Source organism: Arthrobacter sp. 10T416 (assembly GCF_056394165.1).
Genome location: NZ_JBFTHI010000001.1, coordinates 627,029 through 681,385, shown reverse-complemented (window position 1 = coordinate 681,385; position 54,357 = coordinate 627,029). Strand labels below are relative to the sequence as shown.

Sequence of the window (54,357 nt, the reverse complement as noted above, 5' to 3'; positions counted from 1 at the left end):
GTACGGCCCGCCCCACGGGTGCAGAACGCCGGGCTCGACCCCGTTTCAGAAACAGGAGTGACCACAAAAGTGGCCGTAAAGATTCGCCTTAAGCGCTTCGGTAAGATGCGCGCACCGTACTACCGCATCGTCGTCATGGACGCACGCTCCAAGCGTGATGGCCGTGCCATCGAAGAGATCGGCAAGTACCACCCGACCGAAGAGCCCTCGTACATCGAGGTCGACTCGGACCGTGCCCAGTACTGGCTCGGCGTCGGCGCACAGCCGTCCGAGCAGGTTTCCGCGATCCTGAAGATCACCGGTGACTGGCAGAAGTTCAAGGGTCTCCCGGGCCAGGAGGGCACCTTGAAGACCAAGGCTCCCAAGGAAGCCTTTGTCACCCCGGAAAAGGGTTCCGTGATCATCCCGGAAGCCATCACCAAGAAGGCTAAGAAGGACGACGCAGCCGAGGCTCCGGCCGACGCCGAAGCAGAGACCACCGAGGCTGAGTAGATTGCTGGCAGAAGCGCTCGAACACCTGGTCCGCGGGATTGTTGACAGCCCCGAGGACGTCAAGGTCAGTGCCAAGAACAACCGCCGCGGGGACACCCTCGAAGTGCGCGTTCATCAGGACGACCTCGGACGGGTGATCGGTCGCCAGGGCCGCACCGCACGCGCACTGCGCACTGTGGTGGCGGCACTGGCGGACGGCGAGCAGGTCAGGGTCGACGTCGTCGACACCGACCGCCGCCGGTAGCGCGACCAGCAGTACTTAATCTTTAGTCCGGCCCCTCCACCAGCTTATGGTGGAGGGGCCGGACTGTTTTGCGCAGCAAATGCACCAACACTTTCAAAACGAATCGAACAGAGGAACAGATGCAGCTTCAGGTGGCACGAATCGGCAAGCCCCACGGCATCCGCGGCGAGGTAACCGTTCAGGTGCTGACGGACGCTCCCGGTGACCGCTTCGTTCCCGGCACCCAGTTGGTGGTTGAGCCGGCCTCGTCCGGTCCACTGACCGTGGAAAGCGCCCGCTGGAACAAGGACATCCTGCTGCTGGCCTTCGAGGAAGTGGAAACCCGCAATGACGCGGAAGCCCTCCGCGGCGCCAAACTCTACATTGAKACCGAGGAGCTGGACGAGCACGACGACGAGGGCTGGTACGAGCACGAGCTCGTGGGACTGGACGTCCGCGTCGGCGATACCGTCGTCGGCAAGGTCTCCGGACTGCACACCATGCCGGTCCAGGACCTGTTGGTCGTAACGGACCGGGGCGGCAAGGAAATCCTGATCCCGTTCGTGGAGCAGATCGTCCCCGAGGTCAACGTCGCCGACAAATACGTCGTTGTCACCCCGCCGGCGGGCCTGTTTGAGGTCAACACCGAGGCGGGCGCTACCCCGGACGACGGCGACACTGTCGGCCGCTCCCAGGGCGGCGCGGACAGCGCCGCTATCCAGGGCAGCGCGGAGGACAACGCCTAAGATGCGGATCGACGTCGTCAGCATCTTCCCCGAGTACCTCGCCCCGCTGGAACTTTCCCTGATCGGGAAAGCCCGGCAGGACGGCCTGCTGGAGCTCAACGTGCACGACCTCCGGGATTTCACCACCGACCGGCACCGGACGGTGGATGACACCCCGTACGGTGGCGGAGCCGGCATGGTCATGAAGCCCGAGCCCTGGGCCCAGGCGCTCACTGCCGTGGCCGAGGCCGCGATCGAGACGGCGCCGAAGGCCGCGATCGAGGCAGCGGCCGAGAAGCCTGAGGACTCGGCGGTGCGCAAGCCGGTCCTGATTGTCCCGTCGCCGGCGGGGGAGCGCTTCAGCCAGGCCATAGCGCATGAGCTCGCGGAGGAGGACCAGCTGGTCTTCGCCTGCGGCCGGTACGAGGGCATCGACGAACGCGTCCTTGAATGGGCGTCGGAGCATTTCACCGTGCGGCCCATGAGCCTGGGCGACTATGTACTCAACGGCGGCGAGGTCGCCGTGCTCGCGATGGTGGAAGCCGTCGGGCGGCTGCTGCCCGGCGTCGTCGGCAATCCCGAATCGCTGGTCGAGGAATCCCACTCCGACGGCCTGCTGGAGTACCCGGTCTACACCAAGCCCTCCAGCTGGCGGGACCGCGAGGTCCCGGCGGTGCTGCTGAGCGGTAACCACGGCAAGATCGCCCAGTGGCGGCGGCATGAACAGTACCGCCGCACCGCGGAGCGTCGCCCGGACCTGCTCGAGGAGTTCGACGCCGGGGCCCTGCCCCGCGCGGACCGTACGGCGTTCGGTGACCTCGGGTACGACGTCGTCGACGGCCGGCTGCGCCGCCGCGGCGCCTGAAGCGGGCTGTTCGGACCGCGTAATTCACCAAATCACCGGTGAATGTGGCAAAATTAGTCCTTGTGCCTGCTGGGTGCGAACCTGCCACAGGGGGAGCGTCACCAACAGCGCGGCACCCCGGTCCCGTCGATTCCCGACGGAACCGGAAAGTCAAAACTTTCGGCGGCAATTTCCGGTGCCTTCAGCGCCCGGGCTTGGCCGCCGTGACCCAACGTGAATGACCTGTGGCGTTCACCAGGAGTGGATCAATGCATATCCTCGATTCCGTAGACGCAGCCTCGCTGCGCAACGATGTTCCCGAGTTCCGCGCGGGTGACACCATCAAGGTGCACGTGAACATCATCGAAGGCAAGAACTCCCGTGTCCAGGTCTTCCAGGGCTTCGTCCTGGGCCGCCAGGGCGACGGCGTCCGCGAGACCTTCACCGTCCGCAAGGTTTCCTTCGGTGTCGGCGTGGAGCGTACCTTCCCGGTGCACTCCCCGATCATCGACAAGATCGAGCTCGTCTCCAAGGGTGACGTGCGCCGCGCCAAGCTTTACTACATGCGTGCACTGCGCGGTAAGGCTGCGAAGATCAAGGAAAAGCGCGACTTCCAGACCGCCAAGTAAGTCCTCCGGACTTTCCCAGCGGATCCCCGGAGGGCTCCGGCAGTTGCCGGAACCACCCGCCACTGCGCCGTTCAATTAGAAAAGCGTTAGAGGACACGGATCATGGAACAGACAAAACGCCGGCCCAGGAAACTGGGCTGGCGTTTTGTGCTTTTGGGATTGGTGCTGGCCGTGGCCATCAGCGGCCTCGTCCGGTCCCTGTGGCTGGATATCTACTTCATTCCCTCTGCCTCGATGGAGCCATTGCTTCGGGACGGGGACCGGATTGTGGTGTCCCGTACCGACTTTGCCCTTGACCCGGTCCGCCGCGGCGACATTGTCGTCTTCGACGGCCGCGGCTCCTTCGCCCCGCTCAACAGCGGCAAGGGACCAGTGGGTGATGTCCTGGCCGGCGCGGGGCACTGGCTCGGCCTGACCGGGAGCGATACCACTTACGTCAAGCGGGTTATCGGTCTGCCGGGCGACCACGTGGTGTGCTGCGGCGCGGACGGTCGGCTCACAGTCAACGGCCAGCAAGTTCCGGAACCCTATGTCTATGAGGGCGATGCACCCAGCCGGCTCAAATTCAACGTCCTCGTTCCGGAAGGACGGCTCTGGCTGATGGGGGACCACCGGTCCAAATCCGCGGACTCCCGGAGCCTGCTCGGCGCCCCCGGCGGCGGCATGGTCCCGCTGGAGCGGGTGATTGGCCGGCCGGTCCAGATCATCTGGCCGCTTGATAGATTTGCAGCAATACCGCGGCCCACCGGGGCCGAGACGACTACCACAAAGAACGGACAGTAGATGCCCGAGACCGGACCCCGGACTCCTGATCCGCGGGGGCACGACGAGCCCCGAGTGACCTCCGCACCCATCCCCGGCGGGGAACATCCGACCACGAGGATGCCGGCCACACCGCGGCCCGAGCCTGTGGCCGAGCCTGTGGGGGAGCCGGTGCAGGCGGAGAAAGCCGAGCGCCGGGAGGAGGCCCGGGTGCAGCCCGAACGGGCACTGGACGCTCCGCTGGCCGGCCCCTCGCACGCCGGACCGTCGTCGGCGCGGGCCCGGAAAGCGAAAGCCCGCGAGGGCCGCAACCCCATGCTGGCCTGGCTCAAGGAAATCGCCACGGTGGTGGTGATCGCCGTCGTCCTGTCGTTCCTGATCAAGACCTTCCTGTTCCGTGCCTTCTACATCCCGTCCGAGTCCATGATGAACACCCTGGACGTCAACGACCGGATTTTCGTGAGCCTGCTGGTACCGGAGCCGATCGCCATGCAGCGCGGCGACGTCGTGGTCTTCCGCGACACCAAGGGCTGGCTGGTCCCGACCGCGCAAAAGCCGGCCGGACCGCTCACCGGCGTGCAGGATGCACTGACTTTTGTCGGTCTGCTGCCGGATAACTCCGAGCAGCACCTCGTGAAGCGGGTCATCGGCCTGCCCGGCGACCACGTGGTCTGCTGCGACGGCAGCGGCCGCCTCACCGTCAACGGCACCCCGCTGGACGAAAAGTACGTCAACAAGGCCGAAGTGCCGCAGGTCCGCGACTTCGACGTTGTGGTTCCCGCCGGCAAGGTCTGGGTGATGGGCGATAACCGCAACCACTCCGCCGACTCGCGCGCGCACCAGGAAACCAACGGCGGCTTCATCGATGTGGCCGACATCGAAGGCAAAGCGGCAGTCATCGCCTGGCCGCTGAACCGCATCACGTCGCTCGACAATTACCCCGACGTCTTCCGCAACGTCCCGGCGCCGGCACGAAAGTAGCTACCGCTGTGTCCGTCGCGCCCACTCTCGACTACGAGCGCCGCTTCCGGGGCTCCGGCGCCCGCCTGCTCGCCGGAATCGACGAGGTAGGCCGCGGCGCCCTCGCCGGGCCGGTCAGCGTCGGCATCGCCGTCGTGGATCTGCACCAGCAGGGACTGCTCGCGGATGTCCGGGACAGCAAACTGCTCAAGGTGGCGGAGCGGGAACGGCTGGAACCGCTGGTGCGCGCGTGGAGCGTTGCCTCCGCCGTCGGCCACGCCAGCGCGGCCGAGATCGACGCCTTAGGGATCATCGGCGCGCTGCGCCTTGCCGGGAACCGCGCCTGGGCTGCGGTGCTGGCGGACGGCGTGACCCCGGACGTGGTGCTTCTGGACGGCAGCCACAACTGGCTCTCACCCGTGGCTCAGGCCTCCCTGTTCGACCCGGAGCCCGACGACGGCGCGCGCGAGCCCGGCTGCGACGCGCCGGTCCACACCCTCGTCAAGGCGGACATGCAGTGCCTTAGCGTGGCCGCTGCATCGGTGCTGGCCAAGGTCGAACGTGACCGCCAGATGGCGGCCCTGCACACCGAGTACCCGGCGTTCGGCTGGGACGTGAACAAGGGCTACGGCACGGCGGCGCACAAGGGCGCCCTGCGCGCCGCGGGACCCACCCCGTACCACCGGGTCAGCTGGCAGCTGCTGGGCGACTAGGCCGGGCCGAGGCCCGCCGTGGCGCACGGCCGGCGCCCGATGGTGCAAGATGGAACCATGAGTGCCGAGGACCTTGAAAACTATGAAACCGACATGGAGCTGCAGCTCTACCGCGAATACCGCGACGTCGTCGGGCTGTTCAGCTATGTTGTCGAGACCGAACGGCGTTTCTATCTGGCCAACCACGTGGACCTGCAGGCCCGCAGTGCAGACGGCGAAGTCTATTTCGACCTGACGTTGCAGGATGCCTGGGTCTGGGACGTCTACCGCTCGGCCCGGTTCGTCAAAAGCGTCCGTGTCATCACGTTCAAGGACGTCAACGTCGAGGAACTCCCGCGCAATGAGGAGCTCGCGCTGCCGAAGGTTGAAGACCTGGGGAACTAGGTTTCCCGCCGGAGTTATCCACATAGCCAAAGTTCTGGCCGCGACCTTTCCGTGCTGCGCCCCACGCTGGAGGCATGAGAGCTAAGGACGTGCTGGGCCGGCACGGCGAGGAACTTGCCGCCGGCTTCCTCGAAGGCCAGGGCATGCGGATCGTGGACCGCAACTGGCGCTGCGCCGAAGGCGAGATCGACATCGTCGCGCTCGACGGCGATGCCCTGGTCATCGCCGAAGTGAAGACCAGGAAGTCCCTCGCCTACGGGCACCCTTTCGAAGCCGTCGGTATCGACAAACTGGCCCGGCTGCACCGGCTGGGCTCGGCGTGGTGCCGGGACCACGAACTTCGGATGCCGCTCCGCCGGGTGGACGTCATCGCCGTGGTCGACGACGGCACCGGCGGCCCGGCCATCGAACACCTCAAGGGGGTGGGGTAGGTGGCGCTGGGACGGACCTACTCGGTGGCGCTCGTGGGGTTGAACGGCTATATCGTCGAGGTCGAGGCGGACATCGGCCAGACTTTGCCGGCGTTCGTGATTCTTGGCCTGCCGGACGCCTCGCTCAACGAAGCGAAGGAGCGGATCCGCTCCGCCGCGCACAACTCCGGCATCCCGCTGAGCCGCCGGAAGATCACCGCGAACCTCATTCCCGCATCACTGCCCAAACGCGGCTCGGGCTTCGACCTCTCCATCGCCATGGCGGTGCTCCTCGCGGCCAACGATGTCCGCTCCACCGGCCGGCACGTATTCATCGCGGAACTCGGCCTGGACGGGCGGCTGCGTCCAGTCCGTGGCATTCTCCCCGCCGTGATGGCTGCAGTCCGCGCCGGGTACCCGGACGTGGTGGTGGCGCAGGCCAACGCCGCCGAGGCCGGGCTGGTCCCGGGCGCCCGGGTCAGCGGCTACCGGACGCTGGCCCGGCTGGCCCTGGACTTCGGGGCCGACCCGCAGGACCTGGCCCTCGACTTCGAGCCGGCTGATGAGAACCCCGACGACGCCGAGGAGTCCAATACCCCCGGTCTGGCACCGGACATGTGCGACGTCTCGGGCCAAGGCGAGGGCCGCCGTGCACTGGAAGTGGCCGCCGCCGGAGCGCACCACGTACTCCTGACCGGGCCGCCGGGGGCCGGCAAAACCATGCTCGCCGAGCGGCTGCCGGGCCTGCTCCCGGACCTCGGTGACCGGGAAGCCATGGAGGTGACTGCCATCCACTCGCTGAGCTCGCTAACCTCCGCCGCCGTGACGCTGCTGCGCCGGCCGCCGTACGAGAACCCGCATCACACAGCGACGGCGGCCGCCATCATCGGCGGGGGATCCGGGCTACCCCGGCCGGGCGCAGCGTCCAGGGCGCACCGGGGCGTTCTGTTCCTGGACGAGGCCCCGGAGTACGAGCGACGGGTCCTGGACGCCCTCCGGCAGCCGCTGGAAAGCGGTGAGCTGGTCATTCACCGTTCTGCTGGCACCGCGGCCTATCCGGCCCGGTTCCAGCTGGTCCTCGCCGCCAACCCGTGCCCCTGCGGCAAGGCTTCCGGCAAGGGCGTGGACTGCACGTGCACGCCGATGATGCGCCGGCGCTATCTCGCGCGGATGTCCGGGCCGTTGCTGGACCGGGTGGACATCCAGCTGGCGGTGGAGCGCGTCGCCCTGGCGGATTTCGGGCAGGCCCGTCCCGAAGAAGGAACAGCCGACATCGCCGCGCGGGTGATGGCCGCCCGGGAGCGTCAGCTTCAACGGCTGGAGCCGCTCGGGCTGGAAACCAATGCGCAAGTCCCGGGGCGGGTGCTCCGCGGTCCGCTGCGCCTCGCCGGTCCCACCACCCGGATCCTCGACCACGCGCTTGAACGCGGAGCCCTGACGGCCCGCGGCTATGACCGGGTGCTCCGGCTGGCATGGACACTGGCCGACCTCGGCGGCCGCGACGGACCGGACGTGGACGACATTGGCCAGGCGCTCGGGCTCCGGCAGTCCACGTCGGTGGCAGCGTGAGTGCGCCGTCCGGGGCCGCCTGCGCCCCCTTTCCATTGCGGACCGTCCGTTCGCCGCGCCGCAATTCTGCCCGCACGAAAAGGAGTCAACAGCAGCATGACTGAGAACGAACGCACCGCGCGGGCGGCGCTCTCCCGGCTCATGGAACCCCAGGACGCGGCGGGACTGGCACTGGTACGGGCTGCCGGGGCAGAGGACGCACTGAGGATCGCCACCGGGCAGCTCGCCCCCGGACAGGCCCTTGAGCAGGAGCTCTCGCAGCTGCTGGCGGAGAACAGCGCCGGCGGCGGATGGTCCGGTCTGGGGATGGCATTGAAGCGCTGGGCGCCCAGAGTCCAGGACCTCGCGCCGGAACGCGATTTGGCCACCGTGCAGCGCCTCGGCGGGCGGCTCATCATTCCCGGCGACGACTTCTGGCCCGGGCAGCTCGCCGACCTCGGCCTGCAGGAGCCGCTCTGCCTCTGGTGGCGCGGCGTGGAGCAGGAGTTGCCGCCCCTGAACAGGTCCGTCGCCCTGGTTGGCTCGCGTGACAGCACCTCCTACGGTGCCGCCGTCACCGGGGATCTGGCCTACGGACTGGCCCAACGCGGGTTCACGATCGTCTCCGGCGGCGCCTACGGTATCGACGCCCACGCCCACCGGGCAGCCCTGGCCGGCGCCGCCGGGGGTCTGCCCACCATTGCCGTGATGGCCGGGGGAGTGGACCGCTTCTACCCGGCTGGCAACGACGATCTGCTCCGCGCCGTGGCCAACCACGGCGCCGTGCTGGCCGAGGTTCCGCCGGGATCCGCCCCCACGCGGTACCGCTTTCTGCAGCGCAACAGGCTCATTGCCGCCCTGGCGGCAGTCACGGTGGTGGTCGAGGCGCGATGGAGGTCCGGAGCGCTTAACACGGCACACCACGCCGAGAACCTCGGCCGTGCCGTAGGGGCCGTGCCCGGGTCGGTGCATTCCGCCAACTCGGCGGGCTGCCACCGCCTCCTCCGCGAGGGCGGTGCCGTCTGTGTTACGGATACCGGGGAAATCGCCGAGCTGGCCTCGCCCAGCGGTGAGTCGCTGCCGGAAGCGCGGTCAGGACATGTCGAGGCCCACGACGGGCTGACCCTGGAGGATCTGATCCTGCTGGACGCCCTCCCACTGCGGGTTACAAGCTCCGTGGAGAAGCTCGCAGTGGTTGCGGGCCTGAGCACCGACTCGGTCAGGGCAGGCCTGGGCCGGCTCGGGCTGCTGGGTTTGGCCGAATCCCAGCGCGGCGGCTGGAAACGCTCCGCCGCCGCCGGATGACCCGCCGTCGGGCGCGCCGCCCGTCCCCATACGCCGGGACGTGGGGGTCCGGCGCGCCGTGGGGGTGCGCCGGAGCAGGGCACTTTGCTGGGAAAGTGGAAGCGTGTCAACAGATCAACTGCCTTCCGCCCTGGCCGCCGCTGCCCGCGGCTTCGGCCGGTACCTGGAAGCGGAGCGGGGCCGCTCCGCCCACACGGTGCGCGCCTATCTGTCCGATGTCGCGAGCCTGCTGGACCACGCAGCGTCCGAAGGCGTCCTCACCCTGGCCGACCTTGAGCTCGGCACCCTGCGCCGCTGGCTCGGCGGCCAAAGCGAAGCGGGCATGTCCCGGGCCACCTTGGCGCGCCGCGCTGCAACGGCCCGGGCCTTCACTGCCTGGGCCGTCCGCGAGGAACTCATCACCGTCGACCCCGCCCTGCGGCTCAGGGCGCCGAAGCGGGAGAAATCCCTGCCGGGCGTCCTGCAGCAAGGGCAGGTGCGGCGGCTGGTGGAGGGCGCCGAATCCGCTGCGGCGGAAGGGGAACCGATGGCCTTGCGGAACCGGGCCATGCTGGAGCTGCTCTACGCCACCGGCGTCCGGGTCGGTGAGCTCGCAGGCCTGGACATTGACGATCTCGATCCGGACCGCCGGACGTTGCGGGTGCTCGGCAAGGGCAACAAGGAGCGGACGGTGCCCTACGGACTGCCCGCGGCCCTGGCCGTGGACGACTGGCTGCGCCGCGGACGCCCGGCCCTCGCTGCCGACGGCTCGGGCCCGGCGCTCTTTCTTGGTGTGCGCGGGAAGAGGGTGGACCAGCGCCAGGTCCGCAGCGTCGTGAAGGGGCTGCTGGACGGTTTGGGCGACACGTCCGCGACGGGCCCGCACGCGCTGCGGCACTCGGCCGCCACACACCTGCTGGATGGCGGGGCGGACCTCCGGGCCGTGCAGGAGATCCTGGGCCACAGCAGCCTTGCCACCACCCAGATCTACACCCACGTCTCCGTCGACAGGCTCCGGCAGAGCTATCAGCAGGCACATCCCCGCGCCTGAACACGGCCGCCGTCGTCCCGTAACAAAGTCCGCCACGACGCGCCGGTAACGACGCGCCGAATTGCACTGGCGTAATTAGGCGGGGTACGGCAGAATAAGACTCACGCCCGGCAACTTTCAAGTGGTGCTTGAAGCTCTTGAGCATCGTTCCACCACCTGAGATCCGGACCTATTTTTTGCAGCACTAGAAACTGAATAGTCTGGCAGGGGCATCCGCCCCGCACGCGGATTCACGCAGCAGACAGACATCCAGGCAGAGGTCGTTGGGGAAGACGTACCTATAGCTATGGAGGATGGAATGTCTGTTGCACTAACCCGCGGTGTCCTGTTCGTTCACTCGGCCCCGACCGCCCTGTGCCCCCACGTTGAGTGGGCCATTGGGTCGGTCGTGGACAAGCGCACGGACCTTGAGTGGACTGCCCAGCCCGCCGCGCCCGGAATGTTCCGGGCCGAGCTGTCGTGGACCGGAACACCGGGCACGGGGGCTCAATTGGCGTCTGCGCTCCGCGGCTGGGCGCACCTGCGCTACGAGGTCACCGAGGAGCCCAGCCAGGGCGTCGACGGTGGGCGCTGGTCGCACACCCCGGAACTCGGCATCTTCCACGCCGTCACCGACGTCCACGGCAACATCATGGTCTCTGAGGACCGCATCCGTTACGCCTACGAATCAGGCGCCGGCGACCCCTCCGCGGTCTACCACGAGCTCTCCCTGGCTCTTGGCGAGGCCTGGGACGAGGAACTCGAGCCCTTCCGCCACGCCGCCGAAGGCGCCCCCGTGCGCTGGCTGCACCAGGTCGGCTAGGCAACCCCGCAAGCCACCCCCGCAGGCGAACCCCCACAGGGTCAGCGCGCAACCACGGCAGCACACTCCATAGCAACGCTAAATGACAGATGGCGGCAATGTTCACGAAGAACATTGCCGCCATCTGTCGTTTCAGCGTGCGGGCCGGAGGCCTTTGGCGCTAGATGCTACGGATTGCAATAACGGCGTTGTGGCCGCCGAAACCGAACGAGTTGCTCAGCGCCACAATGCCGCCCTCGGGCAGCTTGCGCTCGGAGGTGACGACGTCGAGCGGGATCTCAGGATCCTGGTTCTCGAGGTTGATCGTCACCGGGGCCTTGCGCTCATGGACGGCCAGGACGGTCAGCACGGCCTCTACGGCGCCGGAGGCACCCAGCAGGTGGCCCATCTGCGACTTGGTGGCGGAGACCGCCACGTTCTCCACGTGGCTGCCCAGGGCGGCCTTCAGGGCGGCGTACTCGGGCTTGTCGCCCACCGGTGTGGAGGTGGCGTGCGCGTTGACGTGCACCACGTCCTCGGCTTGGATCCGGCCGTCGAACATGGCGGCCTTCAGGGCCCGGGTGGCGCCGAGGCCCTCGGGGTCCGGGGCCGTGATGTGGTACGCGTCGGCGGTCACGGACGTGCCGGCGAGCTCGGCGTAGATCCGTGCACCGCGGGCCAGGGCGTGCTCCTCGGCCTCGAGGACCAGCGCGCCGGCACCTTCACCCATGACGAAGCCGTCACGGTCGCGGTCGTAGGGGCGGGATGCGCGCTCGGGATCGTCGTTGCGTCGTGAGAGCGCCTGCATCGAGGCGAAGGCGGCGATCGGCATCGGGTGGATGGCGGCTTCGGCGCCGCCGCAGACGACGACGTCGGCCTTGCCGGAGCGGATCAGGTCCAGGCCCACGTGCACGGCCTCGGTGCCGGAGGCGCAGGCGGAGACGGGGGTGTGGGCGCCGGCGCGGGCACCCAGGTCGAGGCTGACAGCCGCGGCAGGGCCGTTGGGCATCAGCATCGGCACGGTCATGGGCAGCACACGGCGGGGACCTTTTTCGCGCAGGGTGTCCCAGGCGTCCAGGAGGGTCCAGACACCGCCGATGCCGGTCGCGAAGGCGACGGCGAGGCGGTCGTGGTCGATCTCGGTGATGCCGGAGTCCGCCCAGGCCTCACGGGAGGCGACGACGGCGAACTGCGTCGACGGGTCCATGCGCTTGGCCTCGACACGGCTCAGGACCTCGGTTGCGGGGTTGGAGGCGCGTGCGGCGAAGTGCACCGGGAGCTCGTACTTGGCTACCCAGTCGTCCTCAAGCGTGTGCGCGCCGGAGACGCCCTTCAGCGCGTTCTTCCACATCGTGGGGACATCGCCGCCAATGGGTGTTGTGACACCCAGACCGGTAATGACTACTTTGCGTGCCATGGGATCACTCTCTGTCGGTGCGCCTGCCGGATCCGGAACCTGGGAAAGGCTGCCGCGGCGTGCGTAGGGAAAACTCGGTGGTCTTGCGGAAGGTCATGCAAAAACGGGATGCTGCGGTGGTGTTCCGGTCCGGGGCGCCGTTGGGCGTCCCGGACCGGCCACGGGCCGGCGTCTCGCCGGCCGAACCAAAGGTCAGGCGGAATTAGGCCTGGGCGTTGGCGATGAAGCTGACGGCGTCGCCGACGGTCTTGAGGTTCTTGACCTCTTCGTCGGGGATGCGGACGCCGAACTTTTCCTCAGCGTTGACCACGATGGTCATCATGGAGATGGAGTCGATGTCCAGGTCCTCGGTGAAGGACTTGTCCAGCTCGACAGCCTCGGGGGCCAGGCCGGTCTCTTCGTTGACGATTTCAGCCAGGCCGGCCAGGATTTCTTCGTTGCTAGCCATTGATGGCTCCTTTTCTTGTTGGTGCCGTCGGCTTCCGGTGGTTGTGCCGGGAGAGTCTGGCGAAATGATTCAAACCGAGGGTTCGGCTTGGTGTGGGAATCCGTGCTGTTGAGCAACGCTCCAGCCGGGGGAGTCCGGTGTCCGCCTACGGAAGCACAATCACCTGGGCGCCGAAGACCAGTCCTGCGCCGAACCCGATCTGCAGGGCCAGTCCGCCGCTTAGTTCAGGGTTTTCCTGCAGCAAACGGTGGGTGGCGAGGGGGATGGAGGCTGCCGAGGTGTTACCCGCCTCGGCGATATCCCGGGCGACCTTGACGGTCTCCGGAAGCTTGAGCTGCTTGGCCATCTCGTCGATGATGCGCATGTTGGCCTGGTGCGGGATAAAAGCGGCGAGGTCCTCCGCGCTGACGCCGGCGGCGTCGAGGGCCTGCTGCGCCACCTTGGCCATCTCCCAGACCGCCCACCGGAACACCGTCTGGCCGTCCTGCCGCAGCGTGGGCCACAGGGCAGCCTCGGTGACCGCGGCTTCACCTTCGCTGAGGGCCGGGTCTTTCTTGCCGGCGGCGGCGAAGTCCCGGATGTCCAGCATTGAGTGGGTCATGCCGATGGCGTCCCACTTGCTGCCGTCCGAGCCCCACACCGACGGCCCGATGCCGGGAGTGTCGGAGGGGCCGATGACGACGGCGCCCGCGCCGTCGCCCAGCAGGAAGGAGATGGTGCGTTCGGTGTTGTCGATGACGTCGGAGAGCTTCTCGGCGCCGACGACCAGGACGTACTTGGCCGCGCCGGAACGGACCAGCGCGTCCGCCTGGGCAATGCCGTAGCAGTACCCGGCGCAGGCGGCGGAGATGTCGAAGGCCGGTGCCGGGGTGGCGCCGAGTCGGTCGGCCAGGCTCGCGGCGGCCGACGGCGTGGCATACGGATGGGTGACGGTGGAGACGATCACGGCGCCGAGTTCAGAGGCCTCAATGCCGGCCTTCTGCAGGGCTTCGCGGGATGCGCCTTCGGCCATGTCGATGACACTGATGTCGGCAGGAGCCCGGTGGCGGGTGATGATGCCGGTGCGCTGGCGGATCCACTCGTCCGAGGAGTCGATCCACTGGCAGACGTCCTCGTTCGTAACGATGACGTTCGGCCGGTAGGCGCCGAGACCCAGGACGCGGGTGTTTTCCTGCAGTGCTGCCTGCTTCAGAGCGGGAGCGCTCATTTGCCTCCCTCCAGTTCTGCGAATAGGGCCAAGGCGGCGGAGAGGTCGTCCGGGGTCTTGACGGTGACTGTCTTCACGCCGGGCATTCCACGTTTGGCCAGCCCGGCCAGTGTACCGGCCGGGGCCAGTTCGATAACGCCGGTGACGCCGCGCTTGACCATGGTGTCCATGCAGAGGTCCCAGCGAACGGGGCGGGAGACCTGGGCGATAAGGCTGTCGACGGCGGCACCGCCGTCGGCCACCTCGGCGCCGTCGAAGTTGGACAGCAACGGCACCTGCGGGTTCCGCGGGTGCAGCGAGGGCCGGAGGGCCTCCAGTGCAGCGACGGCGGGTGACATATGCGAGGTGTGGAACGCTCCGGCGACCTTCAGCGGGATCACGCGGGCCTTGGCCGGCGGGTTGTCGGCGAGGGCCTTCAGCTGCTCCATGGTGCCGGCGGCGACGGTCTGGCCGGCGCCATTGACGTTGGCCGGGGTCAGCCCGCAGGCTTCGATTGCGGCTAGTACCTCGGCGGGGTCGCCGCCGACGACGGCGCTCATGCCGGTGGGCGTGGCAGCTGCGGCAGCGGCCATGCCGTTGGCACGTTCGCGGACAAACGTCATGGCTTCGGTTTCGGTCAGCACACCGGCCAGGGCCGACGCGGTGATTTCGCCGACCGAGTGGCCGGCGAGGACCACGGGGAGCGCGCCGAGTTCGACGTCGAAGAGTGACTGGGCGGCAACGAGTCCGGCGGCGACGATCAGGGGCTGCGCGACGGCCGTGTCCTTGATGGTCTCCTCGTCGGAGGTGGTGCCGTGGGCGGTGAGGTCGATACCTGCTATTTCGCTAAGTGAGGCCAGGTGGCCTGCGACGGGAGGCAGTTCCAGCCAAGGGGCCAGAAAACCAGGGGTCTGGGAGCCCTGTCCAGGGCAGACGATTGCAAGCACGTATCCAGCTTTCCAAATTGCCGCGTGATTCATCGGTACTTTCATGCACCAAGCTCACTGGGTCAGTTTGTAGGAAGTCTACAACGGGTCAGGAGTTGTTACGGGAGGGCTGGCGTTCGGTGGAGGGCCTCGGCGGTGCCGAGAGGCGGCCCACCACCAGCGCCGCCTGAAGCACAAATGCCTCGCGGGGGATCAGCGGATCCCAGCCGGTGACGTCGCAAACACGCTTGAGCCGGTACCGCACGGTGTTGGCGTGGACGAAGAGTTCGCGGGCCGTCGCTTCGAGGGAATGGCCCAGTTCCAGGTAGGTCCCCAGGGTCTCGACCAGACCGTTCGAGGCTGCGACCAGGGGCCGGTAGATGTTCTTCACCAGGGAACGGCGGGCGGCGTCATCGCCGGAAATCACCCGCTCCGGCAGGAGGTCATCCGCCGCCACCGGGCGCGGCGCGGAGGGCCATGCCCGGGCGGCGGTGAGGCCCGCGAAGGCGGACTGGGCGGAGCTGCTGGCCTCCAGCAAGGAGCCAGCCTCGGCCCCGTAGACCACCGGCCCCGGGGCGAAGAGCTCGCTGAGTTTCTGGCAGGCGGTCTCGCGGTCCTGCACGCCGCCCAGGATCAGGATGAGCCGGTCGCCCTGGATGCCCACCAGGGCATCCTCGGCGAAACGCCCGGCAGTGCGGCGGAGTTCGCTGACATAGCTGGCGCTGGGCTCCGACGGGGAATTTCCGACCATAACAGTGAAGCGTTCCTGCGCCTTCCAGCCCAGGGCCGCGATGCGGGAGCGCAAGGCGTCCGTGTTTTCGCCGCGCAGGATGGCGTCCACAATCAGGGCCTCAAGCCTGGTATCCCAGGAGCCCCGGGTCTCGGCGGCGCGGGCGTAAACGTCCGCGGCGGCAAAAGCCACTTCCCGGGAGTACCGCAGCACGGCCTCGCGGAGGTCCGCCTGGTCGGCCTCCGGGGCGATGATCGGCACCTGGTCCTCGACCACTTCCACCACAATCCGGATCAGCTGGAGGGCTTTCTGCAGGCTGATCGAGCGGGTCAGTTCGGTGGGTGCGGTCCCGAAGACGTCGGAGAGGATCCACGACGGCGAGCTGGGCCGCTCGAACCAGGTGACGAAGGCGGCGATGCCGTTCTGCGCCACCATGCCGAGGGCGGAGCGCTCGTCGGAGTTCAGCCGGCTGTACCAGGGCAGCGATTTCTCCAGCTGCCGCAGTGTAGTGGTGGACAATTGGCCCACGCTGGCCCGGAGCTTTTTGAGCGTCTCGGCTTTCTCCGGGGTGAGCGCCCGCACGGACGGTTTGCGTTTCGCGGGGGTGGTGGTGGGCTCTGCCATGCATCGAGCATACGGCGCCCGCCGTCCAAGCTCCATTTGTGCAAAGGCTACAAGACGCTTTGGGCTGCATCACAGCCTTCGCGGCGCAGGCCCGCGCGTGTCGGCGGGCCCCCTCCGGTCCGGACCCTACCCGTTAAACGCCCGACGGCGGCCCCCACCTGGGTGGGGACCGCCGTCGGGCGCTGGCTCTGTATCCTGCGCGGACGCAGGTTACGAGTCGCCGCCGGCGTTGCCGGTGGTGCCGGCGTTGACGTTAAGAAGGCGGTACTTCTCGATCGCCTGGGCCGGGGCCTGGGCGTCGACCTCGCCGCGGCGGGCCAGCATCTGCAGGGAACGGACCACGATCGAGTGGATGTCGTTCTTGAAGAAGCGGCGGGCTGCGGCGCGGGTGTCCGAGAAACCGAAACCGTCGGCACCGAGCGAGGCGAACTCGTTCGGGATGAACTGGCGGATCTGGTCGGGGACGGCCTTCATGTAGTCCGAGACGGCCACGATGGGTCCGGTGGCCCCGGCGAGCTGTTCGGTGACGAACGGGACGCGGGCGGGCTGGCCGGGGTTGAGGAAGGCCTCTTCCTCGGCGGCCATGGCGTCGCGGCGCAGTTCGGTCCAGGAGGTGACGGACCAGACATCGGCGGAGACGCCCCAGTCCTCGGCCAGGAGCCGCTGGGCCTCAAGGGCCCACGGAACCGAAACGCCGGAGGCGAGGATCTGCGTACGCGGGCCGTCGATCTTGGCCGGTGCCAGCAGGTAGATGCCCTTGACGATGCCCTCGACGTCGAGCTCCGCGGGTGCCGGCGGCTGGATGATCGGCTCGTTGTAAACCGTGATGTAGTACATCAGGTTCCGTGCCGGGTCGTTATCCGCAGGGCCGGGGCCGTACATCCGGTTCAGGCCATCACGCATGATGACGCCGATTTCGTAACCGTACGCCGGGTCGTAGGTGACCACGGCCGGGTTGGTCGAGGCGAGGATCGGGGAGTGGCCGTCAGCGTGCTGCAGGCCCTCACCGGTCAGCGTGGTGCGGCCGGCGGTGGCGCCGATGATGAACCCGCGGGTCATCTGGTCGGCGGCTGCCCAGAAGGAGTCGCCGGTGCGCTGGAAACCGAACATCGAGTAGAACACGTAGATCGGGATCAGCGGTTCGCCGTGCGTAGCGTACGACGTGCCCGCGGCGGTGAAGGCGGCAACCGAGCCGGCTTCGTTGATGCCGGCGTGGACGATCTGGCCGGCGATGGATTCCTTGTACGCCAGGACCAGGTCGCGGTCCACGGACAGGTAGTTCTGGCCGTTCGGGTTGTAGATCTTGGCCGTCGGGAAGAACGCGTCCATACCGAAGGTGCGTGCCTCATCCGGGATGATCGGCACGATCCGGGTGCCGAAGTCCTTGTCCCGCATCAGGTCCTTGAGCAGCCGGACGAACGCCATGGTGGTGGCGGCCTGCTGCTTGCCGGACCCGCGGTTGGCGACCTCGTACGCCTTGTCACCGGGCAGGGTGACGTCGGTGTGCTTGGAGCGGCGTTCGGGGACGAACCCGCCCAGGGCGCGGCGGCGCTCCATCAGGTACTTGATTTCCGGGGCGTCGGCGCCCGGGTGGTAGTACGGCGGCTGGTACGGATCGGCTTCGAGCTGCTCGTCCGTGATCGGGATGCGCAGGTGGTCGCGGAAGGCCTTCAGGTCCGCCAGCGTGAGCTTCTTCATCTGGTGGGTCGCGTTGCGGCCTTCGAAGTGGGTGCCCAGGCCGTAGCCCTTGACCGTGTGGGCCAGGATGACCGTCGGCTTGCCCTTGAACTCGGTGGCGGCCTTGTACGCGGCGTAGACCTTGTTGTAGTCGTGGCCGCCGCGCTTGAGGTTCCAGATCTCCTGGTCTGTCATGTCCGCGACCATGTCCTTGGTCTGCGGGGTCTTGCCGAAGAAGTGTTCGCGGACGAACCCGCCGGATTCGGCCTTGTAGGTCTGGTAGTCGCCGTCGACGGTTTCGTTCATGATCTTCACGAGCGAGCCGTCTTCGTCCTTGGCCAGCAGGTCATCCCACTCGCGGCCCCAGACAACCTTGATGACGTTCCAGCCGGCACCGCGGAAGAATGCCTCGAGCTCCTGCATGATCTTGCCGTTGCCGCGGACGGGACCGTCGAGGCGCTGCAGGTTGCAGTTGATGACGAAGTTGAGGTTATCCAGCTTGTCGTTGGCTGCGAGCTGCAGCAGGCCGCGGGATTCCGGCTCGTCCATTTCGCCGTCGCCGAGGAAAGCCCAGACCTGCTGGTCGGAGGTGTCCTTGATGCCGCGGTTGTGCAGGTAGCGGTTCGACTGCGCCTGGTAGATGGCGTTCATCGGGCCGATGCCCATCGACACGGTGGGGAACTCCCAGAACTCCGGCATCAGGCGCGGGTGCGGGTAGCTGGAGAGGGCGTGGCCTTCCTTGGACTTCTCCTGGCGGAAGCCGTCGAGGTCCTCCTCGGTCAGCCGGCCTTCCATAAAGGCGCGCGAGTACATGCCGGGGGAGGCGTGGCCCTGGAAGAAGACCTGGTCGCCGCCGCCGGGGTGGTCCTTGCCGCGGAAGAAGTGGTTGAAGCCCACCTCGTAGAGGGTCGCCGCGCCGGCGTACGTGGAGATGTGGCCGCCGACGCCGATTTCCGGGCGCTGCGAGCGGTGGACCATAACGGCCGCGTTCCAGCGCAGCCAGGCGCGGTACTTGCGTTCGATTTCTTCATCGCCGGGGAACGGTGCTTCCTGGTCCACGGGGATGGTGTTGACGTAGTCCGTGGTGGTCACCATCGGCACGCCTACGCTTTGTGCGCCGGCCCGCTGAAGCAGGCTCCGCATGATGTACTGGGCACGCTCGGTGCCCTGTTCCTGAATCAGGGTGTCCAGGGACTCCAGCCATTCGGCGGTCTCTTCGGGATCACGATCAGGCAGCTGGTTAGTCAACCCGCTGAGGATATGGGAGGTATCTTCTCCTGCAGCCACGTCCAACCTCTCTTTGAGCGCATTCATCGGCACCCTCAGCTCCGGCAGGGTAACTGCCTGGCGTGAACGCGACGTGTGCGACATATCGGTAACAGCAGCCCGGTCCTGTGTGCCGGGCTAGGTCCAATCACAACCATGCCCGCCTGTATCAGCGGCCTATGTCCGCGCAGGCATAGTCGTCATCAGCCACTCTAGCCTTGTGCGTCGGCGGATGCGTAGCCGCTGCATGGGGCCCGCTCCGTATTTCACGGGCATACTGGTTCTGTGACGCGGAGGCCTCCCAAGGCCCCCGTAAGCCGCGGTGTGACGCAGAATATGGCGGATCGCGGGGTTTACAGCTTGAAGCCAAGGCGCAAAGGGTGTTGGCTTGGAGTAATGGAAATCACTAGCAGTAACGGAACCACCCAGCAGTTCACCAGGACGCACAAAGAGCATAGGAGCAACACGTGAGCGAGGCCGACGCCGCCACTTCGGTAAATGTGGCGGAAAAATTGGGTTTCAAAAACGGAGACCTGATTCAGGAATTCGGTTATGACGACGACGTCGACTTCGACTTGCGTGACGACATTGAGGACCTCACGGGTTCTGAACTGTTCGATGAAGACGACCACGAGGTGGTCGACGCGGCCATTCTCTGGTGGCGGGACGGCGACGGGGACCTGGTGGACACCTTGGTTGACTCGCTGACGACACTGACCGAGGGCGGTGTGGTCTGGGTACTCACCCCGAAGAACGGCCGCGAGGGTTACGTTTCCCCGTCGGATATCCAGGATGCGGCCCCCACCGCCGGACTGCACTGCACCACCTCCGCCGGGGTCTCCCGCGACTGGAGCGCAACCCGGCTGGTCACGCGGAAGAACAAGTGACCCGTAGCTCCACGGAAGTTGCGGTCGTGGCTCCCGACGTCCCGGCTGTCGGCCAGGCCGCCCCGGACTTTGAGCTGGTCAATCAGTTCGGCGAACCGGTCCGTCTTTCCGGACTGCGCGGTCGCACTGTGGTGCTGGTCTTCTTCCCCTTCGCCTTCTCCGGCATCTGCACCGGCGAACTCTGCGAGATCCGCGACAACCTGGCGCTCTTTGACGACGCCGGCGCGGCCGTGCTCGGGGTGTCGGTGGACAGCAAGTTCACCCAGCGCGCCTATGCGGAAAAGGAAGGTTACGAATTCGACCTGCTGGCCGACTTCTGGCCGCACGGCGACGTGGCCCACCGGTACGGCGTGTTTGACGCCAAGAGCGGCATGGCCCAACGCGGCACCTTCATCATCGATGCATCGGGAATTATCCGGTACGTCGTGGTCAACCCGCGGGGCCAGGCCCGGGACTTTGCGGAATACCGCGCGGCCCTGGCGGCCCTCGAGGGAAACTGACGGCAGGGGCAGGAAGCATGAGGCAGCGGCGGCCGGGTATTGGCATGACGGGATTCGCCAGTCTGCCGCCGGTGACCGCCGTCGAACCCGCCCGCAGCGACCTGGAAGTCCTGCAGGACATCCACGGCGTCCTGGCGGGAAAGCGCTTTGCGTTGCTAACCGGTGCGGGCCTCAGCACGGATTCGGGGATCCCCGATTACCGCGGCCCGGGCGCTGCCCCGAGGGCGCCCATGACCTACCAGGAATTCATCGGCGACACGGAGAACCGGCGCCGCTACTGGGCGCGGAACCATATCGGCTGGTCGCACCTGCGCCGCGCCGACCCCAACGACGGTCATGTTGCTGCCGCACGCCTGGAGCGGCGCGGGCTGATTACGGGCCTCATCACGCAGAACGTGGACCGGCTGCATGAGGACGCCGGGAGCGAAAATGTGGTCGATCTTCACGGCCGCTTCGACCGCGTGATCTGCCTGGCCTGCCACCGGCGCTACACCCGCTCACTGCTCGCCGGGGTCCTTGAGGAGCTCAACCCCACCTTCCTGGCCGACGCGCTGGCCGCCGGCGTCGTGGAAATGGCGCCGGACGCCGACGCCACAGTGGAGGATTCGGAACTGATTGCCGGCTTCGTCGTTGCGAATTGCCCGGCCTGCGGCGGAACGCTGAAACCCGATTTTGTCTATTTCGGCGAGAACGTTCCGAAGGACCGCGTGGAGCGCTCCTACGCCATGGTGGACGCCGCGGAGGCCCTGCTGGTGGCGGGATCGTCGCTGACCGTGATGAGCGGGCTGCGGTTCGTCCGGCACGCGGCCAAGCAGGGCAAAGCCGTGGTGATCATCAACCGGGGGCAGACCCGGGGTGATGACCTGGCCACCATCAAGCTGGAGGCCGGCGTCAGCGAGTCCCTGACCTGGCTCGCGGCGGAGCTGCCCGCGGTTTGAGGTTCCCCGCCCCCGGCCGCCGATTAGTGTTTCGCGCCAGGATTCGGGTAGAGTCATTGTTCGTTGGTTGACGCACTTGCGGTGTGGAAACAACGTTTGGGTCTTTAGCTCAGCTGGTAGAGCGCCACGTTTACACCGTGGATGTCATCGGTTCGATCCCGGTAGGACCCACCAAGGAAAACCCCGTCACGGCAGGCTGAAACGCTTGCCGGGCGGGGTTTTTTGCTTGGCTCGGCAGAATGTCGGTGCCCGGCCCTAGTGTCACGGGCATGGAACATGTGATGGTGAAAACCGGCCCGGACGGGCGCCCTGCTGCAGTTGTCCGGGGCGGCCGCGAATGGGTGGTCGGTGCCGAGCCGGTGCGCTGGTTTGAGCGGGTGAGCTGGTGGGAGGCGGAGCGCCGGATGCCGAAAGGGCTCAGCCGGGTGGACGTCGAGGTGTGGCAGGTCCAGGCGAGGCTGGGCAGGAACGCCGGATCGGCGCTGACCACCATGGAGATCATCAGGGACGGCCTTGGCGGGGGCTGGAGGCTCCGCGGGGCGGTAGCGGACGCAGCGTAGGACTGTGCCGGCTCCGGAGCTCCGGCGCGGAAATCCGCCGGGAATTGGAAAAGCCTTCCACCGCGACTATTGGGGGATGCCGCGGTGGAAGGCTTGCTAGAAATATACCGTGAATGCGTCCAAATGTGAAACGCATTGCGGTTGAATTACGCCATCGTCAGGACAAATGGTGATTGTCCGTGTGGTGCCGGCTCAGGCCGGCCGGGGATGCTGGACCGGAACAAAGACACGGGGCTGGTCCTTCCACGTGGGTTCCATGTCGGCAATAGTTTCGCGCATGATCTTGTTGGATGCCTCCCGGGCCGCCACCCCATTGCCCGAGGCGATCGACTCCGCCACATCCACGTGCCACTGCAGCGCCGAAGTCCGTGGATGGTCCGGCATCAGGCCGTGGACGGTGCGTCCGGTCAGCGTCTCGGCAACCTGGCCCACCATGTTGGCAAACATTTCATTGCCGGAACCGGTCAGCAGCAGCGAATGGAACTGGATGTCCAGATCCAGGAATTTTTGCACGTCCCCGGCCATGCCGGCCTCCCGCATGGCATAGGAGGTTTCCACCAGCTTGCTGCGGAGCTCGTCCGGGGCGTTGCCCGCGGCCAGTTCGGCGGCCACCGGCTCGACGGCGGTGCGCAGCTCGGCAAGGGAGCGCAGCTGTGCTCCCCGGCCCTCGCCGGCGAGGCGCCAGCGGATCACCAGCGGGTCGAAGGGGTTCCAGCGGCTGGCGGGCAGCACCCGGATACCCACGCGCTTGATGGTCTCGACCAGGCCGAGGGACTGCAGCACACGGACAGCCTCGCGGACCACCGAACGGGAGACCTTTAGCTCGTCCTCGAGGTCCTCGGCCAGCATTACGTGGCCGGCCGGGAGGTCGCCGGCTATGATACGGGTGCCCAGGTGCTCAATGGCGCGGTGATGGAGGCTGGTCGACATAGTCGTAAGCATAGTGGCGCTGGCCGCTGCTCCCGCGGCTACACCGCACCTGCCGACGTAAACATAGACTGTTTATGACGCGACGTATTCCGCCACGTGGGCGCTGCTTTCCAGCTGTCCGCGGAAATACATATGGTTTATCGACAGCCACCGTTTCCAAGAAGCGTGTTCCGCAGCAAGCGCGGGACGAACTGCACTCGATGCACAGAATGAATTGGAGTTTTGATGTCAGCACACATCGGTGTCACCGGCCTTGCGGTGATGGGGGCCAACCTGGCCCGGAACCTGGCTCGCAATGGCTTCACCGTTGCCCTGCACAACCGATCCGTGGAGAAGACCGACGCGCTCCTGCAGAAGCACGGCACGGACGGTGACTTCGTCCGCACGGAGACCCTGCAGGAACTCGTCGACTCGCTGGAGAAACCGCGCCGGGTGCTGATCATGGTCAAGGCCGGCAAGCCCGTGGACTCCGTGATTGAGCAGCTCGAACCGCTGCTGGAGCCGGGCGACATCATCATCGACGCCGGCAACTCCCACTACGAGGACACCCGCCGCCGCGAGGCTGCACTGGCCAAGAAGGATCTGCACTTCGTCGGCATCGGTGTGTCCGGCGGCGAAGAGGGCGCCCTCAACGGCCCCTCGATCATGCCCGGCGGCTCCAAGGAGTCCTACGAGGCGCTCGGCCCGCTGCTGGAAAAGATCGCTGCCCACGTCGACGGCCAGCCCTGCTGCGCCTGGATCGGCACCGACGGCGCCGGCCACTTCGTCAAGATGGTCCACAACGGCATCGAATACGCCGACATGCAGGTCATCGGCGAGGCCTTCGACCTGTTGCGCTCCGGCGCGGGCATCGAACCGGCCGAGCAGTCGAAGATCTTCGCCGAGTGGAACAAGGGCGAGCTCGCCTCGTTCCTGATCGAAATCTCCGCCGAGGTCCTCGGCCATGTGGACGCCAAGACCGGCAAGCCGTTCGTCGACGTCGTGGTGGACGCCGCCGGGCAGAAGGGCACCGGCCGCTGGACGGTCATCTCCGCCCTCGAACTGGGATCCCCGACGTCCGGCATCGCCGAATCTGTCTTCGCCCGCGCTCTGTCCTCCCAGTCGGAGCAGCGCAAGCTGGCCCAGGACCTGCTCGCCGGCGGGGAAGCCGCCGTCGAGGTCCCGGAGACCTTCGTCGAGGACGTCCGGCAGGCGCTGTACGCCTCCAAGCTGGTCTCCTACGCGCAGGGCCTGGACATGCTCACCTCCGCCGCGAAGGAGTACGGCTGGGACCTGAAGCTGGACGAGATCGCCTCGCTGTGGCGCGGCGGCTGCATCATCCGTGCTGAGCTGCTGAAGGAAATCACCAAGGCTTACGCGGCCGACGAGAAGCCCGCCAACCTGCTGTTCGCCCCGGCGTTCACGAAGGCCATTGGCGAGGTCCTGCCGGCGTGGCGCCGCGTGGTGGCCACCGCCGTGCAGCTCGGCATCCCTGTGCCGGTGTTCTCCTCCTCGCTGGCGTACTACGACGGCCTGCGCCGCAAGCGCCTCCCGGCCGCCGTGATCCAGGGACAGCGCGACCTGTTCGGCGCCCACACATACGGGCGCATCGACACCGAGGGCACGTTCCACACCCTGTGGGGCGAGGACAAGTCCGAAATCGAGGCCGTGGACACGCACTAGACCACGCCCTCAGCGGTCCGGCGGCCGGCGCTTCCCGATACTGTGGGAGCGCCGGCCGTTCGCGTTTCCGGTCCAGGCGCCCGCCAGGCGCCCTCACGCTGCAAACTTTCAAGGAGTCCGCTCATGACCCAGCCCGTCGCGTTTGTCACCGGGGCGTCCACCGGCATCGGCTACGAGGCCGCCCGGAAACTCGCCGCCCGCGGGTTCACCGTCTACGCCGGCGCCCGGCGGGTGGAGAAGATGGAGCCGTTGAAGGCCGACGGCGTCCGGACCCTGCCGCTTGACGTGACGGACGAGGCGTCGATGAATGCCGCCGTCGGCCACGTCCTGGCAGCCCACGGACGGATTGACGTCCTGGTCAACAACGCCGGCTACGGGTCCTACGGTTCGCTGGAGGAGGTTGCGCTGGAGGAGGGCAGGCGGCAGTTCGATGTCAACGTCTTCGGCCTGGCGCGTATGACGCAGCTGGTGTTGCCGGCGATGCGGGCCGCCCGCCGGGGCAGGATCATCAACATCTCCTCCATCGGCGGAAAGATGTACGAGCCGCTGGGTTCCTGGTATCACGCCACCAAGTTCGCCGTCGAGGGCCTCAGCGATTCGCTGCGGGTGGAGCTCAAACCGCATGGCATCGACGTGTCCATCATCGAACCGGGCGGAACCCAGTCGGAGTGGGGCGGTATCTCCGCCGAGGGGCTCCTGGCCAGCTCGGGGTCGGGACCCTACGCGGCGCAAGCCAGGGTAGTGGCTGCCGCGCTCGGTTCCACGGACGGGTCGGCGCTGTCCTCGCACCCGGCGGTCATCGCGGACGCGATCGTCCATGCCGCCACGTCCCCGCGACCCCGGACACGCTACCCGGTGGGTAAAGGGGCACGGGCGATCCTGCTGCTGCGCAGGCTGCTCCCGGACCGCGTCTTCGACGTCGTGCTCTGGAACATTTACAAGCGGTTCCCCGGGCAGGGGTAGACCTAGCGGGCGCGGGCGCCCGGCCCGGACCGCAAACCCGGCCCGGACCTCAACCCGGGCCCGGGGGGAGCCGCCGGGCTCAGATCCGGTATTCGATCAGGTATTCCGCCGGGTCGACGGCGGGCTTGGTCTCGCGCTGGGCGTCCCGGTGCCGCCACGTGGCCGGCACCCCGGTGAGGATGGATTCGGCCGGCGCGTCCTTGACCACCACGGCGTTGGCGCCGATGGCGCTGTCCCGGCCGATTGTGATGGGGCCGAGGACCTTGGCGCCCGCGCCGATGACCACGCGGTCCTCGATGGTGGGGTGGCGTTTGATCTTGGCCAGCGAACGGCCGCCCAGGGTGACGCCGTGGTAGATCATCACGTCCTCGCCGATCTCGGCGGTCTCCCCGATCACCACACCCATGCCGTGATCAATGAAGAAGCGGCGGCCGATGGTGGCGCCGGGGTGGATCTCAATGCCGGTCAGGAAACGGGCCAGCTGGGAGATCAGCCGCGCAGGGAAGCGCAGCGACGGGTTCTGCCAGAGCCGGTGCGTCACGCGGTGGGCCCAGATCGCGTGCAGGCCCGAGTAGGCAAAGAAGTTCTCAAAAGAACCTCGCGCCGCCGGGTCGTGGGACCGGGCGGCGTCGAGGTCTTCTTTCAGCCTTGCGAAGAAGCTCACAAAGACCTTTCTACGAAATCTGGAAGCGGCTGGACTTAGCCGCGGATGTCGTCGTACAGGACGGTGGAGATGTAGCGCTCCCCGAAGTCGCAGACAACGGCAACAATCAGTTTACCGGCGTTCTCGGGACGCTTGGCGACCTCCAGGGCAGCCCAGACGATCGCGCCGGAGGAGATGCCGCCCAGGATGCCTTCCCGGACGCCGAGGTCGCGGGCCACGCGGACGGAGTCCTCCAGGGCCGCGTCGATGACCTCGTCGTAGACGTTGGTGTCCAGGATGTCCGGGACGAAGTTGGCGCCCAGGCCCTGGATCTTGTGCGGACCGGGAGCCCCGCCGTTGAGGATGGCTGAATCCTTGGGCTCGACGGCGATGACCTGCACGTCCGAGTTGCGCTCCTTGAGCACCTGGCCGACGCCGGTGACCGTGCCGCCGGTGCCGACGCCGGCAACGAAGATGTCCACCTTGCCGTCGGTGTCGGCCCAGATTTCCTCAGCGGTGGTCCGGCGGTGCACCTCGGGGTTGGCCTCGTTGGCGAACTGCTGGGCCCAGATGGAGTTCTCCGTGTTGGCGACGATGCCCTGGGCTTTCTCCACGGCTCCGCGCATGCCCTCGGAGCCCGGGGTCAGCACAATTTCGGCACCGTAGGCGCGCAGCATCACGCGGCGTTCCGTGGACATGGTCTCCGGCATGGTGAGGATGACCTTGTAGCCGCGGGCGGCGCCCACCATGGCCAGTGCGATGCCGGTGTTGCCCGAGGTTCCCTCGACAATGGTGCCGCCGGGCTTGAGCGCACCGGACTTCTCCGCGGCATCGATGATGGCAACGCCGATCCGGTCCTTGACGCTGTTGGCCGGGTTGTAGAACTCGAGCTTGACCGCCACAGTGGCGTCCAGGCCTTCGCTCAGCCGGTTGAGGCGGACCAGCGGAGTGCCGCCGACCAGCTGGGTAACATCGTCATAGATCCGTGCCATGGGTATGTGTGCCTGTCTGTGAGGGGGAAATCTAAGGTCAGCCTAACGAGGGCGCTCAGGCCCCAGCTAAGCATTAAGCCATGCAGAGTAATATTTCCTGGCCTTCGCCAGCTTCGGGTTGATGATCACCTGGCAGTACCCCTGGTCGGGGTATTTCGCGTAGTAGTCCTGGTGGAAATCCTCGGCCACATGGAAGACCGGAAGCCGGCTCACTTCGGTGACAATCGGGTTCGACCACAGCTCCTGGTTCCGGTCGATCGCTTCCTCAAACAGGATCTTCTCTTCGGTGGTCTCATAGAACATGGAGGACCGGTACTGGGTGCCGACGTCGTAACCCTGGCGGTTTAACGTGGTCGGATCGTGCAGGGCGAAGAACATGTCGAGGATGACCTCGGCCGGGATGATGTCCTCGTCAAAGGTCACGGCCACCACCTCGGCGTGGCCGGTGGTGCCTGAGCAGACTGAGTAGTAATCGGGGTTGCGGTCATGGCCTCCGGTGTAGCCGGAAACTACCGAGCTCACACCCTTGGTCTTTTGGTAGACGGCGTCGAGGCACCAGAAGCAGCCTCCGCCGAGGACGAAAGTTCTCATGTCCTGTTCAATGGACGAACCCGCCGGATCATTCCCGAACCCGGCATTTCCCGCGTCCTCATGACTCCGCGCTGGGACGTCCCGGCCGCCGGATAGGGTAAAAATGAGGTTATGGAACCTGAGAACACCGACGTTTCAGCGCAGCCTTCCGACGCCGAGAGTTCCGGTGCGGCCGCCACGCTGGGCATGATCCTGCTGGCCGTCGAGGAACTCTGGCCCGAATCTCTCGCCGAGTCATGGGACGAGGTGGGCCTGGTTGCCGGGCACCCGTCGGCAGAGGTATCCAAGATCCTTTTCGCCGTGGACCCCAGCCTCGAAGTCATCGAGGAAGCCGTCGACTGGGGCGCGGACCTGCTGATCACCCACCACCCCCTGTTGCTTAAAGGCGTCACGTCCGTGGCGGCCAACACCCCCAAGGGCAAGGCGGTGCACCGCCTGATCGAGACTGGTACAGCGCTGCTGACCGTCCACACGAACGGTGATTCCGCCGTCGGGGGAGTCTCCGATGTGCTCGCCGACGCCCTCGGCCTGCAGGACGTAATGCCACTGACCCCTGCGGCGGACGGTCTTCCCGAGGAAGGGATCGGCCGGGTCGGGGACCTTGCCGACGTCCAGACGCTGGGGGACTTTGCCGCCCGGGTCTTCGGCATCCTGCCGTCCGTGGCCGGCGGGGTGCGGGTGTCCGGTGACCGGGACGGCCTGGTCCGCCGGGTTGCCCTGTGCGGGGGAGCCGGGGACTCGCTGTTCAACGAGGTCCGTGCGAGCAACGCCGATGTTTACCTGACCGCGGACCTGCGCCACCATCCGGCGTCCGAGGCCCGCGAAGCGGCCGTCAATGACCGGCCGTACCTGATCGATGTCTCGCACTTCGCCAGCGAGTGGCTGTGGCTGCCGGCGGCCGCGGATGCGCTCGGGAACGTCCTGGCTGACCAAGGGCACGACATCGAAATCCGGGTCAGCACCACCAACAGCGACCCGTGGGACTTCATCCTGACTCCCGACTAGGCGATAGAGTCTAGGAAGCGCCACTACGGTGCCCGGCTCCGGCCGGTAAGTGAACACGCGGAGGAAATAGTGGCCAAGGCAGCACCGGCGGAACAGATGAAGTTGCTCGAACTGCAGGGACTCGACGCCAAGCTCAAGTCTCTGTCGAACCGCCGCCGCAGCCTTGAAAGCGACTCCCGGATCACCGACCTTGAGGCGGCCCTCAGCATCGCCATGGGCGAGCTCGGTGCCGCAAAGGTAGCCGTCCACGACGCCGAACTGGAACTCAAGCGGGCCGAGGCCGACGTCGAACAGGTCGCCTCCCGCATCGAACGCGACGAGGCCCGGCTCAACAGCGGCACCGGGCTGTCGAAGGACCTGGTGGCCCTGCAGCGGGACATCGCCTCCCTGAACAAACGCCGTTCGGACCTTGAGGACGTCGAACTCGAAGTCCTGGAGCGGCTGGATGCACTGCGCCTCCGCCAGGCCGCACAGCAACAGATCGTCGACGACATCCAGGGCTCGTTCGGCAGCATCCGCGCCGAACTGGACGAGCAACTGGCCGAGGTCGCGGCCGAAACCACCGTGGTGCGCGGCCAGCGTGCCGAGTTCGCGGACGGACTGGATGCGGCAATGCTCGCGGTCTACGACAAAACCCTCGCCAAGCGCGGAGTCGGCGCCGCCCGGCTCTTCCACGGCACCTCGGAGGGATCCGGCATGCAGCTGAGCCCCGGCGACCTCGCGGAGATCAAGGCCGCTGCCGAGGACGACATTGTTTTCTGCCCCGACTCCGGCTGCATCCTGGTCCGCTCCGCCGAGTGGGCCTAGCCGGCGCAGGTCAGGACTAGCCGGGCAGAATGAGGTTCAGGGTGTGCGGCTTGCGGGCCGTGCCCCCCACCAGCTCCGCGGACCACTTCTCGGCGGCTGCCTGCTGCAGTTGCGCCGGAGTCTGCGGCGCCTTGCCGCGCCGGGCCAGCAAGTGCCGGGCCAGTTCGCCACGGGTGTGCTTGGCGAAGTGGCTAACCACTTTGCGGACCCCGTCCACCTCCGTGAAGACGTTCACGGCCACGGTCTGCTCCGGCGGGGGTGCCCACGCCGCGGTGTAGGTGCTGGAGCGGCAGTCAACAATGAGCTCGTCCGCCGTTTCGGCGGCCAGCGCCGCCGTGAGCTGCGGCTTCCAGAACGAAGCGAGGCGTCCGACGTCGGGGAGGGCAGTGCCCATCGACAGCCGGTAGGCCGGGACCCGGTCCGCGAACCGGATGGCGCCCCAGAGCGCGGAAATCACCACCACCGACTCATCGGCTTTCTGGCGCTGCCGCGGAGTCAGAGAGCGGTAGCCCAGAGCGTCGTACAAAACTCCGGAGTACACCCGGTGCGCCGGGGCCGCCGGCTCGGCGTGCAGCCGGGTGTTGCGTTCGACGTCGGCCGTCAGCGAGGCGCCGACCCCCAGCAGCGCGAGGGCGTCGTGGTGGGCGCTGACCGTACCGAGCGCTTCGAGGACGCGCGCCCGGTGGGCATTCAGGGCGGGGAAGCTGAGCGAGTCCGGGTCGACGGGGGCGCCTCCGGTTGCGGGGGTCTTACCTTCGGACGGGGGCAGCAGAATCAGCACCGTACGATCCTACCGGCGGGCGGGTGCCGGTCAGGCGACCGTGGGCGCGGTCAGGCTACCTTGGGCGGCGCGGCCGGGATAGGGGTTGGTGCGTGCGCCGGGGCGACGGCGGGGGCCTGGAGCTGTGCGGCAGCCCCGGCCGCCCGGGTCTCCCGGGCCAGGAACGCGGAGAGTTCGCCGATGGTGCTCATCAGCGGGGCAGGGAAGACCACCGTGGAGTTCTTGTCGACGGCGATTTCCACGAGGGACTGTAGATTCCGCAGCTGCAGCGCCAGCGGGTGGGCCATCATCATGTCCGAGGCTTCCCCGAGGGCTGCCGCCGCGATTGCCTCGCCCTCGGCGGCGATGATTTTGGCCCGCTTCTCCCGCTCCGCCTCGGCCTGCCGGGCCATGGCGCGCTTCATACTCTCCGGCAGCTGGATGTCCTTGAGCTCCACGAGCGTCACTTCGACGCCCCACTCCAGCGTCAGGGCGTCCAGGATCTCGCGGATATCGCTGTTGATGTGCTCGGTCTCCGAGAGTGTCTGGTCGAGGCTGTGCCGGCCAACAACCTTCCGCAGCGTGGTCTGCGCGATCTGGTTGATGGCGGCGGCCACGTTCTCGATCGCCACGACCGACTTCACGGCATCGATCACGCGGTAATAGGCGACGGCGGAGATGTCCACGCTGACGTTGTCCTGCGTGATGATGCCCTGGGACTGGATCGGCATGGTCACAATCCGGAGGCTGACCAGCTGGAGGCGGTCGATCACCGGAATGATCAGCCGCAGGCCCGGCATACGGACCCCGATGACCCGGCCCAGCCGGAAAAGCACGCCTTGCTCGTACTGGCGGACAATCCGGATCGACATCCGGGCCGCGGCGACCAGCAGCACCGCGATAAGAAGCCATACGACGATTGCGGTCAGACCCATCCGGATCGCTTCCTTTATCTGACGGGATTGCTGCTTCAATTCTCCCACCGGCGGGGCGAAAAGGCGCCGGTCAGGCCGGCCGCCGGGGGACCCGTAGAATGTACTGCGGATGGGTTGACCAGGCGGCCGCGCGCCTTGCAAGTGGCTCGAGGAACGTCCGGGCTCCGCAGGGCAGGGTGGTGGGTAACGCCCACTCGGGGTAACCCGCAGGCCAGTGCCACAGAGAACAGACCGCCTGTACCGCGCCGTGTCCGCACGGCGGGGGAGCAGGTAAGGGTGAAACGGTGGTGTAAGAGACCACCAGCTTCCCGGGTGACCGGGAAGGCTAGGTAAACCCCACCCGGAGCAAGGCCAGACAGGACACGTTTGAGGGCTGCCCGCCCGAGTGTCCGGGTAGGCTGCTGGAGGGCGTCGGCAACGGCGTCCGTAGATGGATGGCCGCTACTCCCGCGCCGGTAACAGCGCGGGAACACAGAACCCGGCGTATCGGTCAACCCATCCCACCCAACGAAAAAGGGCTGGCACCATCTGGTGCCAGCCCTTCTCGTTTAAGGCGTTAGGAGTGGATTAGGCCTTCGCCTTCCGCTTCACCCAGCCCCACGCCGCCGTGGCGACGAACAGGACCAGGCCGATGATGGCCAGCCAGATCAGGCCCTTAACGACGAAGCCCAGGATCGAGAGGATAAGCCAGATGACAAGTAGTGCAACGATGAGTCCCATCTGGACATCCTATGTCATGCGCCGCGCGGTGGCGTGTGAGTGATTTCACGCTTCCCCCGGCCCGCACTTCCGCATACGAGGACGTATGTGGTGGATTTTAGGAAGGTAGTTCTGTGAGCCAGACGTCAGATTCTTGTCTTGATACGTGGATGGGCCGGGAGGCGCTCGCCGAGGCCATGATTCCGGTCATCGGCCGGCTGTACCGCGAGAACAACGTGGTGACCTCCATCCACGGTCGGAGCCTGATCAACAAGTCCACCATGAACATCCTGAAGGCGCACCGCTTCGCCCGCCGGATGAGCAAGGAGGAGCTGCGCCTCGAAGAGACGGCCCCGCTCCTTGACGCCCTCACCCAGCTGGACCTCGGCGCCGCAGCGATCGACATCGCCCGCCTGACCGAGAAGTACCGTGCCGAGGGCGACGGCGTCAGCCTCGACGAATTCCTCCGGGCCGAGCTCGCAGACGTCGTCGGTAAGCGCGGCGGCGATGACCGCACCAGCACCGACGTCGTCCTCTACGGCTTCGGCCGTATCGGCCGGCTCCTGGCCCGCCTCCTGATCGAAAAGGCCGGTGGCGGTCACGGGCTGCGCCTGCGCGCGATCGTGGTGCGCCGCGGCTCGGACAACGACCTCACCAAGCGCGCCAGCCTGCTGCGCCGCGACTCGGTCCACGGTTCCTTCGAAGGCACCATCAAGGTGGACCTCGAGAACGACACCATCACGGCCAACGGCGTCCAGATCCAGGTCATCTACTCGGACAACCCGGCCACCGTGGACTACACCGCCTACGGCATCCACGACGCACTGGTGGTTGACAACACCGGCCGCTGGCGCGACGCGGAGGGCCTGTCGCAGCACCTCCAGAGCAAGGGTGCGGCCCGCGTCCTCCTCACGGCGCCCGGCAAGGGCGAACTGAAGAACATCGTGCACGGCATCAACCACGCCACGATTACCGACTCGGACACGATCGTCTCCGCGGCGTCCTGCACCACCAACGCCATCACCCCGGTGCTGAAGGCCATCAACGACCGCTACGGCGTGGTGCACGGGCACGTGGAAACGGTTCACTCGTTCACCAACGACCAGAACCTGATCGACAACTTCCACAAGGGTGACCGCCGCGGCCGCTCCGCCGCGCTGAACATGGTCATCACCGAAACCGGTGCGGCCAAGGCCGTGGCCAAGGCCCTGCCCGAACTCCTCGGCAAGCTCACCGGCAGCTCCATCCGCGTCCCCACCCCGGATGTGTCGCTGGCCATCCTGAACCTGAGCCTCGAAAACGGCACCACCAAGGATGAGGTCAACGACTACCTCCGGGAGATGTCGCTGCACTCCGAGCTGCGCAAGCAGATCGACTACATCGATTCCCCCGAGGTGGTCTCCACCGACTTCGTCGGCTCCCGCCGCGCAGGCATCGTCGACGGCCTGGCCACCATCTCCAACGAAAAGAACCTCGTGCTGTACGTCTGGTACGACAACGAGTTCGGCTACAGCTGCCAGGTTGTCCGCGTGATGGAGGAAATGGCCGGCGTGAACCCGCCGTCGTTCCCGGCCAAGGATGCCGTGGCCACGCTTGAGGCCGCCGGCCTTCCGGTCGAGGTCGGATAACTCCTTTTGGTGACTTTCCCGGCCGGTCGCTGGAATCGGCCGGGAAAGGGAACCACAATGGAGCCATGGAACAGAACTCGGCTGTGGAGCACGAAACCACCCTGGAACACGCCCTCGACATTGCGCGGGGCAACGCCAAGGAAGCCAAGCGCCTCCTTGACGACGCCCGCGCCAAGCGCGAGGCGGGAGAGGTCGACGACGCGCGGGTGCACCAACTCGAAGCTCTGCTGAACGTCGCCGAGGAAGACCTCCGCCGGGTCACCAAGGAGCAGTAAGGGCAGTCGGCCCACCGGCCGCGACCGGCGGGGGCCCGCCCCGCGACTTGTCCCGCACACTGTGGACAACCGGGCCGACGTCGGCGCTCCTGCCTAGGCTGGGCGGGTGCAGCAACCCTACCTACAGGCGGTCCGTCGGTGACCGCCACGTGGCTCGGCTACCGGCTGGCCCGGCGCCGGTCCCGGCAGGCCTGGGCGCTGCTCGCCGCTGCCGTGCTGGCCATCCTTGGAACGCTTGCCTGGTTCTTCACCGCCGGGCAGTTCGACCTCGCCGAGCCGCGGTCCGCCGGACCCACCGAGGCGCCCGTGCTTGCACCGGGCTGGATGAAGGCCGTGGCATCCGTTGCGGCAGTGCCCGCCGGCCGCGCCGCGGACGTACTGGAGTCCCTCCCGGTCAGGGACCGGGCCGCCGCCGACAACTACGACAGGACCGCTTTCGGCCAGGCCTGGCTCGACGTCGACCGCAACGGCTGCGATACCCGCAATGACATCCTGCGCCGCGACCTGGCCGGTGCCCGTTTCACCGATGGATCACGCTGCCGGATCGGGACGGGATCCTTCCTGGAGCCCTACACGGGACGCACGGTGGTATTCCAGCGCGGAGCCGCCTCCAGCAAAGCCGTGCAAATCGACCACGTCGTGGCACTCGGGGACGCATGGCAGAAGGGCGCCCAGCTGCTGAGCCCCGAGCAGCGGCAGCATCTTGCGAACGATCCACTGAACCTGATCGCGGTGGACGGCCAGGCCAATCAGGACAAAAGCGCTTCCGATGCCGCCACCTGGCTGCCGCCAAACAGAGCGTTCCGCTGCCACTACGTAGCCCGGCAAATCTCGGTCAAAGCTGCCTACGCCCTGTGGGTGTCACCGGCCGAAAAGGAGGCGATGAAGCGGGTTCTCGATGGCTGTCCGGCCCAGCAAAGCATTGTCCCGCGCTGACCGGAGTCACCCCTGTTCCGCAGCTCATTGACAGCCGTGCTCCGCGGGTCTACGACTGGGAATGTCAGGTGCGGCCCACGATTCGAGGAGCAGGAAATGGCTTACGGAGTTGTGCACTTTTTCCCCGGGGGGACCAAAGAACAGTACGAGGCCTCCATCGCCGCGGTTCACCCGGGCGAAGGCCAGTTGCCCGAAGGGCAGATCTTCCACGCCGGCGGCGAGTCGGCGGGCGGCTGGACAATCATGGCGGTCCACGATTCAAAAGAAAGCTGGGAGAAATTCCGTGACGGCACCCTGATGCCGGCAATGCAGGCAGGCATCCAGGGCGGATTCGCGGCGCCGCCGGAGGAGACCGTGGTTGACCTGTATAAAGTGCTGCCTTAGCCGGCCGCCTCAGCCAAGCACGGAGAATGCGCACCAGGCGGCAACCAGCAGGACCATCACCAGCATCGGGACGTTCCATCCCGAGATCACGGTGGCGTTTGCGGAAGCCGCTCCGGTGTGACCGGCCCCCGGGTCAACGATACCGGACGCCTGCCGTGCGTCGTGCCAGGCACGTACGATCGCGTCCCGGCTTTCCGGGGCCGGGGACTGGCTCATTCGTTCGTTGGATGGGAGCATCCCTGGGGGACGCTCCTTCCAGTCCCGGGCCTGGTTGAATCCGGCGCCGAAGGCGCTGGGCGGCGTTGGGGCACCCCAGCTGACGTATTTCCTGCCGGCCGCTTTCACGGTCACTGTGTAACGGACCTCGACGTCGTCCACGGCGGCGAAGGGGATGCGGTGCCGGCGGAGGCCGTTGAGCAGTTCAAACGCGCCGGCGTCGATGATCAGGCGGGGCTGCCACTGCGTCAGGTAGACCAGCAATGAGGCTGCCGCCAGCCACGGAGCTGCTGCCGCGGCCGGGCCACTCTTCCCGTCGGCCAGGAGCCAGCCGACGGCGAGCACGCTTCCGGCCCACACGGCCAGCGCGACGTACCGTCCGGACGGCTCTTTGAAGCTGCGCCGCACCGGACCTGACAATGTTCTGGTTTCCCCCATGCGCCCATCATGCCAGCGGTGCGGGGATTTCGGACCTAAGCGCCGACGGCTTGGGCGGCGAGTTCACTTTCCAGCCGCTCGACGTCGTCCCGGCGGCAGAGCTCCGTGGCCCGGGTCATGACGGTCGCGCTTCCGGCGGCAACGGCGGAGCGGAACGCCTCGGCCGGTCCGCGGCCCTGGGCCAGACGAGCCGTCGGACACCAGGGCCATGGCCGCATCCAGTTCGCCCTGTTGGCCCTCCAGCTCCGTCCCGAAGTGCAGCCCGAGCTCCCGCCGGCTGGGTTTGACCAGGAATACGCCTTCGGCCAGTGCCGCGGCCAGGGCCGGTCCGGACGCATCCACCACACAGCGCGCTCCCTGCTCGCGGGCCAGCCTCGATATCTCAGCGTAGAAGGTGTGCGGCACCCCGGGTGGAAGGCTCCCGCTGGCCACGACGTAGCCGCCCGGCTGGATCGAGTCGGCCACCAGTGCCAGGCACAGCCGCCATTCGGGTTCGCTCAACTCCGGCCCCTGCAGGACGAAGCGGAACTGTTTCCCGCTGGAGGTCTCATCGACCGTGAAGTCCTGGCGGGTGCTGCCCAGGACGGGGACCACCAGGGACGGCAGCCGTTCCGCCTCGATCAGCCGCCGGTATGCCTCGCCGGTGGGCCCGCCCGCGGTGTAGACCGCCAGCGGCCGGCCGCCGAGGCGTTGGATCACGCGGGCCACGTTGACCCCGCCGCCCCCGGGGTCGAGGCGGCTGGGCCCGCACCGGAGCTTGTGGCCGCTGGAGACTACGTCGGTGGTGGTGCTGACATCGAGGGCCGGGTTGATCGTGACAGTGAGGATAGGTTGCGCCGGCGTTGAGGCTTCCATGGGCCCAGCATAGGAGCAGTCCGACGGCGTGTCCCCGGGCCGGTATCCCCTTGTGGGCACCCGGTCGCTCCGCAAGACTGGGCGCGACGGGCCCGGGGCGCGAGGGGGCCCGAGAGGGACGGTGACCCGTCACGACCGAGGCGGGATGCATGGCACACACCAAAGGCGGCAACGGCAAGACTGGCAACGGCAAGACCGACGCCGGTAAGGCCGGCCCGGATACCGCGCCCGCGCACCCGGGACGGGCGCCGCGGCGTCCGGCCCGCCTGCCGCTGGAAGTCTACGAAGCCGAACTCGCCCGGCTGCAGGCCGAGCTGGTCGCGCTGCAGGAATGGGTCCGCAGCACCGGGGCGCGGGTGCTGGTGATATTCGAGGGCCGGGATGCCGCCGGTAAGGGCAGCGCCATCAAACGGGTCACCGAGTACCTGAACCCCCGCGTCGCGAGGATCGTTGCGCTCCCGGCACCCACCGAAAGGGAGCGCGGCGAATGGTATTTCCAGCGCTACGTGGAGCACCTCCCGGCCGCGGGGGAAATAGTGCTGATGGACCGGTCCTGGTACAACCGCGCCGGCGTCGAGCGCGTTATGGGGTTTTGCACACCGGCGGAGCACAAACGGTTTATGGCCCAGTGCCCTGTGTTCGAGCGCCTGCTGATCCAGGACGGCATCCTGATGTTCAAGTACTGGTTCTCCATCAGCCACGCCGAACAGGAACGGCGCTTTAAATCCCGGCTGGAAGACCCGCTGCGGCAGTGGAAGCTCTCACCCATGGACAGGGAGGCCATCCTGCGCTGGGAGGACTATTCGCGGGCCAAGGACGACATGTTCGTTCAGACTGATACCGCCGAATCACCCTGGTTCGTGGTGGAAGCCGAGGACAAGCGCCGGGCCAGGATCAACATGATCGCGCACCTGCTGGCAAGCATCGACTACGTCGAGGTCCGGTCGGAGCCGGTCACCCTGCCGGCGAGGCCCCGTGCCGTGAACTACACCCGGCCGCCGCGGGACCTCTTCCGCTACGTTCCGGACCATGCCGCAAGCCTACAGAAGCCGGCCGGCCGGGAAGCCACGCCGCCGGGATAAACCCCACCGGCAGGAACCCCGGCCCGCCGTCAGTGGCCGAAGGGGTCGGGATCCACGCCCGGCATCCAGGTCAAGCCCGGGACACCCCAGCCGCTCTTCTTGGCCTGCTTCATGGCCTTGCGGGAGTAGCGGTCGATCAGCCGGTTGACGTACAGCTTCCCGTCGAGGTGGTCGAATTCGTGCTGGATCACGCGCGCGAACCAGCCGGTGGCTTCAAATTCCAGCGGGTTGCCGTCGCCGTCGAAGCCCTGCACCCGCGCCCACTCGGCACGCTTGAGCGGGTAGTGGCCGCCGGGGAAGGACAGGCACCCTTCCTCTTCCTCATCCGGGTCCGGCAGTGCGCCTGAGACCTTGGAGAGCGTCAGCACCGGATTGACGACGACGCCGGCCGGCGGGGCGCCGTCGTCGTTGGCGTATTTGTAAACAAAGAGCCGCTTCCCCACACCGATCTGGGGTGCGGCGAGGCCCACACCGTTGGCGGCGTCGTTGGTTTCGAACATGTCCGCGATCAGGGTGCGGAGTTCGTCGTCGAAGACCTCAACCTCGGCGGCGCGCCGGTGCAGGACGGGCTCGCCCCAGATCGTGATGGGAAGGACTGTCATATCGGGTGGTTCCTTTGGTGCGGTTGGCGGCGCGGGTCAGTCGGCGATGGTGCGGCCGACGACGTCGCGCATGATCTCGTTGGTGCCGCCGAAGATGGTCAGCAGGCGGGCGGCGAGGTATGCCTGCGCCACGGGGTATTCCAGGATGTAACCGTAGCCGCCGTGCAACTGCAGGCACCGGTCGGTGACGGACTTGGCCCGTTCGGAGGCCCAGAGCTTGGCACGGGCGGCCGATGCGGCGTCCAGCTCGCCGGCGTTGAACGCCTGGACCGCCCGGTCCACGTACCCCTCGGTCACCTCGACCTCGGTGAGGAGGTCCGCCAGCTCGAAGCGGCTGTTCTGGAAATCGATGATGCGCTCGCCGAAGGCGTTGCGGTCCTTGGTGTAGGTCACCGTTGCCTCGTAAACAGCGCGGGCGACGGCGGAACTGGCGACGGCGATGGCCAGCCGGCCCTGAGGGAGCTGTTCGGCCGCGTACTGCAGGCCCTTGCCCTCCTCACCGACGAGATCCGCTTGCGGCACCCGGACGTTGTCGAAGAACAGTTCGGCGGTGTCGGAGGCTTTCAGCCCCATCTTGTCCAGCTGGCGGCCCGCGGTGTAGCCCTCACCCTTGCGCACCATAAAGAGCGAGAAGGCGTCGCGGCCACCCCGGCCGGATCCGCCGTCGGTGCGGGCCAGGACCAGGGACGCGTCCCCGGAGACGCCGTTGCCGATGAAGGTCTTCTGGCCGGTGATCAGCCAGTCGTCGCCGTCGCGCACGGCCTTGGTCCGGATACCCCGCAGGTCCGACCCGGCCCCGGGCTCGGTCCAGGCCACCGAAGTGATGGTCTCACCGGAAACCATGCCCGGTAGCCAGCGCGACTTCAGGTCATCCGAGCCGTAGGCCAGCAGGTGGGGGAGGACCATGTCATCGTGCAAGTGGAAGGCCAGCCCGACCGCGAGGTGGTTGCTCTTGGCGAATTCCTCGTCCAAGACCGCGCGGAAGCGGTAGTCGGACATGCCCAGCCCGCCGAACTCCTCGGGAACGGCGAGGCCCAGCAGGCCCTGTTCGCCGGCTGCGGTCCACAGCGAGCGGGGCATGATGTGGTCCTGATCCCACTGGCTGTAATGCGGGGCCACTGCCCGGGCGTTGAACTCCGCCGCCATCTCACGGAACATCTCGTGGTCTTCTTCAAAGAGCTGGCGCTGCATCGCGGTTCCTTCCGTGCACGGTCAACACTGGACAGATAACAAGTGGCAGGCAGCCCGGCAAACAGCAAAGGCCGCACCGGATAACCGGTGCGGCCTTTGGCAAGGTCGGACAATTCTGCCGTCCTTGGTGAGGGTGAGCGACGGGGGTTGAACCCGCGACCTCCTGGACCACAACCAGGCGCTCTGCCAACTGAGCTACGCCCACCATGTGCCGGTCAAACCTTCCGGCGGACCGGCGTCTGAAAAGGCAACGACAAATAGCTTACCTGCTGTTCGGGGGTGGTTTTGCCACTTTCGGCGAATTTGCCGAAATTTTCCCCAAACGTGGTGGAGATTACTCCGCCGATGCGTTTGCCGGGGTGTCCGCGGGGGTCTCGGCGGGGGCCATGACGGACTTGGCGATCCGCTGCGCCGTCGCGCTGTCCGGCCCGGGAGCCGGGACGAAGACCGCCTCCCGGTAGTAGCGGAGCTCGTCGATCGAGTCCTTGATGTCGCCAAGGGCGCGGTGGCCGCCCATTTTGGCGGGGGACTGGAAGTACGCCCGGGCGTACCAGCGCCGGGAGAGTTCCTTGATGGTGCTGACATCGATCACGCGGTAGTGCAGGTGCTCCACCAGTTCCGGCATGTCGCGGACCAGGAACACCCGGTCTGTGCCCACGGAGTTGCCGCCCAGCGGGGCCTTTTTGGGATCCGGGACCCACTTTTTGATGTACTCCAGCACCAGCTCCTGGGCTTCGGCCATGGTTTTGCCGTGCGGCAGCTCCGCCAGCAGCCCGGAGCGGGTGTGCATGTCGCGCACGAAGTCGTTCATTTGGGCCAGCGCGGCGTCGTCCGGTTTGATCACGACGTCGACGCCGTCGCCGAGGATGTTCAGCTCCGAGTCCGTCACCAGCGCCGCCACCTCGATGAGGGCGTCGTTCTTGGAGTCCAGGCCGGTCATTTCGCAGTCGATCCACACGATGCGTTCATTAGATATAGGCACCCGCCCAGCCTACCGTTCCGCCGCCGCAGAGAGGTCCGGTGCTAGGCTTTCGAATACGCGGCCGTCGAAAAACTTCGTCATCGCGGCTTGCCCCATGGCCGGATTTCCGGACCATCTGCGGGGATCAAAGCAGCCCACAACAGATTGGACGATCCTGAGATGACGGCGCCTGTACCTGCGGCGGGGAAGACAGCCGCCGGTGCATCCCGCACCGCTACCGAGGCGGTGGCCGCGGACGTGGACAATGCCCGGTCGCCGATCCTGGCCGGGTTCGTGGGCTCCGTCTTTATGGCCATTGGTTCCCTCGGCGTCGGCTGGCTCGCGCCGGTCTCCGAGCTGCGCCGCCTGCCGCTGTTTATCTGGATGCGTACCGAGGCTGTCGGCGTCGGGCTCAGCATTGTGCTCCTGGCCGTCGGCGGCATGCTGCTGGTCCGTGCCTGGCTGCGGCTGGGGCAGCGGGTACGCACCTGGGGCACAGGTGCGCGGAAGGCAACGCTGCTGGCCGTGACCGCGTGGGGGCTGCCCATGATGGTTTCCGTTCCTTTGTTCAGCCGGGACGTCTACGCCTACATCGGCCAGGGCCGGCTGATGGTGGAGGGGTTCAACCCGTACGAGAACGGCATCTCGGCGCTGTCCAACTATTTCCAGCTGGGCGCGGACAAGATGTGGACTGAGGCGCCTGTGCCCTATGGGCAGCTGTTTCTCTGGATCGAGCAGTTTGTTGTCTGGTCCACCAACGTGCAGCCCGAGGCGAGCATCATGCTGTTCCGCCTCGCCGCCCTGGTCGGCATTGTCCTGTGCATGATCTACGTGCCCAAACTTGCAGTACTCCACGGCGTGAACCCGCACCGCGCCCTCTGGCTCACCGCGGCCAACCCGCTGTTCCTGACCAACTTCATCGCCAGCGTGCACAACGACGCCCTGATGATCGGACTCGCCCTGGCGGGGCTCTACTACTGCGCGACCAAGCGGGTACCGCTCGGCCTGGTGCTGGTGGTGCTCTCCATCTCCGTCAAGCCCATCACCATTGTCTTCCTGCCGTTCATCGGCCTCCTGTGGGCAGGAAAGAACGCCAACTGGCCCCGCAAGTTCGTCTTCTGGGCGCTGACTGCAGGTCTCAGCCTCGGCATGCTCTACGCGATGAGCCTGGTGAACGGCTTCGGCTTCGGCTGGATCAACGGGCTCTCCGCCCCGGGCAGCATCTGGATCTGGTACGCCCCGGTGGGCCTGCTCGGGCTGATCGTCGCCTCGATCTTCAACGCCTTCAGCCTCGACGGCTGGGGGATCGCCAAGTGGGTCTACGACGCCGGAAAGCTGCTGGCGCTGGGAATCGTCGGCTGGCAGATCTTCCGCGGCGACTTCGACCGCCTGATGCGCCGCCTGACCCTCGCCTTCGCCGCCGTCGTCTTCCTGGCGCCGATGATCCAGTCCTGGTACGTCGTCTGGCTCATCCCGCTTTTCGCGGTCACCGGCATCCGGGACGACTGGCAGGTCAAAGCGGTGTACTTTATGGTCTCGTTCTTTATGGTCTACGCCATCTCGGACCAGTTGGAGGTCTTCCCCTACCTGCAGACCGACGATCTCGGCCTGGCCTTGGCGCTCGCCCGCAACGCGGCAGCGATCATCGCCCTGCTTTTCGCCCTCTATCTGATCTTCCTCGACCCTAAGACGAAGCAGCTGTTCAGCAAGCCCTCGGAACCTGTCACTACCCGGCCGGTCATCTGATCTTGCGCAGCGCGCGCCTCCCTGCGCGACAGCGGGCTTAGGCGTCCTCTGTGGTGCTGCACGAAGCCGCGCACCGGTCGATCGCCGCATAACGTTCCTCGCGCCGTCGTGCCTGGCGCCATAACGTGGGGGCGGTCTCCTGCAGCTCGGCCAGCGAAGCGGGCGGGAACGGCCTGGCGGCATCCTTGACGGTTCTGCGGAGCGCTGGCACCCGGACGCCGAACCATGGCATCTCTGACTTCAGAAACTGTTGCGCCGCCGCGGCCCGCACCGGATCCGACGCCGCACTGAAGGGCCGGACGGACGGCAGCAATCAGGTCGGCGTTCGCCATGCGTCCGCGCCTGTCATCCTGATGAGCTCAGCGGCCCGAGCTTTGGCCTGCAAGGCGCTTGCGCTGCCGGTGCGTGGCCACCCGGAGCTGGATGATCCGCGCCGCTCCGGCAATAGCCACCAGGATCCCGCCGCCGACCGCGGCGATAAACAGGGCCACACCCAGCGGGACCGATCCCTCAAGGCCGAAGAACCGCACCTGGACATAGGCCTGGTTCTGCAGGATAAAGACGATCAGGAGGACCAGCACCACCAGGGCGGCGGCGACGGCGGTCCAGACCATTCCGGCCCGGGTCACCCTGTGTGGCTCCGGGCGGCCGGTGCCGTTTCCCGGCGTGCTGGTGTCCGGCGAGGGCCGTCGGTCGACAGCGAGTGGGTCGGCGGCGAGTGGGTCCGCCGGGGCGCCGACCGCCGGATCGGTGCCCACTGCGGCGCGGTCAGCCGCATCAACCTGCCCCGGCGATCCGCCGGGAGCGACTTGTGTCACCGGGGGAGCGGAGGGCACGTCGTAGGGATCCTGGGAGTCCTGGGAATCAAATCCGCGGGGCGTCTGCGTCATGGTGGCCGTACCTTTCGGTTGCGGGCGGGCCGCGAGGAAATTCACAGCGGCCCCTTCTGTCACCACAATACTAAGCCTGCTTAGGGCTTCGGGGCAGGTCCAGCCAGCCGCGCGGTTTGCCGGTGGCGCCTGCTGGCGGGAATCCAGGCTGTTGGCAGCGCGCCATGGACGGTATAGCGTCACTGCCAAGGGATGCCCGGAGCGTGCGGGTCAGCGGAGGAGGCACTGCCGTGACCATCGTCGATAACGCGGTGTATGTGGACGGATACCGGACCGCTGATCCGGAGGATCTGGATGAGACGTATTTCGTCCTGCGGCAGCGGCAGGGGATGGCGTGGATCGGGCTCTACCGCCCCGATGCTGCGGAACTCCGCTCGGTGGCGGACGAGTTCGACCTGAACCATCTGGCTGTCGAGGACGCCCTGGCCGGCCACCAGCGCGCCAAACTCGAACACTACGGCGACACCAACTTCCTCGTCCTCCGGCCCGCCCGGTACCTGGACGACGTGGAGAAGGTCCAGTTCGGCGAGATCCACGTCTTTACCGGCCCGGACTTCGTCGTTACTGTGCGCCGGGCTGAATCACCGGACCTGGCGCGGGTCCGCCGCCGGATGGAATCCCAGCCGGAGTTCCTGGCGCTCGGTCCGGATGCTGTGCTGTACGCCATCGTGGACCAGGTGGTCGACGAGTATGAACCGGTCGCCGCCGGGCTGGAGAACGACGTCGACGAGATTGAAGACGATCTTTTCGCCGCCGACCCCGGTGTTTCCCGGCGGATCTACGAACTCTCACGGCAGGTCATCATGTTTCAGCGGGCGACGGCGCCGCTGGCCGCGATCCTGCAGTCGCTCCGCGCGGGCAGTCCCGATCGCGTACCTGAGACCGAATTGCAGGATCATTTTCGGGACGTCCTGGACCACGTCCTGCGGTTGGGCGAACGTATCGCCGCGTTCCGTGCCTTGCTGCAGAACGCGCTCGCCGTCAACGCCGCGCTGGTGGCGCAGCGGCAAAACGATGAAATGCGGCTGCTGACCGAATCGAGCATCGCGCAGAACGAACAAACAAAGCGGATCTCCTCCTGGGCAGCAATCCTCTTCGCCCCGACGCTGATTGCCTCCATCTACGGGATGAACTTCCGTCTGATGCCCGAACTGGACTGGTATTTCGGCTATCCGATGGCCCTGGGCCTGATGCTCCTGATGGGCGGAATCCTTTACCTGACGTTCAGGCACAACAAGTGGATCTGACGGCGGCGTAGCCCGGGCCGGCGTCGCGCCCGCACTTTGCTTGGTGCCCCGGCGAAAAAATGCGGTCCTGGACCGCGGATGACCGCGACCAGGACCGCACGTTGCGCCCCAGGAGGGAATCGAACCCCCGACCGGCGGATTAGAAGGCCGCTGCTCTATCCCCTGAGCTACTGGGGCACTTACGGCTTGGCCGGCTGCTGCCGGATACGCCTCAAGAAGTTTACAGTGCCGGGCGCACCCCGCCGGCCGGGCCGCGCACCGGGCCGCGCACTGGCCGCCTGCCGGCTCTGTCCGGCTTTGTCCCTGCGCCACGGGTTTTCCACATAGCGGGTGATGACCCTGCCGCCGCCGCTGGCCTGGCGCGAAGCTGGAACTGCCTGCAAGGGCAGGACCATTCCAGACAGGACTATGGGAGAGAGGACAACGTAATGAATGACAGCATCACCGTCCGCGGCTTCGTTGCCACGGAGATCAAGAGTTCGACGACGCCGGGCGGGGTTGCCACCGCCTCCTTCAGGCTGGGCTCCACGGAGCGCCGGTTCGACCGCTCAGCCAACGCCTGGGTGGACGGCAACACCAACTGGTTCACGGTTCAGGGCTATCGCCAGCTCGCCGGAAACATGGGCTGCAGCATCAGGAAAGGCCAACGGGTCATCATCGTGGGACGGCTCAAGATGCGCAGCTGGGAGAAGGAAGGGCGGATCCACCATGTGGCCGAAATCGACGCGGAGTCCGTTGGCCACGACCTGATGTGGGGCTCGGCCAACTTCACCCGCACGGCAGGCGCCGGCCCCATGCCGGGCCAGGACGCGGCAGTCCAGGAACGCCCGGGCGGCGACGACGCCGGTCACGACGCAGACTCCGATGCCGATTCAGGCGCCGGAGGGAGCGGGGGCGACGACCTGGACTTTGACGCCGAGACGGGCGAAGTGCGGGAGGCCGCCGCCTAAGCAGAACGGGCCTGCACCCGTGGCAGAATTGCCGCGTGAGACGAGCCGGAACAAGCCTGGGACAGCGCTCGCTCCTCCCTGCGTTTGGGGCGTGCCTGCTGTTGCTCGCTGCGGTCCCGGGTTGCTCGCCGGCCATAGGCGGCTCCGGGGCCGGGGAACCAGCCGGCACTGCGCCCGCGGCCCAAGTCCCGTCGCAGCCAGGGCCGTCGTCCCCAACCCCGTCATCGTCCACAACCCCAGGCCCCGCTGTGACCGCGGCCGCGGCGCGAGTCCAGACGGTGCTGGCGCAGCTGGCGTCCGGAAACAGCAGACCCCAAACAGAGCAAATACGGGCTGCCCTCACCGGGGCCGGTTTCCCGGCCGGCGACCTCGAGGTGACGGCGAGCCGTACTCCCACCGGACTCGACGCCGACGCCGTGGAAGCGGCGGTCCGGCGGGGGCGGGAGTGCATTGTTGCGCAGCTTCGAAATGGCGGGGTAACTGTGGCGGTACTCCCGGTCCTCGCCGATGGCCGGTGCTTCGCGGGTTCGCCGGTCTAGGGCCGCTTCCTGCGGCCGGCAGGCCGGTGCCCCGATGACAGGGACGAAATGTGAGTTATCCGCCCGGAGCCATTAGATTTGTAGCCATGGCGGAATTTATCTACACAATGACCAAGGCCCGTAAGGCCGTTGGCGAAAAACTTATCCTCGACGACGTGAGCATGTCCTTCTTCCCGGGGGCCAAGATTGGTGTTGTTGGCCCGAATGGTGCCGGTAAGTCCACCATTCTCAAGATCATGGCCGGTCTGGACACTCCCTCCAACGGCGAGGCGCGCCTGAGCGCCGGCTACACCGTCGGCATCCTGCTCCAGGAGCCGCCGCTGAACGAGGAGAAGACCGTCCTGGGCAACGTCCAGGAAGGCGTTGGCGAGATCTACGGCAAGATCCAGCGCTTCAACGAGATCTCCGAGGAAATGGCCAACCCGGACGCCGATTACGACGCGCTCCTTGAGGAAATGGGCCAGCTTCAGGAGGCCATTGACGCCGCCGACGCCTGGGACCTCGATTCCCAGCTCGAGCAGGCCATGGACGCCCTGCGCTGCCCGCCGGCCGATGCCGACGTCACGCTGCTCTCCGGCGGTGAGCGCCGMCGAGTCGCCCTCTGCAAGCTCCTGCTCCAGAAGCCGGACCTSCTGCTSCTYGACGAGCCCACCAACCACCTCGACGCCGAGAGTGTCCTGTGGCTCGAGCAGCACCTCTCCTCCTACCCGGGCGCCGTCCTGGCAGTCACCCACGACCGGTACTTCCTTGACCACGTGGCCGAATGGATCGCCGAGGTAGACCGCGGCCACCTGTACCCGTATGAAGGCAACTACTCCACGTACCTGGAGAAGAAGCGCGCCCGTTTGGAAGTCCAGGGCAAGAAGGACGCCAAGCAGGCCAAGCGTCTCTCCGAAGAACTTGAGTGGGTGCGCTCGAACGCCAAGGGCCGCCAGACCAAGTCCAAGGCCCGTCTGGCCCGCTACGAGGAAATGGCCGCGGAAGCGGACCGGACCCGCAAGCTCGACTTCGAAGAAATCCAGATCCCGCCGGGACCGCGTCTTGGCGGTGTGGTGCTGGAGGCCAAGAACCTCCAGAAGGGCTTCGAGGACCGGACCCTGATCGACGGTCTGTCCTTCACGCTGCCGCGCAACGGCATCGTTGGCGTCATCGGCCCGAACGGTGTGGGTAAGACCACGCTCTTCAAGACCATCGTCGGGCTCGAACCCCTCGACGGCGGCGAACTGAAGATCGGCGACTCCGTCAAGATCTCCTACGCGGACCAGAGCCGCGGCGGCATCGACCCGAACAAGACCCTCTGGGAGGTCGTCTCCGACGGCCTGGACTTCATCCAGGTGGGCCAGGTCGAGATGCCTTCGCGCGCCTACGTGGCCGCGTTCGGCTTCAAGGGACCGGACCAGCAGAAGAAGGCCGGGGTGCTCTCCGGTGGTGAGCGCAACCGCCTGAACCTGGCGCTGACCCTCAAGCAGGGCGGAAACCTGCTGCTCCTCGACGAACCGACTAACGACCTCGACGTCGAGACCCTCAGCAGCCTCGAGAACGCCCTGCTCGAATTCCCGGGCTGCGCCGTCGTCGTTTCGCACGACCGCTGGTTCCTGGACCGGGTGGCCACCCACATCCTCGCTTACGAAGGTGACGAGGAGAACCCCTCCAAGTGGTACTGGTTCGAGGGCAACTTCGAATCCTACGAGGAGAACAAGGTCGAACGCCTCGGCCCGGACGCGGCCAAGCCGCACCGGGTGACGCACCGCCGCCTGACCCGCGACTAGGACCCCACGCAAAAGGCCGGCCCCCACTGGGAGCCGGCCTTTTGCGTGCCTGAACCGCCGCGGCCCGACGCCGTCGGCGGCCTTCAGTATCTGCTGGTGTCAGCCGCGGTCGGCCTTGCGCATCTGGTGTTCGAGGACCTTCGCCTGGACGGCGCCCTTGACCTTGGCCTTGATGTCCGTCGGGACCCGGATCATGCCCTCCTGGGCCACCGTGGCGACGTGCCTGCCGTCGCGGCTGAAGATCTTGCCCGTTGCCAGCCCGCGGGCACCCTGGGCGCTGGGGGACTCCTGGACGTAGAGCAGCCACTCGTCCACCCGGACGGGCCGGTGCCACCACATGGCGTGGTCCAGGCTCGCGACGGACATTCCCGGGGTAATCCAGCTCATCCCGTGCCGGCGGAGGACGGACTCCAGCAGCGTGTAGTCGCTCGCATAGGCCAAAGCGGCGCGGTGCATCTCCGGATCGTCCGGCATAGGACCGAAAGTGCGCATCCAGACGGCGTTCCGGGCTTCCTTCGGACCAGTGGCCGAGACATACAGGGCGGGGTCAACGTGGCGGATGTCGAAGGGCCGCTCGTAGGCCCAGTGGCGGGCCACCGGGTGGTCGAACTTGCCCAGCAGGTCCGCAGTGCTCGGCAGCGACTCCGGATCCGGAATCCCCGCGGGCATCTGGGACTGGTGCTCAATGCCCTCGTCCTCGTCCTGGAACGAGGCAATCATCGACAGGATGGGCATGCCCTCCTGGTAGGCGTGCACCCGGCGGGCGGAGAAGGAGCGGCCGTCGCGCAGCCGCTGGACACCAAAGGTGATGGGCTTGTTGGCATCGCCCGGACGCAGGAAGTAGCCGTGCATGGAGTGGACGCCGCGGCCGTCGGGAACGGTGCGGCTGCCGGCAATTAGGGACTGGGCCAGCACCTGGCCTCCGAAAACCCGCTGCCGGGGCTGCTTCTGGGAGGGACCCATGAAGATGTCCTCGTCCGTCCGCGCGCCCTCCAGCTCGCCGAGGTTCAGCAGTTGGATGAGCGAGGAGGTGGGGTCCTCAGTGGGAAGTGCCTGCAATCCGGCTTCGGCTTCAGTCATGGTTTGACTTTAGACGGCACCGCGGCACGGCTCAAAAGAGGCACAACCGGTAGAGTCGGGAATGTGTCTGACGTCCTCACCCAGTCCCTGCTTTTCACCGATCCCCGCGACCTCGCCGACCTCCGCACCTTCGCGACCCGCGCCCGCAGCGTGGACGACGGCGCCATCCGGCTGAACGCCGCCGGCCCGGTCCTCGCCGCGTACGTGTGTGTGCTCCGTCCCCGGCTGCTGGGGGAGGCGACCCCGACCATCCTTGGGCTCCGGACCATGGCGCTGGCGGTGCCGGCGGAGCTCGACGCGACCGTTCCGCTTTCCGCCGTGCTGGACCGGCTGGCGCGCGCCGGCGCCGACGACGTCGAACTCCCCGTCCCGCCAATGACGGTTGCGGAGTCCTGGGCCGGCGTCGGCGCTCCCCGCGCAGGCTGGGAGCAGCTCGGAAGCCTGCCGGACGAAACCCTGCGGCAGGCCGCGCAGGCCGGTATCTCCGAGATCGCCGCGATCATTCCGGACAAACCCGGTGCCCTGATTGTCAACAATGCCCGCGCCACCGTCTGGGGGCGGCCGTTGCCCGAGGGCGGCGGCCTTCCCGCCGGGGCGGCGTTCGCCGCACTGACCCTCGGGTTCCTTGCCGACGGCGAGCAAAGCCTCTACCGCTCCGGGCGCTGGTTCCGGCTCAGCAGCCCCCGCGGACACGTTCTGGTCCGGGCAGGTTCCGGGCTCTAGCCGCCACTCCCCGCGTCAGGGACTGGTGAGGCGTGCCAGGGTGACCGGTGCCGTCTGGCCCGCCCAGCTGGCGGTCAGCGAGGGTCCGGCCGCAGCGCTGTCCTGCTGATCGAGCCGCCGCACAAGGAGCATCTGCAACCCGCCTGCGCGGATAAGTGTCCCGTCTGCGGTGTTGCTGGCCTCGACCGGCCCGTCGCTTGGCAGACCCTCGGTCGGCGGCACGGGGCGTTTCGGCCCGGTGGTCTGCACGGAGACGGATTCGGGCAACGGCTCGAATTTGCCGCCGACGTCGAGGAACTGGCCGGCCTGCGGTGTGCCGGCCAGGAGGGCCGAGGCCAGGGCTGCCGCATAGATGGGGTCTCCGCAGGCGTCGTACACCCACCGGGGACCAAGGACCGAATGCTCCATGGTCCCGACCAGGAACGGCTCAGTGCCGGCGAGGGGCGCACCGCGGTAGGTCAGGGGCACTTGGTAAACGGAACCGCCGGCCTCGACCAGAAGCGTCTCAATTCCCACTTCGCCGGCCGGGTCGTCGAACCGGAACGCGCCCAGTTTGCCCGGGTCCGCGGTCTCGGCACCCCGGAACCAGGGCTGCCCGGGCAACCAGGTTTCGAGGAGTTCCATCTTGGTCGGATGCAGTTCAGCTTGATGAATGATTGCCATACGGCTCAGCCTAGCCGGGCCGTCCCCGGATGGTGCGGGGATCAGAACTTAAGGATGTTCAGTTCCTCCGCGGGCCGGAAGCCCAGCCGGGCGTAGAAGCGCCGGGAGTCGGACGACGGCGAAAGGACCATCCGTACCGCGTTGATCCCGCGGGCGAATCCGATCGCCGCCTGCACCAGCCCGGCCCCGATCCCTGCGTTCCGGTGGGCCGGCAGCACGTAGACGTTGCCGAGGTAGACCCAGCAGGATGGTTCCTTGCCGGGTTTGGGCATCCGTTCGAAAACCAGGAGGTTGAGCATGCCGACCAACTCGCCATCGAGCTCGGCCACAAAGAACTTTCGCGGGTTGGCGTCCGCCCAATCACGGTAGACGGCAGCGAACTCGGGATCGTCCGGTCGCCCCGGGTCCTGTTCGGCAGCCCACACGCTCCTCAGCGCGGCCAGGCGGGCCAGGTCATCCGGACGGTCTTCCCTGATCAGCAGCATCAGCCCAGCCTAGCCAGCGCCGGGCCTCTCGCCCGGAAACCGCTTGCCGTGCGCATACCCGGCTGGGTATTATTAGGGCAGAAAGACCCCGGAGGCATTCCCCCAAGTGCCTCCGGGGTCTTTCCACATTTTCCTCAGGCTCCGGACGGGCTGTTGACCATGGACAGCGCCGCGCGTTCCATGTAGTCCCACAGCGTTCCTTCATAGAGCGGCGGCAGGTCAAGGGCGTCGACGGCGGACCGCATGTGCCGCAGCCAGGCCTCCTTGGCCTCCGGCGTGACCCGGAACGGCTGGTGCCGCATCCGGAGCCGCGGGTGGCCGCGCTCCTCGCCATACGTCGTGGGGCCGCCCCAATACTGCTCAAGGAACATAAGGAAGCGCCGCTTCGCCGGCCCGAGGTCCTCTTCCGGGTACATCGGCCGGAGCAGCGGATCCGTCGCGACACCGTCGTAGAACACATCGATCAGCTTCACAAACGTGTCGTGGCCGCCCACGGCGTCGTAGAAGTTGTCGGTGTAGCCGGGCTGGCTGAAGGGGTCGTTCTGCATGAGCATCCTGGGCTGGCGCGGTTCGCCGCCGGTGGGGATCGTCATATTATTCTCCGGCCTGTTGCTGGGGTGCGGATCCGGCGTCGTCGGCCGGTGTGGTGTCGGGCGAGACGTAGCTTCCCTGCGAGCGGTTGCCCACCCGCAGGATTTCACCGTTGCGCAGGTACCAGACGGTGCCGTCCTCGGCCCGGACGCGGGTGATGCGCAGCCCCATCGACTCCACGGTGCCCACCACCTCGGAGGTCTCGATGACGTCGCCGATGCCGTACTGGTCCTCGATGGTGATGAAGATGCCGGCCAGGAAGTCGCGGATCAGCTGCTGGGCACCGAAGCCGATCGCGACGCCGAGGATGCCGACGCTGGTCAGCAACGGGGCGATGTTCACGTTGAGGTTCTGCAGGACGTACATCACCGTGATCACCACCACCAGCACGCTGCCCACGCTGTTCAGCAGGGACCCGATGGTCTTGGCCCGCTGCTCGCGCCGCTGGTGGTCGAGGGCACGCAGCGCCGGGGCCACCCAGCGGAAATGGGGCTTCTTGAAGAAGGTGGTGCCGGCGGCGACGCGCTTGGTGATCCCTGCGATGACGAACGACGCCGCCAACCACACGGCAATGCCCACGCCGATGCTGATCAGGACGCCGGGCAGGTTGACGGCGGAGATGTCCGGCGGCGCGATGGGCTGGGCAGTCGTCGCGGCAGTTGACGCGGCAGTGGTCAGGCGGTACATCGGCGGGGTCTGCTCCTTCGGTGCGCCGGCGTTCGCCGGGCGCATAACACTCTGTGCAGTTTCAACATTAGCGCCGTAGCGTGGGCGCATGCGCATCCTGGTCCTCGGCGGCACAGCCTTCCTCTCAGCCGAACTCGTCCGGCAGGCCGTCGCGGCCGGGCACCACGTCGCCTGCCTGGCCAGGGGGACCCGCGCGGCCCCGCCGGAGGGCGCGGCCTGGTTCCGGGCGGACCGTTCGCTGGGCCCGTCCGCGTACGCCGAAGCGGCCGGCGCGGGAGAGTGGGATGCCGTCGTCGACGTCGCCAGGGACCCGGTGATTGCGCGTGAGGCCCTTGACGCACTCGCCGGCAAAGCCCGGCACTGGACCTTCGTCTCAAGCTGCTCCGTTTACGCGGACCACTCGGTCCCGGGCGCGGCCGAGGACGCCGATGTCCTGGCGCCGCTGCCGGCAGGCACCGAGCCGACCCTGGAGAACTACGGTGAGGCCAAATCGGCCATCGAACAGTCGACGGCGGAGCTCGCCGGGGGTCGGGCACACCTGTGCCGGCCCGGGCTGATCGGCGGTCCGGGCGACGGCTCGGACCGGTATGGCTACTGGCCGGCGCGTTTTGCCCGGGACGCCGGACCGGTGCTGGCCCCCGATATTCCGGCCGACGCCACCCAAGTGATCGACGTCCGGGACCTGGCCGCCTGGCTGCTCCTGGCGGCCGAAACCGGCGTCACGGGAGCCCTGAATGCCGTGGGCGACCCGGTGCCCTTTACCGGCTACCTTGAAGGATCGCGGCAACTGTCCGGAGGAACCACCGAGGTGGTGGCCGCCCCGCCGGAGTGGCTCACGGGGCGCGGGGTGAACTACTGGGCCGGCCCGGAGTCCCTCCCGCTCTGGCTCCCGCCCGGCCACGACGGTTTCGCGACCCGCAGCAATGCAGCGGCCAAGGCTGCCGGGCTGCGCCTGCAGCCCTGGGCGGAGACGCTGCGGGACACACTGGACGATGAACGCCGTCGCGGACTCGACCGGGAGCGCAAGGCCGGGATCGCCCCGGACACTGAGCGCCGGCTGCTGCGTGAGCTCCAGACCGCGAGTCAGTCCATCTGAGCCGCCGCGGCGGGGTCCACGCTCGCGGACGCCTCATGCCGGACGGGGAAGTTGACGCTGCGGGCGATGAAGCACACGGCGTTAGCCGCATGGTGCAGTTCCGCGAAGAGTTCGTCGCTGACCGGTGCTGCCGTGGTGACCCGGGGTTTGAGCGTCACGGATTCGAACTGACCGCTGCCGTCCCGGTTGGTCCGCATCAGGCCCTCGGCCTGGTCCTCGTACCCCGTCACGGTCACCCCGTGCTTTACGGCAACGTGGAGGAAGGACAGCATGTGGCACTGTGACAGGGCGGCCAGCAGGAGCTGTTCCGGGTTGTACCGCTCCCGGTCGCCGTGGAACGTGGGGTCCGCGGAGCCCTTCAGGACCGGCAGTCCGGGGATCTCGACGTCGTGGTCGCGGGAGTAGGCACGGTACGAGGACGTTCCGGTGCCCAGGTTCCCGGTCCAGCGGACCGTCAGGGCGTAGCGGTGCTCATCAAGGCTCATGGCGCCAGTCTAGTGGCGCCATGGTGCCCAGCCGGCCCGTCGTACGTAGGGCTGTGAGCCGTCTGAACGGCAGTACGTACGGGCCGGCTGGCCAGTGGCTGGAGCTAGACGTCCGCGGCGCGTGCGCGCAGGGCGCGGGCCACGCCGTCGCGGTTTTCCAGCATCATCCGGCGGAGCGCGGCGCTGTCCTCCGGCAGGGCCGCGAGGAACTGGTCCGTGCGGTCCACCGTTTCCTGCGTGGTCAGCTGCGCCGGGTAGAGCCCGACGACGATCTGCTGGGCCAGGGCGTGGGTGCGGTCCTTGACGATGCCCGGCACGGCCTCGAAGTACTTGCCGGCGTAGGGCTCCAGCAGGGAGGTGTCCAGCACCCGGGTGAAGCCGGCGACCGCCGAGCCCTGCAGGGCGTTGGACAGCTCGCCGGTGACCACAATCGAGTTCCAGGCCGCGGCCTTGGCCTCGGCGGTGGGGATGGCGGCCTTCGCCAGGGCGGCGGCGTTCTGGCCGGTGGCGGTGTTGTCGTGGGCCAGCTCGGCGTCGATCTGCTCCTGTCCGGCGCGGCCGCCCGCCACCAGGGAGGTGAGCAGTTCCCACCGCAGGTCCTGGTCCACGGCCAGGCCCGGCAGGTCCTGTGAGCCGTCGAGCAGGCCGGCGACGGTGTCCAGCTGGGATGCGCTGCGGGCCAGCAGTGCGTAGGACTTGATGAACTGCAGCTGGGCGTCGGAGCCACCCGGGACGCGGGACGCGAGCTCCCAGAGCCGGTCGGCGGCGGCGGTGGCCGTGGCCTCCTTGTGCTCGCCGGCCACGTAGAAGTTCAGGGTGGTGGCGAGCTGCCGGAGCTGGACCAGGATCACGGAGGAGTCGGACTCCTCAGCAATGTTGGCCAGGA

General features: G+C 67.3%; 61 protein-coding genes, 3 tRNA genes and 1 other RNA gene (1 of these 65 running past the window's edge). 36 read left to right on the top strand and 29 right to left on the bottom strand.

The window, feature by feature from the left end:
* The first annotated feature begins 69 nt into the window (after positions 1-69).
* The 14 genes from rpsP to AC1DBE_RS03090 all read left to right on the top strand — a co-directional run bounded on the left by rpsP (position 70) and on the right by AC1DBE_RS03090 (position 10,827).
* Positions 70-492: a 30S ribosomal protein S16 gene (gene rpsP / locus AC1DBE_RS03155; RefSeq protein WP_346960772.1), complete on the top strand. Its 423-nt coding sequence runs from the start codon at positions 70-72 to the stop codon at positions 490-492.
* A 1-nt stretch (position 493) separates the two neighbouring features.
* Entirely contained in the window at positions 494-736 is a 243-nt protein-coding gene (locus tag AC1DBE_RS03150; RefSeq protein WP_056632598.1) for an RNA-binding protein, read from the top strand.
* A 119-nt stretch (positions 737-855) separates the two neighbouring features.
* Positions 856-1,461 carry a ribosome maturation factor RimM gene (rimM, locus tag AC1DBE_RS03145; protein ID WP_476969568.1) on the top strand — a complete coding sequence of 202 codons (606 nt, stop codon included), beginning with the start codon at positions 856-858 and terminating at the stop codon, positions 1,459-1,461.
* A 1-nt stretch (position 1,462) separates the two neighbouring features.
* Positions 1,463-2,305 carry a tRNA (guanosine(37)-N1)-methyltransferase TrmD gene (gene trmD, locus AC1DBE_RS03140; RefSeq protein WP_476969567.1) on the top strand — a complete coding sequence of 281 codons (843 nt, stop codon included), beginning with the start codon at positions 1,463-1,465 and terminating at the stop codon, positions 2,303-2,305.
* Positions 2,306-2,553: 248 nt separating this feature from the next.
* A complete protein-coding gene (gene rplS, locus AC1DBE_RS03135) occupies positions 2,554-2,913 on the top strand; it encodes a 50S ribosomal protein L19 (RefSeq protein ID WP_056738299.1) in 360 nt (119 codons plus the stop codon).
* Positions 2,914-3,015: 102 nt separating this feature from the next.
* Positions 3,016-3,696 (top strand): signal peptidase I, encoded by a 681-nt coding sequence (lepB, locus tag AC1DBE_RS03130; protein WP_476969566.1) that lies wholly within the window; start codon positions 3,016-3,018, stop codon positions 3,694-3,696.
* Between the two features lie 54 nt (positions 3,697-3,750).
* Positions 3,751-4,656 carry a signal peptidase I gene (gene lepB, locus AC1DBE_RS03125; protein WP_476903281.1) on the top strand — a complete coding sequence of 302 codons (906 nt, stop codon included), beginning with the start codon at positions 3,751-3,753 and terminating at the stop codon, positions 4,654-4,656.
* Positions 4,657-4,664: 8 nt separating this feature from the next.
* Positions 4,665-5,348 carry a ribonuclease HII gene (locus tag AC1DBE_RS03120; RefSeq protein WP_476903282.1) on the top strand — a complete coding sequence of 228 codons (684 nt, stop codon included), beginning with the start codon at positions 4,665-4,667 and terminating at the stop codon, positions 5,346-5,348.
* A gap of 57 nt (positions 5,349-5,405) precedes the next feature.
* Positions 5,406-5,732 carry a DUF2469 domain-containing protein gene (locus AC1DBE_RS03115; RefSeq protein WP_290257548.1) on the top strand — a complete coding sequence of 109 codons (327 nt, stop codon included), beginning with the start codon at positions 5,406-5,408 and terminating at the stop codon, positions 5,730-5,732.
* Between the two features lie 74 nt (positions 5,733-5,806).
* The gene (locus tag AC1DBE_RS03110; protein WP_476969565.1) at positions 5,807-6,163 is read left to right on the top strand and encodes a YraN family protein; all 357 of its coding nucleotides are present in this window, start codon (positions 5,807-5,809) and stop codon (positions 6,161-6,163) included.
* Positions 6,164-7,711 (top strand): YifB family Mg chelatase-like AAA ATPase, encoded by a 1,548-nt coding sequence (locus AC1DBE_RS03105; RefSeq protein ID WP_476969564.1) that lies wholly within the window; start codon positions 6,164-6,166, stop codon positions 7,709-7,711. It abuts the gene before it with no gap.
* Positions 7,712-7,807: 96 nt separating this feature from the next.
* On the top strand, positions 7,808-8,995 hold the full coding sequence (gene dprA / locus AC1DBE_RS03100) for a DNA-processing protein DprA (RefSeq protein ID WP_476969563.1): 1,188 nt from the start codon (positions 7,808-7,810) through the stop codon (positions 8,993-8,995).
* Between the two features lie 103 nt (positions 8,996-9,098).
* Positions 9,099-10,025, top strand: coding sequence for a tyrosine recombinase XerC (locus AC1DBE_RS03095; RefSeq protein WP_476969562.1), 927 nt, complete (start codon positions 9,099-9,101; stop codon positions 10,023-10,025).
* 298 nt (positions 10,026-10,323) lie between these two features.
* Positions 10,324-10,827, top strand: coding sequence for a DUF3145 domain-containing protein (locus AC1DBE_RS03090; RefSeq protein WP_136322385.1), 504 nt, complete (start codon positions 10,324-10,326; stop codon positions 10,825-10,827).
* A gap of 160 nt (positions 10,828-10,987) precedes the next feature.
* Here the strand turns inward: AC1DBE_RS03090 and fabF are convergent, their stop codons facing one another.
* The 6 genes from fabF to aceE all read right to left on the bottom strand — a co-directional run bounded on the left by fabF (position 10,988) and on the right by aceE (position 19,128).
* Positions 10,988-12,223: a beta-ketoacyl-ACP synthase II gene (fabF, locus tag AC1DBE_RS03085; RefSeq protein ID WP_476878079.1), complete on the bottom strand. Its 1,236-nt coding sequence runs from the start codon at positions 12,221-12,223 to the stop codon at positions 10,988-10,990.
* A 202-nt stretch (positions 12,224-12,425) separates the two neighbouring features.
* Positions 12,426-12,671, bottom strand: a complete 246-nt coding sequence (locus AC1DBE_RS03080) for an acyl carrier protein (RefSeq protein WP_175320862.1) — start codon at positions 12,669-12,671, stop codon at positions 12,426-12,428.
* A gap of 145 nt (positions 12,672-12,816) precedes the next feature.
* A complete protein-coding gene (locus AC1DBE_RS03075) occupies positions 12,817-13,878 on the bottom strand; it encodes a beta-ketoacyl-ACP synthase III (RefSeq protein WP_476969561.1) in 1,062 nt (353 codons plus the stop codon).
* The gene (locus tag AC1DBE_RS03070) at positions 13,875-14,804 is read right to left on the bottom strand and encodes an ACP S-malonyltransferase (protein ID WP_476969560.1); all 930 of its coding nucleotides are present in this window, start codon (positions 14,802-14,804) and stop codon (positions 13,875-13,877) included. Before AC1DBE_RS03070 ends, AC1DBE_RS03075 begins: the two co-directional genes overlap by 4 nt.
* Positions 14,805-14,892: 88 nt before the next feature.
* Positions 14,893-16,137, bottom strand: a complete 1,245-nt coding sequence (locus AC1DBE_RS03065) for a PucR family transcriptional regulator (RefSeq protein WP_476878082.1) — start codon at positions 16,135-16,137, stop codon at positions 14,893-14,895.
* A gap of 210 nt (positions 16,138-16,347) precedes the next feature.
* Positions 16,348-19,128: a pyruvate dehydrogenase (acetyl-transferring), homodimeric type gene (gene aceE, locus AC1DBE_RS03060; RefSeq protein ID WP_476969559.1), complete on the bottom strand. Its 2,781-nt coding sequence runs from the start codon at positions 19,126-19,128 to the stop codon at positions 16,348-16,350.
* A gap of 419 nt (positions 19,129-19,547) precedes the next feature.
* On the opposite strand from aceE, the gene AC1DBE_RS03055 reads away from it, so the two are divergent.
* The 5 genes from AC1DBE_RS03055 (at position 19,548) to AC1DBE_RS03035 (ending at position 21,965) form a co-directional block, all read left to right on the top strand.
* Positions 19,548-19,967: a DUF3052 domain-containing protein gene (locus AC1DBE_RS03055; RefSeq protein ID WP_476903285.1), complete on the top strand. Its 420-nt coding sequence runs from the start codon at positions 19,548-19,550 to the stop codon at positions 19,965-19,967.
* Between the two features lie 26 nt (positions 19,968-19,993).
* The gene (locus AC1DBE_RS03050; protein WP_476969558.1) at positions 19,994-20,467 is read left to right on the top strand and encodes a peroxiredoxin; all 474 of its coding nucleotides are present in this window, start codon (positions 19,994-19,996) and stop codon (positions 20,465-20,467) included.
* 17 nt (positions 20,468-20,484) lie between these two features.
* Entirely contained in the window at positions 20,485-21,405 is a 921-nt protein-coding gene (locus AC1DBE_RS03045; protein WP_476969557.1) for an NAD-dependent protein deacetylase, read from the top strand.
* A 98-nt stretch (positions 21,406-21,503) separates the two neighbouring features.
* Positions 21,504-21,579 (top strand) — tRNA-Val (locus tag AC1DBE_RS03040).
* Positions 21,580-21,674: 95 nt separating this feature from the next.
* Entirely contained in the window at positions 21,675-21,965 is a 291-nt protein-coding gene (locus AC1DBE_RS03035; RefSeq protein WP_476969556.1) for a hypothetical protein, read from the top strand.
* A 192-nt stretch (positions 21,966-22,157) separates the two neighbouring features.
* On the opposite strand, the gene AC1DBE_RS03030 is transcribed toward AC1DBE_RS03035, so the two are convergent.
* A complete protein-coding gene (locus AC1DBE_RS03030) occupies positions 22,158-22,895 on the bottom strand; it encodes a FadR/GntR family transcriptional regulator (RefSeq protein ID WP_476969555.1) in 738 nt (245 codons plus the stop codon).
* 225 nt (positions 22,896-23,120) lie between these two features.
* On the opposite strand from AC1DBE_RS03030, the gene gndA reads away from it, so the two are divergent.
* Positions 23,121-24,557: an NADP-dependent phosphogluconate dehydrogenase gene (gene gndA, locus AC1DBE_RS03025; RefSeq protein WP_476969554.1), complete on the top strand. Its 1,437-nt coding sequence runs from the start codon at positions 23,121-23,123 to the stop codon at positions 24,555-24,557.
* Between the two features lie 123 nt (positions 24,558-24,680).
* Entirely contained in the window at positions 24,681-25,520 is an 840-nt protein-coding gene (locus AC1DBE_RS03020) for an oxidoreductase (protein WP_476969553.1), read from the top strand.
* A gap of 79 nt (positions 25,521-25,599) precedes the next feature.
* Here the strand turns inward: AC1DBE_RS03020 and epsC are convergent, their stop codons facing one another.
* The 3 genes from epsC to msrA all read right to left on the bottom strand — a co-directional run bounded on the left by epsC (position 25,600) and on the right by msrA (position 27,746).
* Positions 25,600-26,184 (bottom strand): serine O-acetyltransferase EpsC, encoded by a 585-nt coding sequence (gene epsC / locus AC1DBE_RS03015; protein WP_476903288.1) that lies wholly within the window; start codon positions 26,182-26,184, stop codon positions 25,600-25,602.
* Between the two features lie 35 nt (positions 26,185-26,219).
* Complete coding sequence (gene cysK / locus AC1DBE_RS03010; RefSeq protein WP_476969552.1) at positions 26,220-27,155, bottom strand: cysteine synthase A; 936 nt, start codon at positions 27,153-27,155, stop codon at positions 26,220-26,222.
* Positions 27,156-27,221: 66 nt separating this feature from the next.
* Entirely contained in the window at positions 27,222-27,746 is a 525-nt protein-coding gene (gene msrA / locus AC1DBE_RS03005; RefSeq protein WP_476903290.1) for a peptide-methionine (S)-S-oxide reductase MsrA, read from the bottom strand.
* A gap of 111 nt (positions 27,747-27,857) precedes the next feature.
* Here msrA and AC1DBE_RS03000 point away from each other — a divergent pair, with 111 nt between their 5' ends.
* Both AC1DBE_RS03000 and AC1DBE_RS02995 read left to right on the top strand, forming a co-directional pair.
* On the top strand, positions 27,858-28,751 hold the full coding sequence (locus AC1DBE_RS03000; RefSeq protein ID WP_476969551.1) for a Nif3-like dinuclear metal center hexameric protein: 894 nt from the start codon (positions 27,858-27,860) through the stop codon (positions 28,749-28,751).
* A 69-nt stretch (positions 28,752-28,820) separates the two neighbouring features.
* Positions 28,821-29,558: a zinc ribbon domain-containing protein gene (locus tag AC1DBE_RS02995; RefSeq protein ID WP_476879911.1), complete on the top strand. Its 738-nt coding sequence runs from the start codon at positions 28,821-28,823 to the stop codon at positions 29,556-29,558.
* 16 nt (positions 29,559-29,574) lie between these two features.
* On the opposite strand, the gene AC1DBE_RS02990 is transcribed toward AC1DBE_RS02995, so the two are convergent.
* Positions 29,575-30,339, bottom strand: coding sequence for a YaaA family protein (locus AC1DBE_RS02990; protein ID WP_476879910.1), 765 nt, complete (start codon positions 30,337-30,339; stop codon positions 29,575-29,577).
* A 50-nt stretch (positions 30,340-30,389) separates the two neighbouring features.
* Positions 30,390-31,253, bottom strand: a complete 864-nt coding sequence (locus tag AC1DBE_RS02985; protein ID WP_476879909.1) for an SPFH domain-containing protein — start codon at positions 31,251-31,253, stop codon at positions 30,390-30,392.
* 110 nt (positions 31,254-31,363) lie between these two features.
* On the opposite strand from AC1DBE_RS02985, the gene rnpB reads away from it, so the two are divergent.
* An RNA gene (rnpB, locus tag AC1DBE_RS02980) (RNase P RNA component class A) lies at positions 31,364-31,755 on the top strand.
* Between the two features lie 65 nt (positions 31,756-31,820).
* Here the strand turns inward: rnpB and AC1DBE_RS02975 are convergent.
* A complete protein-coding gene (locus tag AC1DBE_RS02975; RefSeq protein ID WP_138769055.1) occupies positions 31,821-31,973 on the bottom strand; it encodes an LPXTG cell wall anchor domain-containing protein in 153 nt (50 codons plus the stop codon).
* Between the two features lie 113 nt (positions 31,974-32,086).
* On the opposite strand from AC1DBE_RS02975, the gene AC1DBE_RS02970 reads away from it, so the two are divergent.
* The 4 genes from AC1DBE_RS02970 (at position 32,087) to AC1DBE_RS02955 (ending at position 35,175) form a co-directional block, all read left to right on the top strand.
* Complete coding sequence (locus AC1DBE_RS02970) at positions 32,087-33,580, top strand: glyceraldehyde-3-phosphate dehydrogenase (protein WP_476903291.1); 1,494 nt, start codon at positions 32,087-32,089, stop codon at positions 33,578-33,580.
* A 65-nt stretch (positions 33,581-33,645) separates the two neighbouring features.
* On the top strand, positions 33,646-33,855 hold the full coding sequence (locus AC1DBE_RS02965) for a hypothetical protein (RefSeq protein ID WP_476878766.1): 210 nt from the start codon (positions 33,646-33,648) through the stop codon (positions 33,853-33,855).
* A 138-nt stretch (positions 33,856-33,993) separates the two neighbouring features.
* Complete coding sequence (locus AC1DBE_RS02960; protein ID WP_476878765.1) at positions 33,994-34,791, top strand: HNH endonuclease family protein; 798 nt, start codon at positions 33,994-33,996, stop codon at positions 34,789-34,791.
* Between the two features lie 96 nt (positions 34,792-34,887).
* Positions 34,888-35,175 (top strand): hypothetical protein, encoded by a 288-nt coding sequence (locus tag AC1DBE_RS02955; RefSeq protein WP_476903292.1) that lies wholly within the window; start codon positions 34,888-34,890, stop codon positions 35,173-35,175.
* 9 nt (positions 35,176-35,184) lie between these two features.
* Here the strand turns inward: AC1DBE_RS02955 and AC1DBE_RS02950 are convergent, their stop codons facing one another.
* Both AC1DBE_RS02950 and AC1DBE_RS02945 read right to left on the bottom strand, forming a co-directional pair.
* Complete coding sequence (locus AC1DBE_RS02950; RefSeq protein WP_476878763.1) at positions 35,185-35,829, bottom strand: hypothetical protein; 645 nt, start codon at positions 35,827-35,829, stop codon at positions 35,185-35,187.
* A 63-nt stretch (positions 35,830-35,892) separates the two neighbouring features.
* Positions 35,893-36,684: a 1-phosphofructokinase family hexose kinase gene (locus AC1DBE_RS02945; RefSeq protein WP_476878762.1), complete on the bottom strand. Its 792-nt coding sequence runs from the start codon at positions 36,682-36,684 to the stop codon at positions 35,893-35,895.
* A 149-nt stretch (positions 36,685-36,833) separates the two neighbouring features.
* On the opposite strand from AC1DBE_RS02945, the gene ppk2 reads away from it, so the two are divergent.
* Positions 36,834-37,766: a polyphosphate kinase 2 gene (gene ppk2 / locus AC1DBE_RS02940; protein ID WP_476969550.1), complete on the top strand. Its 933-nt coding sequence runs from the start codon at positions 36,834-36,836 to the stop codon at positions 37,764-37,766.
* A gap of 29 nt (positions 37,767-37,795) precedes the next feature.
* On the opposite strand, the gene def is transcribed toward ppk2, so the two are convergent.
* From def to orn, 4 genes are all read right to left on the bottom strand, one after another.
* Positions 37,796-38,368: a peptide deformylase gene (def, locus tag AC1DBE_RS02935; protein WP_476878760.1), complete on the bottom strand. Its 573-nt coding sequence runs from the start codon at positions 38,366-38,368 to the stop codon at positions 37,796-37,798.
* 36 nt (positions 38,369-38,404) lie between these two features.
* Positions 38,405-39,559 (bottom strand): acyl-CoA dehydrogenase family protein, encoded by a 1,155-nt coding sequence (locus AC1DBE_RS02930; RefSeq protein ID WP_476969549.1) that lies wholly within the window; start codon positions 39,557-39,559, stop codon positions 38,405-38,407.
* 132 nt (positions 39,560-39,691) lie between these two features.
* Positions 39,692-39,764, bottom strand: a tRNA-His gene (locus tag AC1DBE_RS02925).
* A gap of 129 nt (positions 39,765-39,893) precedes the next feature.
* Entirely contained in the window at positions 39,894-40,541 is a 648-nt protein-coding gene (orn, locus tag AC1DBE_RS02920) for an oligoribonuclease (protein ID WP_476969548.1), read from the bottom strand.
* A 159-nt stretch (positions 40,542-40,700) separates the two neighbouring features.
* On the opposite strand from orn, the gene mptB reads away from it, so the two are divergent.
* Positions 40,701-42,266 carry a polyprenol phosphomannose-dependent alpha 1,6 mannosyltransferase MptB gene (gene mptB / locus AC1DBE_RS02915; protein WP_476969547.1) on the top strand — a complete coding sequence of 522 codons (1,566 nt, stop codon included), beginning with the start codon at positions 40,701-40,703 and terminating at the stop codon, positions 42,264-42,266.
* 37 nt (positions 42,267-42,303) lie between these two features.
* Here the strand turns inward: mptB and AC1DBE_RS02910 are convergent, their stop codons facing one another.
* Entirely contained in the window at positions 42,304-42,498 is a 195-nt protein-coding gene (locus AC1DBE_RS02910) for a DNA alkylation repair protein (protein WP_476969546.1), read from the bottom strand.
* A 127-nt stretch (positions 42,499-42,625) separates the two neighbouring features.
* Positions 42,626-43,156 carry a LapA family protein gene (locus AC1DBE_RS02905; protein ID WP_476969545.1) on the bottom strand — a complete coding sequence of 177 codons (531 nt, stop codon included), beginning with the start codon at positions 43,154-43,156 and terminating at the stop codon, positions 42,626-42,628.
* A gap of 230 nt (positions 43,157-43,386) precedes the next feature.
* Here AC1DBE_RS02905 and AC1DBE_RS02900 point away from each other — a divergent pair, with 230 nt between their 5' ends.
* Positions 43,387-44,403, top strand: coding sequence for a magnesium and cobalt transport protein CorA (locus AC1DBE_RS02900; protein WP_476969544.1), 1,017 nt, complete (start codon positions 43,387-43,389; stop codon positions 44,401-44,403).
* Between the two features lie 104 nt (positions 44,404-44,507).
* Here AC1DBE_RS02900 and AC1DBE_RS02895 read toward each other — a convergent pair.
* Positions 44,508-44,580: transfer RNA gene (locus AC1DBE_RS02895), tRNA-Arg, on the bottom strand.
* Positions 44,581-44,831: 251 nt separating this feature from the next.
* Between AC1DBE_RS02895 and AC1DBE_RS02890 the strand changes: the two genes are divergently transcribed.
* From AC1DBE_RS02890 to ettA, 3 genes are all read left to right on the top strand, one after another.
* The gene (locus AC1DBE_RS02890; protein WP_476969543.1) at positions 44,832-45,353 is read left to right on the top strand and encodes a single-stranded DNA-binding protein; all 522 of its coding nucleotides are present in this window, start codon (positions 44,832-44,834) and stop codon (positions 45,351-45,353) included.
* 248 nt (positions 45,354-45,601) lie between these two features.
* On the top strand, positions 45,602-45,892 hold the full coding sequence (locus AC1DBE_RS02885; protein ID WP_476969542.1) for a DUF6993 domain-containing protein: 291 nt from the start codon (positions 45,602-45,604) through the stop codon (positions 45,890-45,892).
* An 86-nt stretch (positions 45,893-45,978) separates the two neighbouring features.
* Positions 45,979-47,661, top strand: coding sequence for an energy-dependent translational throttle protein EttA (gene ettA / locus AC1DBE_RS02880; RefSeq protein WP_476878751.1), 1,683 nt, complete (start codon positions 45,979-45,981; stop codon positions 47,659-47,661).
* A 99-nt stretch (positions 47,662-47,760) separates the two neighbouring features.
* Here ettA and AC1DBE_RS02875 read toward each other — a convergent pair whose 3' ends face one another.
* Positions 47,761-48,741, bottom strand: a complete 981-nt coding sequence (locus tag AC1DBE_RS02875; RefSeq protein WP_476878750.1) for an acyl-CoA thioesterase — start codon at positions 48,739-48,741, stop codon at positions 47,761-47,763.
* 63 nt (positions 48,742-48,804) lie between these two features.
* On the opposite strand from AC1DBE_RS02875, the gene AC1DBE_RS02870 reads away from it, so the two are divergent.
* On the top strand, positions 48,805-49,464 hold the full coding sequence (locus tag AC1DBE_RS02870; protein WP_476903294.1) for a DUF8185 domain-containing protein: 660 nt from the start codon (positions 48,805-48,807) through the stop codon (positions 49,462-49,464).
* A 15-nt stretch (positions 49,465-49,479) separates the two neighbouring features.
* Here the strand turns inward: AC1DBE_RS02870 and AC1DBE_RS02865 are convergent, their stop codons facing one another.
* From AC1DBE_RS02865 to AC1DBE_RS02850, 4 genes are all read right to left on the bottom strand, one after another.
* Entirely contained in the window at positions 49,480-50,127 is a 648-nt protein-coding gene (locus tag AC1DBE_RS02865; protein ID WP_476969541.1) for a CG0192-related protein, read from the bottom strand.
* 41 nt (positions 50,128-50,168) lie between these two features.
* Positions 50,169-50,612: a GNAT family N-acetyltransferase gene (locus tag AC1DBE_RS02860; RefSeq protein ID WP_476969540.1), complete on the bottom strand. Its 444-nt coding sequence runs from the start codon at positions 50,610-50,612 to the stop codon at positions 50,169-50,171.
* 134 nt (positions 50,613-50,746) lie between these two features.
* Positions 50,747-51,205, bottom strand: a complete 459-nt coding sequence (locus tag AC1DBE_RS02855) for a globin (protein WP_476969539.1) — start codon at positions 51,203-51,205, stop codon at positions 50,747-50,749.
* A gap of 1 nt (position 51,206) precedes the next feature.
* Entirely contained in the window at positions 51,207-51,890 is a 684-nt protein-coding gene (locus tag AC1DBE_RS02850; protein WP_476969671.1) for a mechanosensitive ion channel family protein, read from the bottom strand.
* A gap of 88 nt (positions 51,891-51,978) precedes the next feature.
* Here AC1DBE_RS02850 and AC1DBE_RS02845 point away from each other — a divergent pair, with 88 nt between their 5' ends.
* Positions 51,979-52,986, top strand: coding sequence for an NAD-dependent epimerase/dehydratase family protein (locus tag AC1DBE_RS02845; RefSeq protein ID WP_476969538.1), 1,008 nt, complete (start codon positions 51,979-51,981; stop codon positions 52,984-52,986).
* Here the strand turns inward: AC1DBE_RS02845 and AC1DBE_RS02840 are convergent.
* Complete coding sequence (locus tag AC1DBE_RS02840; protein WP_476969537.1) at positions 52,974-53,471, bottom strand: OsmC family protein; 498 nt, start codon at positions 53,469-53,471, stop codon at positions 52,974-52,976. The genes AC1DBE_RS02845 and AC1DBE_RS02840 overlap by 13 nt on opposite strands.
* Before the next feature lie 104 nt (positions 53,472-53,575).
* Positions 53,576-54,357: the end of an aminopeptidase N gene (gene pepN / locus AC1DBE_RS02835; protein WP_476969536.1), read on the bottom strand. It continues 1,771 nt past the right edge of the window; 782 of the gene's 2,553 nt are visible here — the last part of the coding sequence; the start codon falls outside the window, past its right edge — the gene reads right to left on this strand; it ends in the stop codon at positions 53,576-53,578.

Bases quoted from the DNA above. Each gene is read 5' to 3' on its own strand.
- trmD (WP_476969567.1), top strand. From the start codon at position 1,463: ATGCGGATCGACGTCGTCAGCATCTTCCCCGAGTACCTCGCCCCGCTG.
- rplS (WP_056738299.1), top strand. From the start codon at position 2,554: ATGCATATCCTCGATTCCGTAGACGCAGCCTCGCTGCGCAACGATGTT.
- lepB (WP_476969566.1), top strand. From the start codon at position 3,016: ATGGAACAGACAAAACGCCGGCCCAGGAAACTGGGCTGGCGTTTTGTG.
- AC1DBE_RS03115 (WP_290257548.1), top strand. From the start codon at position 5,406: ATGAGTGCCGAGGACCTTGAAAACTATGAAACCGACATGGAGCTGCAG.
- AC1DBE_RS03110 (WP_476969565.1), top strand. From the start codon at position 5,807: ATGAGAGCTAAGGACGTGCTGGGCCGGCACGGCGAGGAACTTGCCGCC.
- dprA (WP_476969563.1), top strand. From the start codon at position 7,808: ATGACTGAGAACGAACGCACCGCGCGGGCGGCGCTCTCCCGGCTCATG.
- AC1DBE_RS03090 (WP_136322385.1), top strand. From the start codon at position 10,324: ATGTCTGTTGCACTAACCCGCGGTGTCCTGTTCGTTCACTCGGCCCCG.
- fabF (WP_476878079.1), bottom strand. From the start codon at position 12,223: ATGGCACGCAAAGTAGTCATTACCGGTCTGGGTGTCACAACACCCATT.
- AC1DBE_RS03080 (WP_175320862.1), bottom strand. From the start codon at position 12,671: ATGGCTAGCAACGAAGAAATCCTGGCCGGCCTGGCTGAAATCGTCAAC.
- AC1DBE_RS03075 (WP_476969561.1), bottom strand. From the start codon at position 13,878: ATGAGCGCTCCCGCTCTGAAGCAGGCAGCACTGCAGGAAAACACCCGC.
- AC1DBE_RS03065 (WP_476878082.1), bottom strand. From the start codon at position 16,137: ATGGCAGAGCCCACCACCACCCCCGCGAAACGCAAACCGTCCGTGCGG.
- aceE (WP_476969559.1), bottom strand. From the start codon at position 19,128: ATGAATGCGCTCAAAGAGAGGTTGGACGTGGCTGCAGGAGAAGATACC.
- AC1DBE_RS03045 (WP_476969557.1), top strand. From the start codon at position 20,485: ATGAGGCAGCGGCGGCCGGGTATTGGCATGACGGGATTCGCCAGTCTG.
- AC1DBE_RS03035 (WP_476969556.1), top strand. From the start codon at position 21,675: ATGGAACATGTGATGGTGAAAACCGGCCCGGACGGGCGCCCTGCTGCA.
- AC1DBE_RS03030 (WP_476969555.1), bottom strand. From the start codon at position 22,895: ATGTCGACCAGCCTCCATCACCGCGCCATTGAGCACCTGGGCACCCGT.
- gndA (WP_476969554.1), top strand. From the start codon at position 23,121: ATGTCAGCACACATCGGTGTCACCGGCCTTGCGGTGATGGGGGCCAAC.
- AC1DBE_RS03020 (WP_476969553.1), top strand. From the start codon at position 24,681: ATGACCCAGCCCGTCGCGTTTGTCACCGGGGCGTCCACCGGCATCGGC.
- cysK (WP_476969552.1), bottom strand. From the start codon at position 27,155: ATGGCACGGATCTATGACGATGTTACCCAGCTGGTCGGCGGCACTCCG.
- msrA (WP_476903290.1), bottom strand. From the start codon at position 27,746: ATGAGAACTTTCGTCCTCGGCGGAGGCTGCTTCTGGTGCCTCGACGCC.
- AC1DBE_RS03000 (WP_476969551.1), top strand. From the start codon at position 27,858: ATGGAACCTGAGAACACCGACGTTTCAGCGCAGCCTTCCGACGCCGAG.
- AC1DBE_RS02985 (WP_476879909.1), bottom strand. From the start codon at position 31,253: ATGGGTCTGACCGCAATCGTCGTATGGCTTCTTATCGCGGTGCTGCTG.
- AC1DBE_RS02975 (WP_138769055.1), bottom strand. From the start codon at position 31,973: ATGGGACTCATCGTTGCACTACTTGTCATCTGGCTTATCCTCTCGATC.
- AC1DBE_RS02965 (WP_476878766.1), top strand. From the start codon at position 33,646: ATGGAACAGAACTCGGCTGTGGAGCACGAAACCACCCTGGAACACGCC.
- AC1DBE_RS02955 (WP_476903292.1), top strand. From the start codon at position 34,888: ATGGCTTACGGAGTTGTGCACTTTTTCCCCGGGGGGACCAAAGAACAG.
- AC1DBE_RS02950 (WP_476878763.1), bottom strand. From the start codon at position 35,829: ATGGGGGAAACCAGAACATTGTCAGGTCCGGTGCGGCGCAGCTTCAAA.
- AC1DBE_RS02945 (WP_476878762.1), bottom strand. From the start codon at position 36,684: ATGGAAGCCTCAACGCCGGCGCAACCTATCCTCACTGTCACGATCAAC.
- ppk2 (WP_476969550.1), top strand. From the start codon at position 36,834: ATGGCACACACCAAAGGCGGCAACGGCAAGACTGGCAACGGCAAGACC.
- def (WP_476878760.1), bottom strand. From the start codon at position 38,368: ATGACAGTCCTTCCCATCACGATCTGGGGCGAGCCCGTCCTGCACCGG.
- AC1DBE_RS02930 (WP_476969549.1), bottom strand. From the start codon at position 39,559: ATGCAGCGCCAGCTCTTTGAAGAAGACCACGAGATGTTCCGTGAGATG.
- mptB (WP_476969547.1), top strand. From the start codon at position 40,701: ATGACGGCGCCTGTACCTGCGGCGGGGAAGACAGCCGCCGGTGCATCC.
- AC1DBE_RS02910 (WP_476969546.1), bottom strand. From the start codon at position 42,498: ATGCCATGGTTCGGCGTCCGGGTGCCAGCGCTCCGCAGAACCGTCAAG.
- AC1DBE_RS02905 (WP_476969545.1), bottom strand. From the start codon at position 43,156: ATGACGCAGACGCCCCGCGGATTTGATTCCCAGGACTCCCAGGATCCC.
- AC1DBE_RS02890 (WP_476969543.1), top strand. From the start codon at position 44,832: ATGAATGACAGCATCACCGTCCGCGGCTTCGTTGCCACGGAGATCAAG.
- AC1DBE_RS02875 (WP_476878750.1), bottom strand. From the start codon at position 48,741: ATGACTGAAGCCGAAGCCGGATTGCAGGCACTTCCCACTGAGGACCCC.
- AC1DBE_RS02865 (WP_476969541.1), bottom strand. From the start codon at position 50,127: ATGGCAATCATTCATCAAGCTGAACTGCATCCGACCAAGATGGAACTC.
- AC1DBE_RS02860 (WP_476969540.1), bottom strand. From the start codon at position 50,612: ATGCTGCTGATCAGGGAAGACCGTCCGGATGACCTGGCCCGCCTGGCC.
- AC1DBE_RS02855 (WP_476969539.1), bottom strand. From the start codon at position 51,205: ATGACGATCCCCACCGGCGGCGAACCGCGCCAGCCCAGGATGCTCATG.
- AC1DBE_RS02850 (WP_476969671.1), bottom strand. From the start codon at position 51,890: ATGTACCGCCTGACCACTGCCGCGTCAACTGCCGCGACGACTGCCCAG.
- AC1DBE_RS02845 (WP_476969538.1), top strand. From the start codon at position 51,979: ATGCGCATCCTGGTCCTCGGCGGCACAGCCTTCCTCTCAGCCGAACTC.
- AC1DBE_RS02840 (WP_476969537.1), bottom strand. From the start codon at position 53,471: ATGAGCCTTGATGAGCACCGCTACGCCCTGACGGTCCGCTGGACCGGG.